The organism is Tistrella mobilis, assembly GCF_041468085.1.
In the GTDB taxonomy this organism is placed as follows: Bacteria; Pseudomonadota; Alphaproteobacteria; order Tistrellales; family Tistrellaceae; genus Tistrella; species Tistrella mobilis_A.
Genome location: NZ_CP121015.1, coordinates 230511 through 288181 on the forward strand (window position 1 = coordinate 230511; position 57671 = coordinate 288181).

42 protein-coding genes (2 of these 42 cut by a window edge) are annotated in these 57671 nt (G+C 71.4%); 27 read left to right on the forward strand and 15 right to left on the reverse strand.

Going from position 1 to position 57671, the window contains the following annotated elements; translation table 11 throughout:
• The 6 genes in view from P7L68_RS03885 to P7L68_RS03910 are tightly spaced (at most 6 nt apart) and all read right to left on the reverse strand, a layout consistent with a single transcriptional unit that may run on beyond the window.
• Nucleotides 1–3235: the 5' portion of a condensation domain-containing protein gene (locus tag P7L68_RS03885; RefSeq protein WP_371999887.1), read on the reverse strand. Its footprint begins 1415 nt before the window's first position; 3235 of the gene's 4650 nt are visible here — the first part of the coding sequence; its start codon is at nucleotides 3233–3235; its stop codon lies beyond the left edge, outside the window.
• The gene (locus P7L68_RS03890) at nucleotides 3232–6609 is read right to left on the reverse strand and encodes an amino acid adenylation domain-containing protein (protein WP_371999889.1); all 3378 of its coding nucleotides are present in this window, start codon (nucleotides 6607–6609) and stop codon (nucleotides 3232–3234) included. The genes P7L68_RS03885 and P7L68_RS03890 overlap by 4 nt, the downstream gene beginning before the upstream one ends.
• Entirely contained in the window at nucleotides 6606–9629 is a 3024-nt protein-coding gene (locus tag P7L68_RS03895; RefSeq protein ID WP_371999890.1) for a beta-ketoacyl synthase N-terminal-like domain-containing protein, read from the reverse strand. The genes P7L68_RS03890 and P7L68_RS03895 overlap by 4 nt, the downstream gene beginning before the upstream one ends.
• The gene (locus tag P7L68_RS03900; RefSeq protein WP_371999891.1) at nucleotides 9626–15052 is read right to left on the reverse strand and encodes an AMP-binding protein; all 5427 of its coding nucleotides are present in this window, start codon (nucleotides 15050–15052) and stop codon (nucleotides 9626–9628) included. The genes P7L68_RS03895 and P7L68_RS03900 overlap by 4 nt, the downstream gene beginning before the upstream one ends.
• Entirely contained in the window at nucleotides 15052–21654 is a 6603-nt protein-coding gene (locus tag P7L68_RS03905; RefSeq protein ID WP_371999893.1) for an amino acid adenylation domain-containing protein, read from the reverse strand. Before P7L68_RS03905 ends, P7L68_RS03900 begins: the two co-directional genes overlap by 1 nt.
• 6 nt (nucleotides 21655–21660) lie before the next feature.
• Nucleotides 21661–23568, reverse strand: a complete 1908-nt coding sequence (locus tag P7L68_RS03910) for a non-ribosomal peptide synthetase (RefSeq protein ID WP_371999894.1) — start codon at nucleotides 23566–23568, stop codon at nucleotides 21661–21663.
• A 347-nt stretch (nucleotides 23569–23915) separates the two neighbouring features.
• Here P7L68_RS03910 and P7L68_RS03915 point away from each other — a divergent pair, with 347 nt between their 5' ends.
• From P7L68_RS03915 to P7L68_RS03925, 3 genes are all read left to right on the forward strand, one after another.
• Nucleotides 23916–24458, forward strand: coding sequence for an aspartate 1-decarboxylase (locus tag P7L68_RS03915; RefSeq protein ID WP_371999895.1), 543 nt, complete (start codon nucleotides 23916–23918; stop codon nucleotides 24456–24458).
• Nucleotides 24459–24569: 111 nt separating this feature from the next.
• The gene (locus tag P7L68_RS03920) at nucleotides 24570–25988 is read left to right on the forward strand and encodes an MATE family efflux transporter (protein ID WP_371999897.1); all 1419 of its coding nucleotides are present in this window, start codon (nucleotides 24570–24572) and stop codon (nucleotides 25986–25988) included.
• Nucleotides 25988–27289 (forward strand): hypothetical protein, encoded by a 1302-nt coding sequence (locus tag P7L68_RS03925; protein WP_371999898.1) that lies wholly within the window; start codon nucleotides 25988–25990, stop codon nucleotides 27287–27289. Before P7L68_RS03920 ends, P7L68_RS03925 begins: the two co-directional genes overlap by 1 nt.
• A 3-nt stretch (nucleotides 27290–27292) precedes the next feature.
• Here P7L68_RS03925 and P7L68_RS03930 read toward each other — a convergent pair whose 3' ends face one another.
• Nucleotides 27293–28324: a phosphotransferase gene (locus tag P7L68_RS03930; RefSeq protein WP_371999899.1), complete on the reverse strand. Its 1032-nt coding sequence runs from the start codon at nucleotides 28322–28324 to the stop codon at nucleotides 27293–27295.
• Nucleotides 28325–28482: 158 nt separating this feature from the next.
• Here P7L68_RS03930 and tam point away from each other — a divergent pair, with 158 nt between their 5' ends.
• Both tam and P7L68_RS03940 read left to right on the forward strand, forming a co-directional pair.
• The gene (gene tam / locus P7L68_RS03935; protein ID WP_371999900.1) at nucleotides 28483–29247 is read left to right on the forward strand and encodes a trans-aconitate 2-methyltransferase; all 765 of its coding nucleotides are present in this window, start codon (nucleotides 28483–28485) and stop codon (nucleotides 29245–29247) included.
• Between the two features lie 16 nt (nucleotides 29248–29263).
• Nucleotides 29264–29851: a glutathione S-transferase family protein gene (locus tag P7L68_RS03940; RefSeq protein WP_371999901.1), complete on the forward strand. Its 588-nt coding sequence runs from the start codon at nucleotides 29264–29266 to the stop codon at nucleotides 29849–29851.
• Here P7L68_RS03940 and P7L68_RS03945 read toward each other — a convergent pair whose 3' ends face one another.
• The gene (locus tag P7L68_RS03945) at nucleotides 29852–31246 is read right to left on the reverse strand and encodes an FAD-dependent oxidoreductase (RefSeq protein WP_371999903.1); all 1395 of its coding nucleotides are present in this window, start codon (nucleotides 31244–31246) and stop codon (nucleotides 29852–29854) included.
• A 158-nt stretch (nucleotides 31247–31404) separates the two neighbouring features.
• Here P7L68_RS03945 and P7L68_RS03950 point away from each other — a divergent pair, with 158 nt between their 5' ends.
• From P7L68_RS03950 to P7L68_RS04030, 17 genes are all read left to right on the forward strand, one after another.
• Nucleotides 31405–32382: an NADH:flavin oxidoreductase gene (locus tag P7L68_RS03950; RefSeq protein WP_371999905.1), complete on the forward strand. Its 978-nt coding sequence runs from the start codon at nucleotides 31405–31407 to the stop codon at nucleotides 32380–32382.
• 91 nt (nucleotides 32383–32473) lie between these two features.
• Complete coding sequence (locus P7L68_RS03955) at nucleotides 32474–33346, forward strand: GntR family transcriptional regulator (protein ID WP_371999907.1); 873 nt, start codon at nucleotides 32474–32476, stop codon at nucleotides 33344–33346.
• Between the two features lie 432 nt (nucleotides 33347–33778).
• A complete protein-coding gene (locus tag P7L68_RS03960; RefSeq protein WP_371999908.1) occupies nucleotides 33779–35002 on the forward strand; it encodes an ABC transporter substrate-binding protein in 1224 nt (407 codons plus the stop codon).
• A 72-nt stretch (nucleotides 35003–35074) separates the two neighbouring features.
• Nucleotides 35075–35947 (forward strand): branched-chain amino acid ABC transporter permease, encoded by an 873-nt coding sequence (locus P7L68_RS03965; protein WP_062765764.1) that lies wholly within the window; start codon nucleotides 35075–35077, stop codon nucleotides 35945–35947.
• Nucleotides 35947–36930 (forward strand): branched-chain amino acid ABC transporter permease, encoded by a 984-nt coding sequence (locus tag P7L68_RS03970; protein ID WP_371999910.1) that lies wholly within the window; start codon nucleotides 35947–35949, stop codon nucleotides 36928–36930. Before P7L68_RS03965 ends, P7L68_RS03970 begins: the two co-directional genes overlap by 1 nt.
• The gene (locus tag P7L68_RS03975) at nucleotides 36930–37673 is read left to right on the forward strand and encodes an ABC transporter ATP-binding protein (protein WP_371999911.1); all 744 of its coding nucleotides are present in this window, start codon (nucleotides 36930–36932) and stop codon (nucleotides 37671–37673) included. The genes P7L68_RS03970 and P7L68_RS03975 overlap by 1 nt, the downstream gene beginning before the upstream one ends.
• 14 nt (nucleotides 37674–37687) lie before the next feature.
• A complete protein-coding gene (locus P7L68_RS03980; protein ID WP_371999960.1) occupies nucleotides 37688–38389 on the forward strand; it encodes an ABC transporter ATP-binding protein in 702 nt (233 codons plus the stop codon).
• 13 nt (nucleotides 38390–38402) lie between these two features.
• A complete protein-coding gene (locus P7L68_RS03985) occupies nucleotides 38403–39821 on the forward strand; it encodes an MmgE/PrpD family protein (protein ID WP_371999912.1) in 1419 nt (472 codons plus the stop codon).
• A gap of 1 nt (nucleotide 39822) precedes the next feature.
• Nucleotides 39823–40701: an oxaloacetate decarboxylase gene (locus P7L68_RS03990; RefSeq protein WP_371999913.1), complete on the forward strand. Its 879-nt coding sequence runs from the start codon at nucleotides 39823–39825 to the stop codon at nucleotides 40699–40701.
• Nucleotides 40702–40746: 45 nt separating this feature from the next.
• A complete protein-coding gene (locus tag P7L68_RS03995) occupies nucleotides 40747–41238 on the forward strand; it encodes a 4-oxalocrotonate tautomerase family protein (RefSeq protein WP_371999915.1) in 492 nt (163 codons plus the stop codon).
• A complete protein-coding gene (locus P7L68_RS04000; protein WP_371999917.1) occupies nucleotides 41235–42605 on the forward strand; it encodes an FAD-dependent oxidoreductase in 1371 nt (456 codons plus the stop codon). The genes P7L68_RS03995 and P7L68_RS04000 overlap by 4 nt, the downstream gene beginning before the upstream one ends.
• Nucleotides 42606–42624: 19 nt before the next feature.
• A complete protein-coding gene (locus P7L68_RS04005) occupies nucleotides 42625–43383 on the forward strand; it encodes an aspartate/glutamate racemase family protein (protein ID WP_371999918.1) in 759 nt (252 codons plus the stop codon).
• A gap of 14 nt (nucleotides 43384–43397) precedes the next feature.
• A complete protein-coding gene (locus tag P7L68_RS04010; protein ID WP_371999919.1) occupies nucleotides 43398–44081 on the forward strand; it encodes an aspartate/glutamate racemase family protein in 684 nt (227 codons plus the stop codon).
• Nucleotides 44078–45424, forward strand: a complete 1347-nt coding sequence (locus tag P7L68_RS04015; RefSeq protein WP_371999921.1) for an MmgE/PrpD family protein — start codon at nucleotides 44078–44080, stop codon at nucleotides 45422–45424. Before P7L68_RS04010 ends, P7L68_RS04015 begins: the two co-directional genes overlap by 4 nt.
• Before the next feature lie 82 nt (nucleotides 45425–45506).
• Nucleotides 45507–45662: a hypothetical protein gene (locus P7L68_RS04020; RefSeq protein ID WP_371999922.1), complete on the forward strand. Its 156-nt coding sequence runs from the start codon at nucleotides 45507–45509 to the stop codon at nucleotides 45660–45662.
• Nucleotides 45663–45692: 30 nt separating this feature from the next.
• The gene (locus P7L68_RS04025) at nucleotides 45693–45857 is read left to right on the forward strand and encodes a hypothetical protein (RefSeq protein ID WP_371999923.1); all 165 of its coding nucleotides are present in this window, start codon (nucleotides 45693–45695) and stop codon (nucleotides 45855–45857) included.
• A 211-nt stretch (nucleotides 45858–46068) separates the two neighbouring features.
• Entirely contained in the window at nucleotides 46069–47388 is a 1320-nt protein-coding gene (locus P7L68_RS04030; RefSeq protein WP_371999925.1) for a hypothetical protein, read from the forward strand.
• A gap of 77 nt (nucleotides 47389–47465) precedes the next feature.
• Here P7L68_RS04030 and P7L68_RS04035 read toward each other — a convergent pair whose 3' ends face one another.
• The 7 genes from P7L68_RS04035 to P7L68_RS04065 all read right to left on the reverse strand — a co-directional run bounded on the left by P7L68_RS04035 (nucleotide 47466) and on the right by P7L68_RS04065 (nucleotide 55171).
• Nucleotides 47466–48908, reverse strand: a complete 1443-nt coding sequence (locus tag P7L68_RS04035) for an amidase (protein ID WP_371999927.1) — start codon at nucleotides 48906–48908, stop codon at nucleotides 47466–47468.
• Between the two features lie 225 nt (nucleotides 48909–49133).
• Nucleotides 49134–49826 (reverse strand): ABC transporter ATP-binding protein, encoded by a 693-nt coding sequence (locus tag P7L68_RS04040; protein WP_371999928.1) that lies wholly within the window; start codon nucleotides 49824–49826, stop codon nucleotides 49134–49136.
• On the reverse strand, nucleotides 49820–50611 hold the full coding sequence (locus P7L68_RS04045) for an ABC transporter ATP-binding protein (protein WP_371999930.1): 792 nt from the start codon (nucleotides 50609–50611) through the stop codon (nucleotides 49820–49822). The genes P7L68_RS04040 and P7L68_RS04045 overlap by 7 nt, the downstream gene beginning before the upstream one ends.
• Nucleotides 50608–51609 carry a branched-chain amino acid ABC transporter permease gene (locus P7L68_RS04050; RefSeq protein ID WP_371999932.1) on the reverse strand — a complete coding sequence of 334 codons (1002 nt, stop codon included), beginning with the start codon at nucleotides 51607–51609 and terminating at the stop codon, nucleotides 50608–50610. Before P7L68_RS04050 ends, P7L68_RS04045 begins: the two co-directional genes overlap by 4 nt.
• 3 nt (nucleotides 51610–51612) lie before the next feature.
• Entirely contained in the window at nucleotides 51613–52473 is an 861-nt protein-coding gene (locus P7L68_RS04055) for a branched-chain amino acid ABC transporter permease (RefSeq protein ID WP_371999934.1), read from the reverse strand.
• 499 nt (nucleotides 52474–52972) lie between these two features.
• Nucleotides 52973–54193, reverse strand: a complete 1221-nt coding sequence (locus P7L68_RS04060; RefSeq protein ID WP_371999935.1) for an ABC transporter substrate-binding protein — start codon at nucleotides 54191–54193, stop codon at nucleotides 52973–52975.
• 186 nt (nucleotides 54194–54379) lie between these two features.
• Nucleotides 54380–55171, reverse strand: a complete 792-nt coding sequence (locus tag P7L68_RS04065; protein ID WP_371999937.1) for a FadR/GntR family transcriptional regulator — start codon at nucleotides 55169–55171, stop codon at nucleotides 54380–54382.
• 235 nt (nucleotides 55172–55406) lie between these two features.
• On the opposite strand from P7L68_RS04065, the gene P7L68_RS04070 reads away from it, so the two are divergent.
• The 5 genes from P7L68_RS04070 to P7L68_RS04090 form a co-directional block, all read left to right on the forward strand.
• A complete protein-coding gene (locus tag P7L68_RS04070; protein ID WP_371999939.1) occupies nucleotides 55407–55556 on the forward strand; it encodes a hypothetical protein in 150 nt (49 codons plus the stop codon).
• 183 nt (nucleotides 55557–55739) lie between these two features.
• Complete coding sequence (locus P7L68_RS04075) at nucleotides 55740–55877, forward strand: hypothetical protein (RefSeq protein WP_371999941.1); 138 nt, start codon at nucleotides 55740–55742, stop codon at nucleotides 55875–55877.
• Between the two features lie 611 nt (nucleotides 55878–56488).
• Nucleotides 56489–56635 (forward strand): hypothetical protein, encoded by a 147-nt coding sequence (locus P7L68_RS04080; protein WP_371999942.1) that lies wholly within the window; start codon nucleotides 56489–56491, stop codon nucleotides 56633–56635.
• Between the two features lie 82 nt (nucleotides 56636–56717).
• On the forward strand, nucleotides 56718–56870 hold the full coding sequence (locus P7L68_RS04085) for a DUF5989 family protein (RefSeq protein WP_371999943.1): 153 nt from the start codon (nucleotides 56718–56720) through the stop codon (nucleotides 56868–56870).
• Nucleotides 56871–56880: 10 nt separating this feature from the next.
• A protein-coding gene (locus tag P7L68_RS04090) for an SGNH/GDSL hydrolase family protein (RefSeq protein WP_371999944.1) crosses the window boundary here: on the forward strand, nucleotides 56881–57671 show its 5' portion. It continues 169 nt past the right edge of the window; 791 of the gene's 960 nt are visible here — the first part of the coding sequence; it begins with the start codon at nucleotides 56881–56883; the stop codon falls past the right edge of the window.

The following is a 57671-nucleotide window of genomic DNA, read 5'->3' on the forward strand; positions in this document are numbered from 1 at the left end:
CCTCGGCCTCGATCAGCTGCAGATGGCCGAGACCGGGGCGGCTGCCGGCCAGGCCGCGCAGCAGCTCCAGCGCCGGCCGGCTGACATCGGTGCCGACATAGCAGGGCACGTCCGGCGCCAGCCGTGCGGCCAGAAAGCCCTGGCCGACGCCGATCTCCAGCACCCGCGAGGGGTTGAGCGCGCGGATGCGGGCGACGGTCGCCGCCACCCATTCCGCCATCTCGGCAGCCGGGATCGGCCGGCCGTCATAGCTGCTTTCCCAGATCCGGTAATCGTCGAGCACGGCGGTGCCGGCATCGCGAACGGCGCCGTAGAGATCGTCATAGACCTGACGCCAGCGGTCGACCGCGCGGCCCGCGGTATCGGCATCGCCGCCCTTGTCCGCAGGCACGACATAGGCCACCAGCCGCCGGTCGGGGGCTGCGCTGTCGGCCTCGGCCTCGCGCCGCACCTCGACCGCGGCGACCAGCGCTTCGCGCACCCGGGGATGATCGGCCAGCCGGGCCTCGATTTCGCCGGGTTCGATCCGCACGCCGCGGATCTTGATCTGCAGGTCGCGCCGACCGCGGTGGACCAGCTGCCCGTCGGGGCGCCGGCTGACCAGATCGCCGGTGGCCAGTTCCACGCCATGGGGGCCGTTGCGGAACAGGGCCGCCCTGCGCGCGGCATCGCCGTGATAGCCGAGCGCCAGCACCCGGCCCGAGAGATGCAGTTCCCCCACCATGCCCGGCGGCACCGGCCGGCCTTCGGGATCCAGGATCCGGGCGATGCAGCCGGGCAGGGGCAGGCCGATCGGAATGTCGGTATCGTCCGCGGCCGGGTCGATCCGGGCCACGGTCGCATCGGCGGTGACTTCGCTTGACCCGTAAAGGTTGAGAATTACGGTATTATCCGCAAGTGTTGGACGTAGACGTCGGAGCAGCGGCCGGTCGAGCGGCTCACCGCTGACATGCAGCAGCCTGAGCGGCCAGGGCGCCGCGCCGTCGCGGGCGGCCCCGTCGGCATCGATCATCGCCGCCAGCACCGACGGGGTCACGACTAGCCGGGTGACCCCGTGCCGGCGGATGAGGGCGAGCAGCGCCGCCGGATCGCGGGCCTCGTCGGGCGCGGGCACCAGGGCCGGAAAGCCGCCGAGCAGCGGGTGGAGCACCTCGGCCAGGCCGTCGACGAAGGCGGGCGAGGTCTTGAGGCAGGCAAGGTCGCCGGGGCGGGCCGGCCAGGCCGTCACCGCCCAGACCAGACGGTTGAGCAGGGCGCCGCGGGCCAGTGCCACCGCCTTCGGCCGGCCGGTGGAGCCGGAGGTGTGGATCAGCACCGCCGGGGCATCGGGATGGATGGCGACCGGCGCGCCATCCTGAACCGGCGGCAGATCCGCCGGATCGAGATGGACGAGACCGGGCAGCGCCGCGGCGACGGCAGGGGGGGCCACCAGGGCGCGGATCCCGGTGTCGGCCGCGATGTCGCGCACCGACAGGGGCGGCCGGCGCGGGTCGAGCGGGGCGGCCACCACCCCGGCGCGCAGGCAGCCGAGCAGGGCCGCCAGATAGGCCCGGCCGGGATCGAGCATCAGGGCCACCACCTCGCCCGCGGCGATCCCCGCCCGGTCGAGCGCCGCGGCCCAGCGCGCGGCATCTGCCCGCAGACGGGCCGCGCTCACCTCGCCCCCGGCACCGGTCAGCGCCGGGGCATCGCCTCGGGCGGCAAGCGCGGCATCGATCCGGGCGAACAGGTCGTCATCTGCCGCATCGCCCGCCAGCGCCGGGCCGCCATCGATGGTGGCGGCGGCCGCGGCCTCGGCCGGGTCGGCCAGCGCCAGGCCGGCCAGGGGGGCGGCCGGGTCGGCCAGGCCCGCCTCCAGCAGCCGGACCACGGCCGCGCCGATCCGCTGCACGGTCGTCTCGCGGAACAGATCGGTCGAATAGATCACATGGCACCAGATCCCGTCGGCCTCGGGCCAGGCCAGGATCTCCAGGTCCATATGGGTCGCGGCCGCCGGCACCGGCAGCGGGGTCAGACGGAGCGGCCCGTCTTCCGCCCGGTCGAGCGGGGCGTTCTGGAAGGTGAAGGCGACCTGATAGAGGGGGTTGCGATCCAGATCGCGCTCGGGAGCCAGCGCCTCGACCAGGTTCTGGAACGGCACCGCCTGATGGTCCAGGGCCTGAAGCACCTCGTCGCGCATGGCCTCCACCTGGCCGGCGAAGCTGCCGGCGCCGGCCAGGTCGGTGCGGATCAGCAGATTGTTGACGAAGAAGCCGATCAGCTCTTCGGCCTCGGGCCGCGTGCGGCCGGCGACCGAGGCGCCGATGACGAAACGCTCCAGCCCCTCGATCCGGCCCAGCGCCGCCGTGACGGCGGCGAGCAGCACCATGTTCAGGCTGGCGCCGCAGGCGCGGCCGAACCGGTCGGCCGCGGCGGTCAGGGCGGCGGGGATGCGGAAGCCGGTGGCCGCACCGGCGAAGCTCTGTTCCGCCGGGCGCGGCCGGTCGCCGCGGGGCGAGAGCGGCGGCAGATCGGCCAGCCGGTCGCGCCACCAGCGGATGTCGTCATCGAGCCGGCCGGCCGGCAGGGCCTGGGCCGCCGCAACGGCGGCATAGCGCGCGACCGGCGCGAAGGCGGGGGCGGTGCCGCGGCTGCGGGCGTCCAGTGCGGTGGCGAGGTCGCGGTTGAAGATGCCGATCGACCAGCCGTCGAAGGCGATGTGGTGGAAGCCATAGACCAGGATGTGATCGTCCGGGCCGCGGCGCAGCAGCCGGGCGCGCATCACCGGCCCGCGGGCCAGATCGAAGGGGGTGGCGGCCTCGGCCGCGATCGCGGCCCGGATGCGGGCCTCCGCCACTTCCGGCGCCGCATCGGTCAGATCCTCGACCGGCAGCTGGACGGCGGCGGGCGGCAGGATGCGCTGGCAGGCACCCCGGCCCGGATCGTGCGGGAAGATGGTGCGGAGCGGTTCGTGACGGGCGATCACGTCGCCGATCGCGGATTCCAGCGCGCCCGTGTCGAGCGGCCCGCGGATGCCGAGGGCGAAGGGCAGGTTGTAGGAGGCGCTGTCTGGCGCCAGCCGGTCCATGAACCACAGCCGTTCCTGCGCTGCCGACAGCGGCGGCGAGACCGGATCGACCTCGGGCAGGGCAGCGGCGGGGCCACCGCCGCCCGAGAGCCGGGCCAGATCGTCCACCGACAGGGCGGCGAGCCGCTGCTTCAGCGTGTCGAGGGAGACGGGGGAGAGCAGGGTCATGAGGCGGTTCCTTCGGCGACGCGGCGGGCGAGATCGGTCAGCACGGCATCGGCGATGCCGGCGATGGTGGGGTCGGCGAAGACCGCCGCCAGCGAGGGTTTCACCCCGATCCGCGCCTCAAGCCGCAGCGCGACGCGGGTGGCGGCAAGACTGTCGGCCCCCAGCGTGAACAGATTGGCCCCGGCATCGGTGACCGGGGTGCCGAGGGTTTCGGCCCACAGCCCCGCGATCAGCTGTTCGAGCGGGGTTTCGGGCGCCCGGCCGGCGGTTGCGGCGGTTGCGGTGAGCGGCCCGCCGGTCAACGCCTTGCGGTCGAGCTTGCCGTTGGCCGTGAGCGGCCAGTGCGCCGCCACCTCCCACAGCCGGGGGGTCAGCGCCCGGGGCAGCCGGCCGCGCAGGAAGGCGTCGAGGCCGGCCGCATCGGGGATGTCGCTGCCGGGCACGGGACGGATCCAGGCCACCAGAATCTCGGCCGGATCATCGGGACGCAGCCGGCGGGCGGCGACGGCGGCCTCGGCCACGCCGGGATGGGCGGCGATGGCGGCCTCGATCTCGGCCGGGTCGGCACGGGTGCCGCCGATGTTCAGCTGGAAATCCACCCGGCCCAGGAATTCGATCCGGCCGTCGGGCAGCCAGCGGCCGCGATCGCCGGTGCGATAGAGCCGCAGCCCCGTGGCGGGGTGGGTGATGAAGCGCTCTGCCGTGCGGGCCGGATCACCCAGATAGCCGTCGGCCAGGCAGACGCCCCCGCAATACATCTCGCCCGGAACCAGATCCGGGCGCTCTGCCAGAACGTCGTCGAGGATGTGATAGCTGCAATTGGCGATCGGCCGGCCATAGGGCAGGCTGGGGCCGGTGACCGGGCCGTCGGGCACATCGTCCATGATGTTCCAGACGGTCGTCTCGGTCGGCCCGCCGATGGTGGTGACGACGGCCCCCGGCGCCAGCGCCTTCAGCCGCGCCGGCAGCCCGACCGGCACCCAGTCGCCGCCCAGCACGAAGCGGCGGACCGGCAGGGATGCGCCCGCGGCTTCGGCCTCGGCGGCCAGCATTCCGGCCAGCCGCGGCACGCTGTTCCAGATCGTGGCGCCGGCATCGCGGATCCGGCGCAGCCAGTGGCCGGGGTCGAGGGCGCCGTCCTCGTCGAGGCAGACGATGCCGCCACCGGCGGCGAGCGGACCGAACAGGTCGTAGACCGAGAGATCGTGATGGAGCGCGGTGACCGCCAGCGCGCGGTCATCGGGCCCGATGCCGAAACGCTGGTTGGTCACCGCCACCATATTGGCCAGCGCCCGGTGACCGACGACCACCCCCTTCGGCGTGCCGGTGGAGCCCGAGGTATAGATGACATAGGCCGCCGCATCCGGGCCGGGCATGGATGTGGGGTCGAGCGGCGCCGCGCCGGGGCCGATGTCTTCAAGTGCGATCAGCGGCAGGCCGCCGGCCGCCTGGCGCGCGGCTTCGGCGCCGGCATCGACCAGCACGGCCCGCGGCCGGGCATCGGCCAGGATGGTGGCGAGACGTGCGGCCGGGCTGCCGCGGTCGAGCGGCAGATACGCCGCCCCCGCGGCCTGGATACCCAGCACCGCCGCGGCCTGATCGGGCCCGCGGGCGACCGACAGCGCCACCCGGTCACCGGCTTCGACACCCGCGGCGGCGAGCGCGTCGGCGATCGCCCGGGCGCGTGCCGAGAGCGCACCGGCGGTGAGCGGTGCGCCGCTGCCGAAAATCACGGGCCGGCCGGGGGCGGCCGCAAGGGCATCGGCGATCATTGCCGGGACGCAGCGATGGGGGATCGGGGCGGTCGCGCCGTTGGCGGCGGCACGCCGCGCGGCCTGGGCCGGCGGCAGCCTGACCGGATCGGCCAGCGTCCAGGCGGTCTCGCCATCGGCCAGGCGGTGGACCAGATCGGCGAAGGCCTGGAACATGTCGGCGATCATGCCCTGGGGGAAGCGGTCTTCCACCGCATCCCAGTTGAACATCAGCCCGCCGTCGAGTTCGAAATACTGGGCGTCGAGCCAGACCTGCGGCGTGCTGGTCAGGCTCTGTTCCAGCCGGCCGAAGACCCGGAAGGCGTCTTCCAGCGCATCGGCTTCGGTAGAGACGCGGTCGGGCATGGTGGTGAAGACGATCGGCATGGCACCCGCCGCCATCTCGCCACGCAGCCGGCCGAGTTCGCGCAGCTGGCGCACGCCCGAGACGGCCTGATGTTCCAGATCGGACCACAGCCGCTGCTGCACCGCCTGGGCGCGGGACAGGAAGTCCTGCCCGCGGCGGAGGTCGATTTCAAGCAGGCTGAACGAGGCGAATTCGCCGACCATGCGCGGGATGTCGCCATGCCAGTCGGGCCGGTTGAAGCGCGGCACGTTCAGCGTGAAGTGCCGGCTGTCGGACCAGCGGGCCAGCACCTCGGCATAGGCGGTGGCCATCACCGCCGGCAGACCCAGGCCACGATCGCGCGCCATGCGCTTCAACCGGGCGGTGGCCAGCACGTCCAGCCGGTCGACATGGCGGCGGAAGCGATGGGATGACGGCGCCCCGCCGGGGGTTTGCCTCTGCCCTGCGTCCCCCTGCCCTGCCTCCCCCTGTCCGGCGCCCCCGTCCCCGTCCCCGGCTTCGGCCGGCCGTGCCTGCGGCAGGGCGGGGGGCGGCGGCAGCGTCGCCAGCCGGTCGCGCCACCAGGCCAGCGCACGGGCGAAGGCCGGTGTCCGTTCCGAGCAGGCAAGCGCCGCCACATAGTCGCGGAAGCAGATTTCCAGCGGCTGAAGCACCGCCTCGGGATCGCGGTAGAGGGTGGCCAGTTCGCCCACCACCACCTGGAAGCTGCGGCCGTCGAAACACCACATGTCGAAGCGCATGAACAGCCGGCCGGCCTCGGGCCGGGCCGGATCAGTCCGCACGAAGCGCAGCTCCGACTGCGGCCAGCGGTCGAGCGGCTTCACCTCGGCATGCAGCCGCCGGCGCAGCGCCTCGATCTCCGCCTCCCGCGCGGCAGGGGAAAGGGCGGTGACATCGTCGACGATCAGCGGCTGACGGGGGGCGGGTTCGATCACCCGCTGCCGGCCTTCGGCATCGACCACCGCGCGCAGCATGTCGTGGCGGCGGATCAGCGCATTCCAGGCCCGTTCCAGCCGGGCCGTGTCCAGCCGGTCGGTGACGAATTCGACCAGCATCTGCATGGCGCCGCCATCCTGGAGCCCGTCCTGCCGGCCGGCCCAATAGGCATACTGCATGTCGGTCAACGGAAAGGGCTGGAAGCGGCCGGCGGCGTCATGGGTGATCCGCGGCGCGGGGCGGCGGCGCAGGGCGATCCGGCGGGCGATGCGGGCGCGGTCGGATCCGGCATCGGCCGGCGGGGTCAGGGTCTCGGTCATGCGGTCGCTCCGATCATGTCGTCTCCGGCGAGCGCCGCCAGCCGGTCGGCCAGGGCGCGCGGTGTCCGGCCTTCGGCGATGGCACCCAGCGGCGGGCGCAGCCCCGCCGCCTCTTCGATGGCATTCAGGATCTGAAGGGCGGCAAGCGAGGTGCCGCCCAGGCGGAAGAAGTCGTCATCGGCCCCGACCGCGGGCAGGCCCAGCCGCTCGGCCCAGATCTCGCAGACCACCGCCAGCAGGGGATCTTCCGCCGCATCCGCCGCGGGCAGGGCCGTGTGGGTGGGCGGTGTGCGGGCGGCCGGCAGGGCCGCGGGGCCGGGCGACGGCAGGGCCGGGGCGGCCGTGCGGGCCGGCAGCGGCACCTCGTGGATGTCGCGGGCGAAGGGATAGGCGGGCAGACCGCCCGATCGCGGGGCGGGGGCCGCGCCGACAGGCTCGTGGCCTGCCAGGAAGGCGGTGGCCCCGATCCGGGCGAGCAGGGCTTCCGCATCCCGGCCGTCGGCCGTTTCGTCGTCGAACAGGGTGACCCAGGCGGCCGCCCGTATCGCGGCGCGGCCGGCCTGGGCCAGTACCGGGCGCGGCGAGAGTTCGAGGAAGGTGGTGGCGCCTTCGGCCTCTGCCGCCGCCACGGCTTCGGCGAAGCGCACCGGCCGGGTCAGCTGGTCCGTCCAGTGTGCGGCCCGGCCGACCGCCGCATCGGCCAGGCCGCCGGTGACGGTGGACACCAGCATCACCCCGCCGGGCGCCCGCAGATCCATCCCGGACAGCGCCGCGGCCAGCCGCGGCACGCAGCCGGCCATCAGCGGGGTATGGGCCGGGCGGGGCACCGCCACCATCCGGTGCGGCACGCCGTCTGCGGCCATGCGTGCGGCCAGGCGGCGCACGGCATCGGGCCGGCCGGCCACCACCGATTGCCCCGGGCCGTTCAGCCCCGCCAGCCACAGCTCCGGCCCGGCTTCCGCCATCAGCGGCGCCAGCGCCCCGGCCGCGAGCGCGACGGCGAGCATCAGCCCCTGGGGCGCATCGTCGCGGAAAGCGCGGGCGCGGGCATCCAGCAGCCGCACCGCATCACCGGTATCGATGACGCCGGCTGCCGCGGCGGCGGTGATCTCGCCCACCGAATGGCCGAGCACCAGATCGGGGGGGAGCCCCAGCGTCTCCAGCAGGCGGGCCAGGGCCAGGCCGAAGGCGAAACCGGCGATCTGGCTGCGATCGGCCTCGACCGGATCGATATCCGCGCGCTCGGGATCGCTCAGCCAGGTTGAGACGGCCGGCCGGCCGAGGGCGGCGAGGGCGGCATCGCAATCGTCGAGCACCGCCCCGACGGCGGCATGATCGCGGGCAAGCGCCCCCAGGATCCGGCCGGTCGGCACCCCCTGGCCGGGGAAGACCAGGGCCAGACGCGGCCGGTGCGGTGCCAGGCGGCCATGGATCTGCGGGCTCTGGCGGGCCAGATCGGCCGCCAGCGCCGCGGCATCGCCGCCGATGGCGGCAAGCCGCCAGGGCAGGCGGGCGCGGCCGTCGCGCAGCGTGGCCGCGGCCACGGCCGGATCGGGGGCATCCGGGGCGCGAAGGCGGTCGATCCAGGCCAGACGCAGCCGGTCGAGCGCCGCGGGATCGGCGGCGGCAAGCGGCAGGCAGATCTGGCCCGGCCGCGGCAGCGGCGCGGGCCGGGGTGCGGCGGGCGCCTCTTCGACGATCACATGCACATTGGTGCCGCCGAAGCCGAAGGCGCTGACCCCGGCCCGGGCCGGCCGGCCGCGATCCGGGATCGGCTGTGCCCGGGCGGCGACCCGGAACGGCGTCTCGTCCAGTTTCAGCAGCGGGTTCGGCTGCGTGAAGCCGGGTACCGGCGGGACCAGCCGGGCCTGAAGGCCCAGCACCGCCCGGATCAGCCCGGCCATGCCGGCGGCGGTTTCCAGATGGCCGATCGCGGCCTTGGCCGCCGTCAGCGCGATGGGGGCCGCCGCCCTGGCGTGGACACGTGCAAGGGCTGCGACCTCGATCGGATCGCCCAGCCGGGTACCGGTGCCGTGGGCCTCGATGAAGTCGAGATCGCCGGGGGCGATGCCGGCCAGCGCCGCCGCCTCGGCCAGCACCTCGGCCTGGCCGTCGATCGAGGGGGCCGAATAGCCGGCCTTGCGGCCGCCGTCGTTGTTGATCGCAAAGCCCCGGATCACCGCGCGGATCGGGTCGCCGTCGGCCCGGGCATCCTCCAGCCGGCGGAGCAGCACCGCGCCGACGCCGTCGCCGCTGACCGTGCCGTCGGCTGCGGCATCGAAGGGCCGGCAGCGGCCCGAGGGTGAATGGATGCTGTCGCCTTCGGCCCGATAGCCGCGCCCCTGGGGAAAGGCGATCGAGCCTGCAACCGCAAGCGCCCGGTCGGCGCTGTAGTCGCTGAGTGCCTGGCAGGCGGTGGCCACCACCGCAAGCCCGCTGGAACAGGCGGTGAGCACGTTCAGCGCCGGCCCGGTCAGGCCCAGCCGGTGGGCGATCCAGGTGGCGGGATAGTCCTGGCCGTTGCCGATCAGATCCGCGATCAGCCCGGCCGGGTCGTCATCGTCATAGCGCGCGGCCAGATGCGCCAGCCACCAGGTGGAGAGGTTGGCGGCGGCATAGACGGCGGTGCGGCTTGCCGCACGGCGCGGATCGGTGGCGGCATCTTCGAAGGCATGCCAGGCGATTTCGGCCATGTTGCGCAGCTGCGGGTCCAGCCGCGCCGCTTCCCGCGGCGGGACGTTGAAGAAGCCGGCATCGAAGGCGAGCGGCTGATCGATCGGCGCCTCGACCGCGACGAAACCTGGCCGGACCGGATCTTCCGGGCGGCGGCCGGCGGCGGCCAGGCGGGCGGGCGTGACCGGCCGGATGCCGGTGCCGCCATCGCGGATCATCCGGGCGAAGGCGGCGAGGTCGCCGGCGCCGGGAAAGCGGCCGGCCATGCCGATGATCGCGATCGCCGGCCCCTCTGCGGCCTCCATCGATGCGGTCATGTCGTCGGGCGGGTTCATCCTGTGCGTCACGGCTGTCTCTCCACGGCTGGTCCCGCCTGGACCCTGCGCCGGCGGTTCAGGGCGGCGGCGGCCCGGCGCCGGTTGGCGGCATCGGCGGCGACACCGGCGGCGGCCTCTGTGGCCGACGGCGCGGCGGCGGCTTCGGCCGCGGCGATCAGGGCGGCCTGCGCCCTCTGGGTGGGGTGGCCGAAGATCGCGACCAGGTCGAAGCCGACCCCCAGATCACGCACCAGCCGGTCGTGCAGCTGGGCGGCCAGAATCGAGGTGCCGCCGGCCTCGAAGAAGCTGCGATCGGGATCGTCCGGGGCGTCGGGGCCGAGCACGGCGCGCCAATGGCCGGCAATGGCGCGTTCGATCGCGCCGAGCCGGGCGCCGCCACTGCCGAAATCCCGGCCCGCGCCGCCATCCAGCCGCCGCACCGGCAGGCCGGCCGTGCGGGCACGGTCGATGGCCGCGGCGACGGCGGCGTCGGGGCCGTCGATGCCGATCACCTCCAGCGGTGCAGGACGGGTGGCGGCACGGGCCGCGACCTCGGGCGCCGCCGGGTCCAGCCCGACCAGCAGATGCGGCAGATCGCGGGTGAGCGCGGCCAGGATCACCGCCGCGCCGCGGCGGCCGTCGATTTCGGCGAAACCGCGTTCGGCCAGCCAGGCCCCCAGCGGATCGGCCAGCCCGTCCGGGTCGCGCCAGCGGCTGAAGCCGAGCGAGACCCGGCGCAGCCCCGGGCGGTCATCGGCCATGGCCGCCGCCCGTGCCATCGCCGAGGCGATGGCGTAGCCGGCATAATCCCGGCTGGCGAAACGGCCGAGCACGGAATCCGCCTGGACCAGCACCCCGCCGCCGCGGGCGAGCAGGGCCGCGGCCAGCGCCTCGCCCGCGGCCAGACGCCGGGCGGCGGGGGCGAGCAGCAGGTCGGCCGGGGTATCGGCGAGGGGGGTGGCCGTCACCTCGCCCGCCAGATGCAACACCCCGAAGGGCCGCGCGCCGGCGGCGGCCTGAAGCCGGTCGAGCGCCGCATCCAGTGCCACGGGGTCGGTGACGTCGGCCGTGGCATAGGCGATGCGGTCGCCGCCGCCGAGCCGCGCCAGGGCCTGGGCCGCGGCATCGGCCGGGCGCCGGCCCAGGATGGCGATGCGCCAGCCGGTCCAGGCCAGCAGATGCGGCAGCACCGCCCGCCCGACCCGGCCCAGCCCGCCCGCCACGACCAGCAGGGGCGGGGCGCCGTCGGCCCCGATCCGGGGGCCGATCACCGCCGGGGCGGCGCGGGCGGGATCCACCGCCACCAGCCGGTCGACCGGGCCGCCGTTCAGGATCAGCCCGGCCGTTCCGGCCGGGCCGTGGCCGCGGGCATCGACGACGCGGGCGGCGATTCCCTCGCATTCGACCGCGACGGTTTCGGCGAGCGCGGCAAGCGCCGCCTGAACCGGCGCATCACCGGTGCCGAGCAGCACCAGCCGGGCCGGGCGCAGCTCGCCCGCGGCCAGCCGCGCCACCAGGGCGACCAGCGGCGCAAGGCCGGCCTGATCATCCGCACGGGCGACCAGGGTCCAGGCTGACAGGGCCGGGGCAGCCAGGGCCGGGGCATCGTCGTCGCGGGCCGGCCCGTGGGGGAGCCGGTCCAGGATCGTGGCTCCGGCGGCGGCAAGCGCCCGGGCCAGTGCCGGATCGTGGCCGAGGAGCGCGACAGGCCCCGCCGCGGCCGGCGTTTCGTCCGGCCGGGGCGCGGTCGTCTCGCGGAAGAACCAGGCCGGCAGGCTGCGCGGCCCGGCCAGGGCCAGATCCATGCGCCGGATCAGCGGATCGAAATCACCCGCCTCGAAACGCCGTCTCAGAATGCTGCGCTGCAGCTTGCCGAGCCCCGTCTTCGGGATCTCGTCCACGGCCAGGGGCAGGACGTGGTCGGGGGCGGCGCCATAGCGGGCGGCGAGTTCGGCATGGATGGCGCCGGCCACCTTCAGCACCTGCGACCAGGGCATGTCGGCCGGGTCGGGGGCAAAGAACACCACCACCACCTCGCGCCCGCTCCGCCGGTCGCGGCTGGCGGTGAGGGCGGTATGGGCGGGCAGGACACCCGCCAGCGCGTTCAGCCGGTCTTCGATCTCCACCTGCGACAGGTTCTGGCCGTTCAGGATCATGATCTCTTTCTCGCGGCCGCAGATCACGATGCGGCCGCGGTCGATCACCGCCAGATCGCCGGTGGCCATCCAGCCCCCGGCGTCGTGCACGATCTCGGGCGTGCCCAGGGCGACATAGCCCTTGAAGACCGACGGGCCGCGCATCTCGAACCGGCCGATCCGGCCTTCGGGCAGCGGCCGGCCGGCGGCATCCACCACCCGCGCCTCGGTTCCAGGCACCGGCCCGCCATTGTCGAGCACCCCCGCCCGCACGGCATGGGCGCCCCGGCCGTCCCAGGCGGCCGAGAGCGTGGTGAGCGAGGTGGTCTCCGACATCCCCCACGAGGTGTGGAAGGCGGTGGCGGCGCCATGGCGGGCGAAGGCGCGGCTGGCGCGGGCGAAGGTCTGGTCCAGCCCGCATTCGCCGGCCGAGAACACGGCGGTGAGCGCGGACAGATCCAGGCTGCCGGCGGGTGCCGCATCGGCCGCGGCGGCAAGCAGGCCCCAGGCGAAATCGGGCGCCCAGCTGCGCGCCACCCGCCAGCCGGCCATGCGGGCGAGCAGGGCGGCCGGATCGGCCAGGAACACCTCTACCGGCACCAGGGCCAGATCGGCCCCGGCCCTGAGTGCCGAGCCGCAGAACCCGAACAGCGAGGCGACATGGTCGAGGGCGGTGAAGTTGAGACAGACCTCGCCCGCGCGGAAGCCGAAGGCCGGCCCGAAGGCATGGGGCGTCGCCCAGAGATTGCCGGCGGTGAGCGGCACGCCCTTGGGCACGCCGGTCGAGCCCGAGGTGAAGGCCATCAGCGCGACCTCGTCGCGGCCCCAGCGCCGTCCGGGGCCGTCGAACGGGGCATTGCCTGCCAGGGCGTCGATGTCGAGCGCAGGGCAGCCGGCCGCGGCAGCGAAGCCGGCGGCATCATGCCCCGCCACCAGACCGGCTGCGGCACCGGTCAGCCGGGCGACATGGGCAAGGCGCTGCATGGCCGGATCGTCGTCGGTGAAGCGCCGCGGCGGCAGGATCGGGGCTGCGACCAGCCCGGCCAGCATCGCGGCGGTGAGGCCGGCCAGCATGTCGTCGGGCCGGCGCGGCGACAGCATCACCGCCTGGCCGGGTTCGAGACCGGCGGCGCGCAGCCCCTGCGCGATCCGCCGGGCGCGATCCATCAGGGCGGCGGCGGGGATGCGGCGCCAGGCGACCGGATCGTCGCCGACCAGGATCACCCGGGCGGGATCGGCCGCCACCCCGGCCAGAAGATCGGCGGGGGACCAGCCCCGGGGCGGATAGACCGCATCGAGCGGTCCGCCCGACAGGATCACACCCGGCGCTGCGACAGGGGCCGCCTGCGCGTCTGCGGGCCCTGCGACGTCGTCGAGCCCGATCGGTGCCCAGTCGGGCGCGACATGCACACCGGCTGCGGCATCGTCGCGGACGAGGTCGGTCAGATGCAGCCGCGGCGGCGGGCTGATCCGGGCAGGCACCGGCCGGGCGGTGACGCCCCGGCCGGCAAGCCGCGCCGCGGCGGCCGGCGTCACCGCCGGCAGCAGGGCCAGGGCGTCGCGATCCACCCGGCCGTCGCGCCGGCGCGGGATGGCGGTGACGGTTGCGACCGGACCCGGCCAGAGGCTGTTCAGCGCCCGTGCCATCCGATCGGCGGGCAGGCGGCGGCGCGGCACCACGAAGGCGACCGGGCCGTCGTCTCGCGCATCGATCGCGGCATCGGCGATCCCGGCATGGCCGCGCAGCGCCGTTTCGATCCGCCGCAGCCGGAGGGTTTCGGGCGCGACCGCCGGCAACGGCCCGGCCGCAGCTGCGGCGGGATCGGCGATCCAGGCGCGGATGCGGGCGCAGAGGGCATCGGCCAGACCGGCCATGCGGGCCTCGCCGTAAAGGGCGGCGTCGTAGTCCAGCTCCAGTTCCAGTTCCGGCGCCGGCTCAAGCCCGGCCGCGCCGTCGTCGGCGGCGCGGAACTGAAGCGAAAGATCGTGACAGGCAAGCGGCAGCGGCCGCTGATCGACCCGGATGTCGGTGCCGGCCAGGGCGAGCGGCGCCGGCGCGTTCTGAAGCGCGAAGAAGATCTGGGCGAGCGGCGGCACCCCCGGCAGCCGCGGCGGCTCCAGGATGTCGACCAGATCGTCGAAGGCGATCTCGGCCCGGCTGAGCGCCGCCGCCGTGGCGGCCCTGACCGTGGCGATCACCGCCGCGGCCGGGGCTGCGGGATCGATGCTGCCGGCCAGAAGCACGGTATTGGCGAAGCAGCCGACCATCGCCCCGGTACCGGCGGAGCGGTTGGCGACGGGGGTTGCCAGGGCCAGCAGGGATTCGCCGGTCAACCCGGCAATGGTGGCGCGGAAGGCGGCTTCCAGCGCCATGAAGCGCGTGGCGCCGGCGGCGGCGGCCAGCCGGTCGAGCCCGGCCACGAGATCGGCGGCCAGCCGGCGGGTCAGGCGGGCCGGGACGCGCGACCCGCCGCGGGGCAGATCGGGGGTGAACGGCTGAAGCAGGGGCAGGCCGGTGCAGGCCTCGGCCCGCGCCTCTGCCCGCACCCGCGCCTGCACCCTGAGCGGCGGCGCCGCAAGGCGCCGGGCCTCGGCCAGGAACGAGGGGGCGGGGTCCGGCAGATCTGCATCCTGCGCGAAGCCCCGGGCCAGATCGGCCAGCATCACCCCGATCGACCAGCCATCCGCCGCCAGATGATGCACCACCAGGATCAGCCGGTGATGGCGATCGCCGTCGGTGACCAGATGCAGGCGCAATGGCGGTTCCGTGGCCAGATCGAAGCGCCGCCCGGCGAGCGCTGCGGCGCGGAAGCGGGCGATGGCTGCCACCTCGGCCGTGGTCTCGACCGTCAGCGCCGGGCCGGGGGCGGGTTCGGTGCGCATCATCGCGACACCGTCGGCGCCGGTCGCGATCCGCAGGCGCAGCGCATCATGGCGGGCGACCAGCCGGTCGGCGGCCCGGCCCAGACGCACGGGATCGAGCGGGCCGGTGATCGCGAACACCGCGGCCGGGTGCAGCGTGCCGGGATCGGCGTCGCCGCGCGCCTGCAGCGACCAGAGCCCGCGCTGGCAGGCGGTGAGCGGCACGGCCTCGCCGGGTTCGACGGCAGGGTCGGCGCTTTCGGCGACGAGCAGGTCGTGAAGCGGCCGGCGCAGACGAAGCAGGGCGGCGCGCAGGGCGGCATCGGTGACCGGGCTGGCCGAGGCGAGCTTCAGCCGGCCGTCGGCCGCGGGCATCAGATCGATGCCGAGGCTGCGGCAGCGATCGAGCAGGGCGGCCGCCTCGGCCATGTCCCGGGGATCATATGCATGCGCCATCAGATCAACTCCTCGACCACGGGGGTGCGGGCATCGAGTGCGGCCGCCTGGGCGGCGAGGGTCGGGTGGGTGAAGACGAAGCCGGCATCGGGCGCGCCTGAGAGCACCGCCAGCCGGGCGGCAGCCAGCGAATGGCCGCCCAGGCCGAAAAAGTCCGAATGCCGGCCGATCGGGACCGCTGCGCCGGTGGCCGGCAGAACCTCGCGCCAGAGCGCGGCGAGGCGCCGTTCGGTCGGCGTTCGGGGCTGTGTCTGGGGCGGCGCCCCGGGCGATGTCGTCGGGGGGGCGGCGGCCAGCAGCGCCGCCAGCGCCGGGCGGTCGAGCTTGCCGGCCGGGCCGCGCGGCAGGGCATCGACCGGGACGATCCGCGCCGGCAGCGCCGCCGGGGTCAGCCGGCCGGCAAGAGCGGCGCGCACCGCCGCCGGATCGACGGGCCCGCCGGTGACGGCGGCGACCAGAACGCCGTCGAGGGCGATCACCGCGGCCTCGCGCCCGGGCAGAACCTCACGCAGGGCCGACAGGGTTTCGGCCGGATCGACCCGCTGGCCGCGGATCTTGACCACGCCGTCGGCGCGGCCCAGCACCACCAGCCGGCCGGCGGCATCGATCAGCCCGCGATCGCCGGTAAGGCAGAGGCGGGTGCCGTCTTCGGCGACCGGGAAACGGGCGGCGGTGGCGCCGGGATCGGCGTCGTAGCCGATGGCGAGCACGCCGCCGCTGATCGCAACCCGCCCGGCCATGCCCCGGGGCAGGACACGGCCGCCGCCGTCCAGGATGCGGAAACCGGCCCCGGCCACGGGCCGGCCGGCCGGAACCGGATCGGCGGTGACCTCCGTTGCATCGAACCAGGCGGCATCGGCGGTGACTTCGGCGGCGCCGTAGATGTTGATCAGCCGCGCCCCGGGCGCCGCCAGCCGGCGCCAGCGGCCGATCAGACCGGCGGGCAGGGCCTCGCCGCTGCTGGTCCAGAGGCGGACGGTGCCGAGATCCGCCGGATCGGCGGCATCGCAGAGCGCGTCGAGCAGCGAGGGTACCACCAGCAGCCGGGTGGCGGCGGTGGCCCTGACCCGTGCCGCCAGCCGGCGCGGATCGCGCCCGTCTTCCGGCGGGCAGAGGGCGAGGGGCGTGCCCGTCATCAGCGGCGAGAGCAGTTCGGCGGCGACGTCGACGAAATCGACCGCACTGCGGGCCAGAACCCTGTCGTCGGCGGCCGGGGGGAAGGTCGCCCGGCCCCAGGCCAGGCGGCGGGCGATCGCGCCGTGGGAGAGCACCACGCCCCGGGGCGTGCCGGTGGAGCCGGAGGTATGGATGATCATGGCCGGGGCATCGGCGCCGATGCGGACGGGCGCCGGCGCCGGCGCAGCCGGGACGAGCGCGGCCGGATCTTCCGCCACCAGTGACGGCCGCAGACGGTCCAGGATCGCCGCCCGCCGGGCCGGCGGCTGGTCGGGGCCGATCGGCACCACCACCGCGCCCAGCCGCCAGAGGCCGAGCCAGAGGGCGAGCATGTCGGCCGAGGGCGCCAGCGGCACCACCACCCGGTCGCCCGCACCCACCCCCGCTGCGGCAAGGCCCGCGGCCAGGCGTTCCGCCCGGGCATCCAGGGCGGCGGCATCGAGCAGCGGCCGGCCGTCGCCGTCGAGAAGGGCCGTGCCGGGCCTGGTGGCGCAGCGCCCGGCCCAGAGGCCGAACAGGCCGCCGGCCCCCATGTCGGGCGTCTCTCCGGGCGTCTCTCCGGCCGTCTCTGCCGGAACCAGCGCCGGCCGGCCGGGATCGAGTGCCGAGACCGGCCGCGCCGGATCGGCCACCGCCGCCGTCAGCAGGGCGGCCAGATGGTCGAGCAGCAGCCGCGCGGTGGCGCCGTCGATCACGGCCGGGGCATGGGTGACCCCCAGCCGCCAGCCGCCGCCGGGGGCCGGGCGGACCGCGATGTCGAGATCGAGATGGGCGCGCGCGACCAGCGGCCGGGCGATGCCGAGGGTCAGCCCGCCGGCCCGGCGCACCGTTTCCGCCAGACCCTCCTGCGCCAGAGAGATGTCGAACAGCGGGTGGCGGCGCGGGTCGCGGCCGGCGCCGGTTTCGGCCACCACCCGCTCGAAGGGGGCAAGGCCATGGCTCCAGGCTTCGGCGAGGATGCGCCCGGTGCGTGCGACCAGGGTGGCGAAATCGGGGTCGTCGCCGGTGTCGATCGCCAGCACCAGATTGTTGACCATCAGCCCCGAGGCGCCGTCGAGTTCGGGCCGGTCGCGCAGGCCCAGATGGGTGCCGATCACCACCCGATCCGCCAGCGGTGCCGCATCTGCCGTCCAGCGGGCGAGCAGGGCGGCGAGCCCGGCCGTGACCGCGGCATAGGGGGTGGCATGAACCCGGCGGGCGATGGCGCCCAGCCCCTCGATCACCGCGGCATCGAGCGGCCGGTCGATATGGCGGCCGTCGAGCCCGCGGCGCGGCGGGCGCGGGCGGCCGGTTTCGATCGCGGCGGCAGGCGGCACCGCCGCACCGCGGCCGAGCCGGTCGGCCCACCAGCCGACATCGCGGTCCTGCGCCGCCCGGACCGCGGGCAGGGCTTCCCAGGCGGCATAGTCGAGCGGCTGGATGGCGGGGGCCGCGACCGGCCGGCCGTCCAGCGCCGCGGCCAGGCGGTCGAAGGTCGCCTCCACCCCCATGCCGTCGATGGCGGCATGATGGACCGAAAAGACCAGCAGCCCGCGATCCCGGCCGGTCAGGATCAGCCGCAGACGCGCGGGGCGATCGCGGCCCAGGGCAAAGCCGGTGGCGGCATCCTGCCGGGCAAGCGCCTCTGCCGCCGCACCGGGATCTGCCGCGGCCGAGACGTCGTCGACGAACAGCGCGGTCGCAGGCGCCGGATCGACATGCTGTTCGGGGCGGCCCTGATGATCGGCGAGGATGCGGGTGCGCAGCGCCTCGTCGGCGGCGAGCACCGCGCACCAGGCGCGGTCGATGGCGGCGGGGTCGATGATCGCCCCGGCGGAGACCGGCATGGCGAAGGCCAGCACATAGGCGGTGGTGTCGCCGGTCGCCAGTTCCTCCAGCCAGAGCCGGGCCTGGGCGGTGGTGGCGGGGCCGCGATCCGGGCGCGGGGCGGGCAGGGCCGTCACCGGCGGCAGGGCGTGATCCTCTCCCGCCCCGTCGCGGCCGGCCGTGATCAGCCGGGCGAGCGCACGGGGGGTGCCGGCGCGGAACACGCTCATCACGCTGGCCCCCGCCACCTTGCCCGCCACCAGCCGGCCATAGAGGCGGATGGCGGCCAGGCTGTCGCCGCCGGCATCGAACAGGCTCCGTTCGGGATCGGCCGGCGGTGCGCCCAGGATTTCGGTCCAGGCGGCATCGACCGCGCGTTCGGCGGCGGTGGCCGGCCAGCCGCCGGTGCAGGCGGGGATGGCTGCGGCCGCACCATCCGTGATCAGGGCCGTCAGCGCGGCACGATCGATCTTGCCGTTGGCGGTGAGCGGCAGCCGCGCCACCACCCGGATCGGCGCCGGGATCACCTGCCGGGGCAGCCGGCCGGCCAGCCAGGCGGCCAGGGCCTGCGGGTCGGGAGCCGCACCGGGGGCAGCCGTCACCACGGCCGCCAGCCGGCCGATCCGCCGCCCGTCGCCCGTGGCGATCGGCAGGGCGACGGCCCGGCCCACGGTTTCATGGGCGGTGAGCTGGGCCTCGATCTCGCCCAGTTCGATGCGGATGCCGTTGAGCTTCACCTGTCCGTCGGCACGGCCGACGAATTCGATCCGCCCGTCGGGCCGCCAGCGGCCGAGATCGCCGGTGCGCATCATCCGCTCGCCGGTCACCGGATGGGGCACGAAGACCCGGGCGGTGCGTTCGGGATCGTTCAGATAGCCGGGCGACAGGCCGGCGCCGGTGGCGCACAACTCGCCGGTGACATGGTCGGGACAGTCGCGGCCGGCATCGTCCAGCACGTGATAGCCCGAATTCCGGGCCGGCCGGCCGTAGGGGATGCTGGTCCAGGCGGGATCGACTGCGTCGACCGGCTGGAACAGGTTCCAGATGGTGGTCTCGGTGGGGCCGCCACTGCCTTGCAGCCGGCAGCGCGGCGCCAGGCGCGCCAGCCGGGCGGGGGTGTCGAGGGGGATCCAGTCGCCCGAGAGCACGGCGACGCGCAGATCGGGGAAGGGCGCCGGCAGCCCAAGTGCCGCGGCGTGATCGGCCAGCATGGTGACCATGGCCGGCACGCTGTTCCAGAAGGTGATCCGGTGGCGGGCGGCAAGTTCGATCCAGTGGTCCGGATCGCGGGCCCGGTCGGGATCGGGGAAGACCACGGCCACGCCGATCCGGGGCATCAGCAGGGCCTCGACCAGGCCCAGATCGTGATGGAGCGGGGCAAGCGCAATGGCGGTGTCGTCGGGGCCGAGGGCAAAGCGGTCGCGGATGTCGGTCGCCAGGTTGAACAGCCCCTCCCGCGGGACCATCACCCCCTTGGGCAGGCCGGTGGAGCCGGAGGTATAGACCAGCGCCGCCAGCGGCCGCGCCGGATCGGGTGCCGCCAGACCACGGCCCGCGGCGACCAGCGCCGGATCGGCCGCGGCCCGGATGTCGACGGCCATGACGGCCGGCCCCTCGACCCCGGCGGTCGTCTCGTCCACCAGCACCAGCCGGGCGCCGCTGTCGGCCAGGATATGCGCGCGGCGGGCCGGGGGCAGGTCGGGATCGACCGCGACCATCACCGCCCCCAGGCGCTGGATCGCCTGGGCGGCGACCAGCTGGGCCGCGCCCTTGCGCATCGCCACCGCGATCACATCGCCGCCCGACATGCCGGCGGCGGCAAGCCGGCCGGCGGTTTCGGCGATCCGGTCCGCAAGCGCCGTCCAGGACAGGCGGCCCCTGCCGTCCGCCACCGCCATCGCATCGCCGAGGCGGCCGGCATGGCCGGTGACGGCATCGTGCAGCTCGGTGCGGTCGATGGGGGCGGCGGTGGCGTTGGCGGCCCGGCGCCGCGCGATCTGACCTGCCGGCAGCGGGATCGGGCAGGGATCGGACCAGGCGTCGTCACCGGCGGCCAGGCTGCGGATCAGCCCCTCCCAGCCGGCGAACATGTCGTCGACCAGACCGTCGGGGAACAGCGCATCATGGGCGTCCCAATGACCGAGAAGGATGCCGTCCAGCTCGTGATACTGGGTGTCGATCCAGACCTGGGGCGTCTGGCTCAAGGAATGGACCACATCGCCGATGTGCGAGATGGAGGCCATCCACGACCGGGTCCGCGGGTCGTCGGCCGCACCATCGGTGGCCCGGCTGTCCGGCTCGTCGGTGAAGACGAAGGGAATGGTGCCCGCGGGGGCATCGGGCGACAGCCGCCGCCATTCGCGCAGCACCCGCACGCCCGAGACCCGGGCATGGGCGAGATCGGTCCAGAGCCGGTCCTGAAGCCGGCGGGCCCGGGCGGCGAAGGCGTCGTCCGCCGGATTGCCGGTCGGGCGGTTGTCGACTTCGAGCAGGGTGAAGGTCGCGAACTCGCCGATGATATCGGGCACGTCCGGATGCAGGTCGCGGCGGTTCCAGCGCGGGACGTTGAGCATGAAATGCCGCGACCCGCTCCAGCGATCGAAGACCTCGGCATAGGCGGCAAGCAGGGTGGAGGCGAGGGTGAGGCCGCGCGCCGCCGCCCGCCGCTTCAACCCGGCGAGAAGGCCGGCATCGATGCGCAGGCTCAACCGGCGGAAACGCGGCCGGCCTTCCGGCAGGCGTGCCGCCCGTGGCACCGGCGGCGGTCCGGGCAGATGGGGGATGCGCGCCTGCCAATAGGCAAGATCGCGGGCGAAGGCCGGCCCTTCTTCGGCACGGCCGGCCGCCAGGATATAGTCGCGGAAGCCGATCCCGGTGGTTTTGAGCACGGCATCGCCATCTTCATAGAGCGTGGCGAGGTCGCCGAACATCACCTGCCAGCTGCGGCCGTCGATCGCCCAGCAATCGATGCCGACCAGAAGACGCACCACCCCGCCCGGCCGGCGCAGGGCGCGGATCGTCCAGGTCGGCCAGCGTTCCAGATCGTGGCATTCATGGGACAGCTCTTCGCGCAGCGCCAGAAGCCGTGCCGCTTCCGTCTCGGGATCCAGCATCGTCAGATCCTCGACCGGCAGCGACCAGAGCGGCGGGTCGGCCAGCACCTGCTGGCGGCCGTCGGGCAGCACCACCGCCCGCAGCATGTCGTGATGGGCGACCAGCCGGCGCCAGGCATGTTCGAACCGCGCCGGATCCAGACCGGCGCGCTCGATCTCCAGATAGATCCGGATCGCGACACCGCCCTGTTCGAAATGATCGTCCCGCCCCAGCCAGTAGGCCTGCTGGTTTTCGTTCAGCGGAAACGGGGCGTGGCGGTTGGCGGGGTCGGCGGTCACCTGGGGCTCGGCCTCGTCGATGCCGTCGCCGGCGCCGGACAGGAAGGCGATCAGCGCCGGCTTGGCGGATCTGAGCCGCCGGGCCAGATCGTCGGTCAGCCGGTCGCGCGGCAGGTCGACGACCAGTTCGGTGCCGTCGACGGCAATCCGCCCGCCTGCCGCGGCAACCAGAGAGACGAGGGCCGCCGCCTCGACGGATGCGGTGGCGGGAGAAGCCTGTACGGTCATGGCGGATCAGATCCTCACGGTCTCGAAATCGGCGTGGGCGGCGGGTCGGGCCTGCGGTGCGTCACCCGCCCAGGCGGCGGCGGCGAGCCAGGCGGCCGCGACCCGTGCGGTCTCCGGGGCCTGAAGCAGGGCGATCGGCGGTGCCGTGCCGAAGGCGCGGCCGATGGCGGCCTGAAGACGGGCGGCGAGCAGGGAATTGCCGCCGGCTTCCAGGAAGCCGTCATCGGCGGTGAAGAGCGGGTTGCGCAGCACCTCGCGGAACAGGCCGACCACCCGGCCCAGCGTGCCGGCCTCGGCCGGGGCCGCCGCGGCCCAGGCCTGCTCCGCCGCGATCAGCCCGGCTTCCGGCGCGGGCAGGCGGCTTCGGTCGATCTTGCCGTTGACGGTGAGCGTGAAGGCCGGGACCGGCACGAACCAGGCGGGGATCATCCAGTCGGGCAGGCGGACGGCCAGCCAGGCGCGCAGACGCGCGGCGAGCGCCCGCGGCGGTTCGGCCGGACACGGCCCCGTCTCCACCCAGGCGGCCAGGCGCCGGTCGCCGGGCGCCACCTCCCAGGCGCCGACCAGGATCCGGGCGATGCCGGGTGCGCCGGAAAGGGCCGCCTGGACCTCTTCGGGTTCGATCCGGTAACCGCGGATCTTGATCTGGCCGTCGATGCGCCCGGTGACGCGGATCGCGCCCGAGGCCAGGCGTATGCCGCGATCGCCTGTGCGGTAGAGCCGCGCCCCGGGCTCGTTCGAGAAGGGATCGGGATGAAAGGCGGCACGGGTGCGGGCCTCGTCGCCGACATAGCCCGCCGCGACGCCGTCGCCGCCGATCCAGATCTCCCCCGCCACACCATCGGCTACCGGCTGCATCTGCGCATCCAGAACATGCACGCTGGTGGCGCCGATCGGCCGGCCCGAGGCAATGGGCGCGGCCGGATCCCCGGCCGGGGCCACCGGCTCCATGGTTGCGAAGACGCCGGTTTCGGTGGGGCCGTAGCCGTTGTTCAGCACGTCGGGCCGGCTCGCGGCCAGAACCTGGCGGAACAGCACCGGATCGGGCGGCTCTCCGCCGGCATGGATGGCGCGCAGGCCGGTGAAGGCGCCGGGATCCTGCGCCGCCAGACCGTGCAGCAGGCTGGTGGCGATCACCATCGTATCGATGCTGTGGCGGGCGAGATGGGCGCGGAAGGCGGCGGCATCCAGCAGCACCGGCTTGGGTACCCCGATCAGCGTGGCGCCGGTGATCAGCGTCCCCCAGATCTCCAGCGTCGCGATGTCGAAGGCGAGCGTGGCGGTCTGGGCGATCCGCCGGCCGGGGGCGAAACCGGCCATGTCGTGGGCGGTGACCAGCCGGGCGATGCCGCGATGGGTGAGCGCCACCCCCTTGGGCACGCCGGTGGAGCCCGAGGTGAACAGGATCTCCGCCACATCGCCCCCGCCGATGCCGGTTTCGGGCAGGCTGTCCGGTGCGGGCACCGCCTCCAGCCCGGCCAGCGCCGTCACCTGCGGTGCAAGCGGTGTCGCGCGGGCGGCATCCACCCCCGGGCCGGTGACGATCAGGCGGAGCCCGGCCACGCCTGCGATCACCGCCAGCCGCTGGTCGGGCAGATCGGGATCGAGCGGCACATAGACGCAGCCGGCGCGGACGATGCCGGTGATCGCCACCACCGCCGCGGCCGAGCGGGCGCTGAAGACGCCGATCGCGGCACCCGGGCCGATGCCGTGCCGGATCAGGGCCGCGGCGACGGCCCGGCTTACGGCCTCCAGCCCGGCATAAGACAGCGTGCGATCGGGGAAGATCAGGGCGGGGGCGGCGCCGCGAGCGGCCGCCGCCCGTTCCATCAACCGGCCGAGGGCGGCCTCGCGCGGCCAGGGGCGGGTCGGTCCGGAAGCGGCGCCGGACGGCCGGGTGGTGGAAGGAAGCATGGGCGACGTCCTCTGCCGGATGCGGGAGACGGGAAGCGGGCTACAACCGGGCTTTGAAAAGTTCCGCTGCAACCCGTCCATGTGGCTGAGACGTTTGCGCCGACCGCGACCCTGACCTCTTGAGCTATGCAATTAACGCATGGTTAACGCTGTCGCTTTGCATGAGACGCGAGTGAGAATCATTCGCAATATATCGGAACGGGCGCGTATCATCCCGATGCTCTTCGCCTCGACGGGGCGCGATGCCGCCCCGGGCGGCAGGGCCGATCCGCAGCGCCCGTCTTCTCGTCAGATCCCGATCCGTCTGCGCCCGGCCGCCCCGGCGGCCGCCCAAGGGAGGACCACCGATGATCCGCGTCGTCCGCGCGAAGTTTCACGGCATCACCGTCACCGGTGCCGATCTGGACTATCACGGCTCGATCACCCTCGATCCGGAACAGTGCGACCTGGCCGGGATCCGGCCGCTCGAATTCGTCGACATCTGGAACAAGGCCAGCGGCGCCCGTATCCAGACCTATGTGATTTTCGGCGAGCCCGGCTCCCGCGCCTGTGTGCTGAACGGCGCCGCCGCCCGCACCTGTGCCCGGGGCGACCAGGTGATCATCTGCGCCTCGGCCTATATCGACGAGCCGGCGCTGCATGCGATCGAGCCGGTGGTGCTGACCTTCACGCCCGACAATCAGGTCGACCAGGTGATGCGCTATCGGGTGCGCGAGACCGAGCGCCGGCGCTTCGATTTTGCGCTGGAGATGGGTGCGCGCAGCGCCCCGGCCGAGCGGCCGGTGAACCGGGTGGATCTGGACGCCTTCACCAGCGATCTCCGCCGCCGCGGGCTGGATGACCATGCCATCGCCGATGTGGTCGCGCGGCATCTGAAGGCGGTTGCCTGAGGCGGCCGGAAAATAATCCGACCGGCCGATGTCAGGGTCGGGCGTCCCCGGGACGTCACGACCCTGACGGCTGTCTTTTACCGCACCTCCCCCAGCTGAGGGCCGCAGATCATGACCACCACCTCGATCGCCGATCCCGCCACCCGGCCGCGCCCGCCGGGGCTCGTTGCCGAGACCGGCGTTCTGGCCCGGCTGGCGGCCCCCATCGTCGTGGCGCAGCTCGCCTATATGGCCACGGGGGCGACGGATTCGATCATGGCCGGCCGGCTCGGTACCGGCGCGCTGGCCGCGGTGGGGCTGGGGGCGGCGATCTGGGTGCCGGTCACCACGTTCATCGGCGGCGCGCTTTATGTGCTGCTGCCGCGGATCGCCGGCCATGCGGCGGCCGGGCGCGACGGCGCCGGCGGGCGCGATGCCGTGCAGGCGGCCTGGGGCGGCATGGCCATCGGTCTGATCGGTGCGCTGTTCCTGGTCTTCGGCATGCCACAGCTGCTGCCGCATATGGGGGTTGATCCGGCGCTGATCGATCCGACCACGGCCTATCTTGCCGCGGTTGCGCCGGGCGTGCCGATGGTCGGGCTGTCGATGGCGGCGCGCTATTTCTGCGACGGCCATTCCGACACCCGCCCCGCGATGCTGACCGCGATCTTCATCGCCCTGCTGAACGTGCCGCTGAACCTGGTCCTGATGTTCGACGATGCCTTCGGCCCCGGCACCGGCGCGGGGCTGGGCGTGGCCGGTGCCGGCGTGTCCAGCGCGATCTGCATGGCGACCGGCGCCCTGATCCTGACCACGCGCGCGCTCACCGCCGGGCGCTATGCGCCGGCGCGGCGCGGAACCGTGCCCCTGCGGCCGGATCTGCGCGCCATGCTGGGGCTGCTGCGCCAGGGCGTGCCGATCGGCCTCGCCTTCCTGGTGGAATATTCGATGATGAGCACGGTGGCGGTGCTGATCGGCGGCATCGGCGCCGTGGCGCTCGCCGCCCATCAGATCGCCTTCAACGTCACCGTGGTGCTGTTCATGATTCCGGTCTCGGTGTCGATCGGGGTCAGCATCCGCGTCGGCGGGGCGATCGGCGCGGCCGATCCCGTCGCGGCGCGCCGCGCGCTTGCGGCCGGTCTGATGCTGGGCTGCGGCCTTGCCCTGATCACCGCGGTGCTGGTGGTGGCTCTGGCCCCGGATATCGCCCGTATCTATACCGCCGACCAGGTGGTGGTGGCGCTGGCGGTACGGCTGCTGCTGCTGGCGGCGGCCTTCCAGGTGATCGATGCCCTGCAGGTGGTTCTGGGCGGCGCGCTGCGCGGCCGCGGCGACGTCAACCTGCCGCTGCTGATGATGCTGGGGGCCTATTGGGCCATCGGCATGCCGGTCGGCTGGCAGATGGGCGCGGCCGAAGGTGCCGCCGGCTGGTGGTACGGTATTCTGGCCGGCATCACCACCATCGCCGTGCTGTTCGCCTGGCGCACATGGCGGGGCTTCACCGACCGTGCGCTCAGGCCGTTGATGGCCGATGGCGGGGATGCGCGGTGATGATCGAACTGCGTCTGGCGCTGCAATACCTGCCGCTCGGCTGCTTCTACGGCTTTCTGTACACCGCCCTGCCGGTGCTGCTCCGGGCGGGGGGTGCGGAAAGTGCCGCGGTCGGCCTGCTGGGTCTGCTGGCCTTGCCGACCGGGATCGCCTTTCTCTGGGCGCCGCTGGTCGATCGCGGCGCCCGCGCCCCGGCGGCGGCCGCCGCCCGCCACCGTCGCTGGATGATCGTGACCCAGGTGCTGGCCGCGGCGGCACTCGCCCTGGTGGCGGCCATCGACCCGACGGCGGCCGCGGGCCTGGACCGGCGGGTCTATCTGACCGTTCTGGTCCTGCTGTTCGTGATCTCGATCCTGTTCGCCACCAAGGAGGTGGCGGCCAATGCGCTGCTGCGCGAGATGGCGGCGGACGCACCCGGGCTGATGGCCCGCGCCAACGGGCTGCGGGCGGCGGCGCTGTTCCTCGGCACCTGGATCGGCAGCGGCGTGCTCACCACCTGGTATGACGACATCGGCTGGCGGGACGCCTTCCTGATCACCGCCGTGCTCGGCATTCTGATGCTGCCGGCGATGATCGGGCTGGGCGCGTGCGACGGCCGCGGGCGCGGCCGGGCGGATGCCGAAGCCGCCGGGGGGGCAGAGAGCCTGGATGGCGCCTTTGCCGCACTCGGCCACATGCTTCGCCATGCCGGGGGCCGCCGGCGGATGGCCGGGCTGTCGATCGTGGCGGTGCCGCTGGCCCTGCCGGTTGCGATGTTCCCGGTGTTCCTCGCCGATGCCGGGCTCACCATGGCGCGGATCGGCCTGGTTCTGGGCGGTGGCGGCACCATCGCCAGCCTGGCGGCGGCCTGGGCCGGCGGCTGGCTTGCCGGCCGCCTTGGCGCCGCGCGGGTTCTGGTGGCGCTGGTCGTGCTCCAGGTCGCAGCCCTGGCCGCCTGGACCGGCTTCGCGCTGGCGGCGGCACGGGGGCTGGTGATCGATGGCGGGGCGCTGGCGGCGCTGGGGGTTCTGCAGCTGTCGGTCTATGCCGGTTTCACCGTGGTCCTGAACATCCTGGCGATGGAACGGGCGCGCCCCGCCCATGCGGGGACCGATATCGCCGTGCTGCGCGGCAGTTTCTATCTGACCGCCACGGCCGCCCATATGGCCGGCGGCTGGATCGCCGATCCGCTGGGCTGGCCGGCCTATTTCGGCCTCACCACCCTGGTCTTCGCCCTGGTGCTGCCGCTGCTGCGGCTGGCCGATCCGGCCGCGATCCGCCCGCCATCCGCCCGGCCGGCCGATCCGGCCGCCGCGGATTAAAGATCAGCGGATCTTTTCCGCAAACGACCAGGCGAGTTCGGCCAGCGGCACCGCCTTGCGGCCGACCTCTTCGGCATCGGCATTGGCGGCGGTGCCGTCCAGGGCGCGGCGGGCGATGCCCTGCAGGATCGCGGCCAGGCGGAACAGGCTCAACACCACATAGACATCCCAGGATGGCGAGGGCGCAAAGCCCGTGCGGGCCAGCCACATCTGAAGATAGGCGTCCTCGTCCGGGATGCCGGCGGCGGCGAAATCCGTGCCGGCCAGGCCGCGGAACAGGCCGGGGGCGATGCGCCAGGTCATCATGTGATAGGCGAAATCGGCCAGCGGGTTGCCCAGCGTCGACAGCTCCCAGTCCAGCACCGCCACCACCCGGGGTTCGGTGGGATGGATGATCACATTGTCCAGCCGGTAGTCGCCATGAACCAGGCGGGTGTCGTCTTCCGCCGGCACATGTTCGGGCAGCCATTGGATCAGCCGTTCCATGGCCGGGTTGGCCACGGTCTCCGACGCCCGATACTGGCGGGTCCAGCGGGCGATCTGGCGTTCGACGTAATTGCCGCGCCGGCCGTGATCGCCCAGCCCGATCGCATCCGGGTCGAGCGCATGGATGCGGGCGATGGCGTCGTTCATCGACGAGAAGATCGCCCCCCGCTCCGCCGGGGTAAGGTCGGGCAGGCGCGGATCCCAGAAGATCCGGCCGGGCACGAAATCCATCACATAGAACATCGATCCGAACACCGCGGGATCGGTGCACAGCGCATGCACCGGCGGCACCGGCACGCCCGTGCCCTGAAGTGCGGCCAGCACCCGGAATTCCCGGTCGACCGCATGGGCGGAGGGCAGCACCTCGCCCAGCGGCTTGCGGCGCAGCACGTAAGTCCCGGCCTCGCTCCGGATCCGGAAGGTCGGGTTCGACTGGCCGCCGGCGAAGCGCTCCAGCGCCAGCCGGCCATGCCGGCCGGGGACGTGGTCGGCAAACCAGGCTTCGAGGGCGTCGGTATCGGGTGTGCCAGTGTCGGGGGCGGTGCTCATCGGGCGGTGGCTCCTGCGGCCTTGTTCTGGTCATCAGCTTACCCGCGGGTCGGTCCCGGTACCAGAGGGTTGCGGGTACCAGAGGGTTGCGGGTACCAGAGGGTTGCGGGCGCCAGCCCTCCGGCGCAGACTGTGCACCCACATCCGGAGCCCGCCTCATGACCTGGTCGCCCGCGCAGTATGTGAAATTCGAGGCCGAGCGCACCCGCCCGGTGGTCGATCTGCTGGCCCATGTCCCGACCGATCCGGTCCGGACCGCGGTCGATCTGGGCTGCGGGCCGGGCAATTCGACCGCGGTGCTGATCGACCGTTTCCCGGGCGCGCGGGTGACGGCCCTCGATTCCTCGCCCGAGATGGTGGCGGCGGCCCGGGCAAGGCTGCCGGATGTGGAGGTCACGCAGGACGATGTCAGCCGCTGGCAGGCGACCGGGCCGTTCGACGTGATCCTGTCCAACGCCGTGCTGCAATGGGTGCCGGGGCATGACGTGCTGCTGCCGGCGCTGGTGGAGCGACTGGCCCCGGGCGGCAGTCTGGCGGTGCAGATGCCCGACAACATGGCCGAGCCCAGCCATGTGGCGATGCGCGAGACCGCGGCCGAAGGACCCTGGGCGGACCGGCTGGCGGGTGCCGCCCGCGCGCCCCTGCCGCCCGCCGCCTGGTATTACCAGCTGCTGCGCAATCTGGCGGGCCGGGTCGATATCTGGCGGACCACCTATATCCATGTCCTGCCCGGCGGGCCGGATGCGGTGGTGGACTGGGTGAAGGCCACGGGGCTGCGCCCCTTCCTGGACCCGCTGAGCCCGGCCGAGCGCGACGACTTCCTGAACCGCTACCGCAGGAAGATCGCCGCCGCCTATCCGCCGCTTGCCGACGGCACGGTGCTGCTGCCCTTCCCGCGCCTGTTCATGATCGCCACCCGCTGAGCCGGAGCCCCTCCCCATGTCCGACGACCTGATCCTCTACACCAACCCGCAATCGCGCGGCATGATCGCGCGCTGGATGCTGGAAGAGGTGGGCGTCGCCTACCGCACCGTGGTGCTGGAGTATGGCGCGCCGATGAAGGCGCCCGACTATCTGGCGCTCAACCCCATGGGCAAGGTGCCGACCCTGGTCCATAACGGCGCGGTGGTGACCGAGACGGCCGCGATCTGCGCCTATCTGGCCGAAACCTTCCCCGAGGCGGGGCTCGCCCCCCGGCCCCATGAACGCGCGGCCTGGTTCCGCTGGCTGTTCTTCGGCGCGGGGCCGCTGGAAGCGGCGGTCAGCAACCGGGCCTTCGGCCTGGAGGTGCCGGCCGACCGCGAACGCAGCATCGGTTACGGCAGTTTCACCCGGGTGATGGACACGCTGGAGGTGGCCGTCTCCGCCGGCCCCTACCTCACCGGCGACCGCTTCACCGCGGCAGATGTGTATCTGGGCGCCCAGATCGGCTGGGGCCTGCAATTCGGCACCATCGACCGCCGCCCGGCCTTCGAAACCTACTGGGCCCGCCTGGCCGGCCGGCCGGCGTTGGCGCGGGCGGGGTGATCACGCCGCCGCTGCAGCCCGCCCCGCCACCCGCCCCAGCGTCACCGCGGTGAGCAGGCCGTTGCCCGACAGATAGCCGGCGGCTTTGGCGCCCGAGACGCCGCAGGCGGCGCCGCCGGCGGCGTAGAGGTTGGGCAGGGGGTGGCCTGCGGTGTCGAGGACGCGGGCCGAGGCGTCGACGACCAGGCCGCCCTGGGTGTGGAAGAGCGCGCCGGTGACCCTGACCGCGCAATAGGGGGCGGTGAGCGGGGCCGTTGTGGTGAAGTCGCGGCCGAAGGCGTCGGGGGTGGTGCCGGCGCGGGCGGATGCGACCGCGTCCATGGTGCGGATGAGCGCGTCGGCGGGAACGTTCATGCGGCGGGCGAGTGTTGGCAGGTCGTCTGCCGTGAGCACGGCGCCCATGGCCTCGGCGCGCTTGAAATCTTCGAACTGGCGGGTGATGGCGGCGATGCGGCCGTCGAACACCGTCCAGGCAAGGCCGTCCGGCTGGCGCAGCACCTCGGCCGCCTGTTCGGAATAGCCGGTGGCCTCGTTGGAGAAGCGCTCGCCCGCCAGGTTCACCTGGATGCCGCCTTCGGTGATCGTCGCCCAGCTGATCAGGATGCCGGCGGGGTGGGCGACCGAGCCATGGCCCTGATGGCCGGGCAGATGGCGGGTGGCGGCGCCCAGCGCCCGGCCCCAGAGCAGCGCATCGCCCTTGTTGCCGTCATGGCCGAAATAGAGCGCATCGGCAAGCGACGGGATGTGTTCGCGCACCAGCGCCCTGTTGCCGCCATAGCCGTTGCAGGCCAGGATCAACCGGCCGCAGCCGACCTCGTCGACCGACCCGTCGGGGCGGGTGAAGGCGAGGCCGGCGATACGGCCGTCGTCGTCGGCATAGAGGCGGGTGACGGTCGCCTGGCACAGAATGTCGATGCCGGCGGCCTCTGCCGCGCCGCGCAGCGCATCGATCAACTCCTCGCCCGACCGTGTCGGCAGGCCGTGCATGCGTCGGGCGCTGTGGCCCGGATAGCTGAAATCCGCCACCACCGAGAAGGGCAGGCCGTAGCGGTCGCCCAGCCATTCGACGGCGGGGCCGGCCTCCCGCGTCACCAGGGCCACAAGATCGGGGTCGGGTTCCCCCTTCGCCTTGGCCATGATGTCGGCGGCGAAGGCCTCTGCCGTGTCGGCGATGCCGGCGGCTTTCTGCCAGCGCGTGCCGGCGGCCGGGATCAGCCCGGCGGAGAGGGCGGTGGAGCCGCGCGGCACGACATCGCGTTCCAGCACCAGCACCTCGGCACCCGCCTCGCGCGCCGCCAGCGCCGCAACCAGACCGGCGGCACCGGCGCCCACCACCACCACGGGCACGGTGAATTCGAACACCCTGGCGCCGTCCCGGATCACCTCGCTCACCATCAGCCTCCCTGCGTCGCACCGACGGACCCTGCTGCCCGCAGGACCGCAACCTGTTCCATGTGACGGAGTGTAATCTGTATCAGATCTAATACAAGATTTGTCATACGTGGGTAAAGCGTCGTAGGCTTGACCGCAGACAGACAGGCCCGGGAGGACGGATGGACGGGAGTTTGGCCTTTACGCCGGTCAGGCTGGGCGCGCTTCGGCTGAAGAACCGGATCGTGCTGCCGCCGATGCAGCAGTATCAGGGCACGGCCGAAGGTTTCGCCACCGCCTATCACCTGCATCACTATGCCCGCCGCGCCCGGGGCGGGGTGGGGCTGGTGATCCTGGAATCGACCGCCATCGCCGCGGAAGGCCGGCTGATGGCCGACGATATCGGCATCTTCACCGAGGCGCATGTCCCGCCGCTGGCGGCGATCGCAGGCGCGGTCAAGGCCGAGGGCGTGCCGGTGATGGTGCAGCTGAGCCATGGCGGGCGGAAGTCGCGGCCGCAGGGCGGCGGCCGGCTGCTTGCGCCATCGGCCATCCGCTACACGGCCGATGACGGCATGCCGGAGGCGATGACCGCCGATGACATCGCCCGGGTGGTCGCAGCCTTCGCCACCGCGGCAGAGCGCGCCCTGGCGGCGGGGTTCGATGGCATCGAACTGCATGCCGCCCATGGCTATCTGCTGCACCAGTTCCTCTCCCCCCTGTCGAACCACCGCAACGACGGCTATGGCGGCGGCCCCGGGGGCCGCGTGCGGCTGCTGGCCGAGGTGCTGGCGGCCGTGCGCAGCGTGGCCGGGCCGGAGGTGCCGGTCACCATCCGGGTCTCGGCCGCGGATTACGACCCGGGCGGGCTGACGGCCGCAGAGGTGGCGGAGATGCTGGCCGGGCTGGTGGGGCAGGGGCTCGACGGTGTTCATGTCTCGTCCGGCGGGTTGACCCCGACACCGCCGCCGGAGACCGGCCCCGGCTATCAGCTGGGCTTCGCCCGCGAGATCCGTGAACGCACCGGTCTGCCGGTGATCGGCGTCGGCAACATCCGCGGCCGGGCGCAGGTGGAGGCGGCCCTCCAGGGCGGCCTGGCCGATCTGGTCGCGATCGGCCGGCCGCTGCTGGTCCATCCCGATCTGGCGCGGGTGTTGTGAGCCGCCTTGCCGAGCAGGCTTGACAAGCCGTGGCCGGCGGTTCGAATAATACAGGCAGCTGTATCACAGATGGGACAGGAGAGGGGGCCGCATGGCGGGGGTCGAGCCGTTGAAGGCACGCAGGCTCTACCTGCTGCTGCGTGACCGTATCATCAGCGGCGAGGACCGTCCGCAGAGCCGCCTGCCCAGCGAGCCGATGCTGGCCGAACAGCATGGCGTGTCACGGGTGACCGTGCGCCGGGCGCTCGACAAGCTGGCCGGCGAAGGGCTGATCGAGCGGCGGCCCGGATCGGGCACCTTCGTGGCGGGGCGGCGGACCGAGGCGCCGGTGACCGCCGATTTTTCCAACCTGCTGACGCATCTGGTCGAGATGGGCCGGCGGACCGAGGTCCGGCTGCTGTCCTTCGGCTATGTGACGCCGCCGCCGGCGGTAGCCGAGGCGCTGGGCCTGGCGGCGGGAGAGCGGGTGCAGCGCGCGGTGCGTCTGCGCCTGATCGACGGCACGCCGTTTTCGTATCTGATCACCCATGTGCCCGAGCGGATCGGCGTGTCCTATTCCGAGGCCGAGATGGCTTCCACGCCGCTGCTGGAACTGCTGGAACGTTCCGGCATCGTGGCCGACCGCGCCAGCCAGACCATCGGTGCCGCCCTGGCCGGGCCCGACCTCGCCGAGGCGCTGGGGCTGGAAATCGGTGCGGCGCTGCTGTCGATGACCCGCGTGGTGCAGGGCGTCGACGGCGAGGGCATCGAACATCTGCACGCCTTCTACCGGCCCGATCTCTATTCCTTCCGGATGGATCTGGTGCGCACCGGGCCGGGGGATGCCCGGTCGTGGACACCGGTCGGGCCGGCCCGCAAGGGCGCCATGCGAACCCGCCAGGCCGCGGCGCGCACGGAGACCGAACCCCATCAGCGGCGGAGCACGGTGCGGCGGGGGAGCACGCCGCGCAAGAAGACGCCGTAGGAAGACGACGCCGTACAGAATGCCCGGCGCTGCATCGCGCCGGATGTCCGTCGCCGTCGCGGCCCCGTATTCGCCTGTCGTCTGTACCGTCATCCCGGCGGAGGCCGGGATCCAGGTAGGTAGCTGCGGGAATGAACGAGGTTCACGTGTGAAGGCCGTCATGCCGGGCTACGCCATGCATGCCGGCATCCCGGCCATTGCCAGGATATTCGCCGCTCTTCGCGCGGAGATGAACCTGGATCCCGGCCTTCGCCGGGATGACGGTGGAGGCGGTGTATGCACGGCATGGTGAGGGCACGGCCCGACAATGACTGCGGGGCACGCTGAAGCGCGAGGATATGCCCACCGGGGCAGGGACAAGACCCCGGACCGGGACAAAGAACAATGACAGCGGCCGACGGTGGGACGACGGCCGGCAGAGGAGGCACGATCATGACCTTGTTCGACAAAACGATCAGCCGCCGCACCGCGCTGAAGGGCGGCATGGCCGCGGCGGCGGTGATGGCGGCACCGGCGGTGCTGCGCGCCGCCCAGCCGCCGGCGGTGAAGATCGGCGTGCTGCAGCCGGTGACCGGCGCGCTGGCGATGGATGGCGAATTCGGCCGCACCGGCGCGGAACTCGCCATTGCCGACATCAACGCCTCGGGCGGCATCAGGTCGCTGGGGGGTGCGAAGATCGAAATGGTCTTCGGCGATGCGCGATCGAACCCTGAAGTGGGCGTGCAGGAAGTGGAGCGGATGCAGAGCGAGGGCGTGGCCGCCGTCGTCGGCGGCTTCGCGAGCCCGATCTGTCTGGCCACCACCCAGGCGGCGGCACGCTACGATCTGCCCTATATCGTCGATGTCGGCGTGTCGGACCAGATCATCAGCCGCGGCCTGACCAATACCTTCCGCTTCGCGCCCGGTTTCGGCATCTGCACCCGCACCGCAATCGAAAATCTGGTGCGGATCAACAACGCCGCCGGCCGCCCGGCCAAGACCGTGGCGCTGGTGCATGAAGACGGGCTGTTCGGCTCGGGCCTGGCCAAGCTGATGCAGACCGAGCTGCCCAAATACGGCTTCGAGATCCTTGAGACCATCGCGGTGCCGACGCCGTCGCGCGATCTTTCCAATGTCGTGCTGCGGCTGCGCTCGCTGCGTCCGGATCTGGTGATCCCCAGCACCTATTACGGCGAAACCGTGCTTCTGGCGCGGACCATGCAGCAGCAGCGCGTGCGGCCCAAGGCCATCTATGCGGTGGTCAATGGTGCGGCGTCGAACATGCGCTTCGTGAAGGAATTCCCCGAAGCGGCCGAGAACATCATGGACGTGAACCACTGGCACGATCCGCGCAACCCGAAGAACGCCGCGCTGCAGAAGCGGGTGCTGGATGCCGGCAAGCAGTGGAACTACAACACGCCGCTCAACTATTCCTGCATGATGCTGCTGGCCGATGCGATCGAGCGCGCGGCGAGCGCCGATCGCACGAAGATCATCGAGGCGCTGGCATCCTCCACCTTCTCGGATCACCTGATGCCCTATGGTCCGACGAAGTTCGAGGGCGGGCAGAACCAGGGGGCGGCCCCGGTGTCGACCCAGGTGCAGAAATCCGAGATCCGGGTGGTCTATCCCGAGAGCTTCGCGGACGCCAAGCCGATCTTCCCTGTCGAGAGCTGATCCGGGCGACCGGGCGGCGCCGGGCCCGCGCCCGCGCCGCCCCGGTCCCCGTTTGCCGAAACGGATCGCACGATGTACTCCCTTCCCATCGTCGCGGAAGCCATGCTGAACGGGCTTCTGACCGGTGCGGTCTATGCGCTCATCGCGCTGGGTCTGACGCTGGTGTATGGTGTTTTGCACATCATCAATTTTGCGCATGGCGCCCTGCTGACCTGCGCGATGTTCGCCGTCTGGCTGGTCTATACCGCCTTCGGCCTGGATCCCTATCTTGCGATCCTGCCGCTGACGCTGGTGTTCTTCGCCATCGGCTACGGCGTGCAGCGCTTCATCATCGGGCCGGCCGCTCATGGCGACGACGGCAATATCCTGCTGGTGACGCTGGGCCTGTCGATCGTGATCGAAAACGTGCTGCTCGCGGTCTTCCAGTCGGATACCCGGTCGCTGTCCACCGATTATTCCTTCCAGGTGGTCGAACTCGGGCCGCTGCTGATCTCTCAGGCCCGGCTTTACGGCTTTGCCGGTGCTGTGGTGGTGAGCGCGCTGCTCTGGCTGCTGCTGGCGCGCACCGATACCGGCAAGGCGATCCGCGCGGTGGCGAAAGAGAAGCTGGGCGCGCGGCTGGTGGGCATCAATGTCGCCCATGTCTTCGCCGTCACCTTCGGCCTGGGCTGCGCCACGCTCGCCATCGCCGCCTGCCTGCTGATGCCGACCTTCTATGTCAACCCGCGTGTCGGCGGTGCCTTCGTGCTGGTCGCTTTCACCATCGTGGTGCTGGGCGGCATGGGCTCGATCACCGGTGCGCTGATCGGCGGCCTGTTCATCGGCGTGGTCGAAAGCCTGTGCGGGCTGTATCTGGGCGAAAGCCTGGGCCAGATCGGCATCTTCCTGATCTTCATCCTGGTGTTGCTGTTCCGGCCCACCGGTCTGTTCGGAGCACGGGCGTGATGCGACGCGGCTATCTTCCCATCGCCCTGATCCTGGTGGTGCTGGCGGCCCTGCCGCTGGTGGTGACCTCCAACGTCGTCCTCAACTTCGTCGTCTTCGTGCTGATCATCACCCTGGTGGCGCAGGGCTGGAACCTGCTGGGCGGTACCGGCGGGCAGTCATCCTTCGGTCATGCCGCCTTCTTCGGCACCGGCGCCTATGCCTCGGCCATCCTCCAGACCCGCTATGGCGTGAATGCCTGGGCGGCGATGGCGGCGGGTGTGGCAGCCGGCGCCGTGGTCGGCCGGGTGATCGGCTATCTGGCCTTCCGCGCCGGGTTGCGCGGCTCTTACTTCGCGCTGGTGACGCTGGCCTTCGCCGAGGTGCTGCGCATTCTGGCCAATGCCTCGGGCTTCACCAATGGTGCGGCCGGCCTGCTGCTGAAGCTGGATGTCGGCTTCTGGAACATGCAGTTCAGCAGCCGCGGCGCCTTTCTGTGGCTGGCGCTGGTCTTCGTGGCGGCCGGTCTGGTGATCTGCCAGATGATCGCCAATTCCCGCTTCGGCGCGCAGCTGGTGGCGGTGCGCGAGAACGAGGAAGCGGCGAGGGCGCTGGGCGTCGACGTGCTGGCGGTGAAGCTGCGGGCGATCACGGTCTCGGGCGCGCTGACCGCGGCCGCGGGCTGCCTTTATCTGCAGTATTTCCTCTATATCGACGCCAACATCGCCTACGGGCTGTGGATCTCGGTCGAGGCCCTGCTCGCCCCCATGGTCGGCGGCCGCGGGCTGGTGCTGGGGCCGATCATCGGTGCCTTCACCCTGCACGGGCTGGGTGAGGCGACCAAGATGTTCACCGGCCGGGTGCCGGGCATCGATCTGGCGGTTTATGGCGCGGTGCTGGTGCTGGTGGTCGCCTTTGCCCCGGGGGGCGTGCTGGGGCTGCTGCGCAGGCTGCGGCCGGGCGGCCGCGGCCCGGGCAATGGACGTGGCGGGGAGGGCGCGTGATGCTGGAGGTTCATGACATCACCATGCGCTTCGGCGGGCTGACCGCCGTGGGCGGCGCTTCGCTGAAGGTCGATCCCGGCCGGATCGTCGGGCTGATCGGACCGAACGGCGCCGGCAAGACCACGCTGTTCGCGATCATCGCCGGCTTCCTGACCCCCACCGCCGGCCGGGTGGTGCTGGACGGGCGCGACATCACCGGGCGTCCTGCGCACGAACGTGCGAAGCTTGGCATTGCCCGCACCTTCCAGATCGTCCAGCCCTTCGCCGGGCTGAATGTGCGCGAGAACATCGCCGTCGGCGCCTATCTGCGGCATCCGGCGGCCGCCGAGGCCCATGCCAGGGCCGAGGCCGTCGCCCGCCGGGTGGGTCTGGGCGAGGATCTGGACAAGCCGGCATCGAGCCTGACGGTCGCCGGGCGCAAGCGGCTGGAACTGGCCCGGGCATTGGCGACAGAGCCGCGGCTGCTGCTGCTGGACGAGGTGCTGGCCGGGCTGAACCCGTCGGAGATCCGCGACATCGTGCCGGTGATCCGCGCGATCCGCGATGGCGGCATCACGATCCTGATGATCGAGCATGTGATGCAGGCGGTGATGAATCTGTGCGACGAGGTCTATGTGCTGGCCCAGGGCGAGATGATCGCAGAGGGCACGCCGCGCGAGGTCTGCGTCGATCCGAAGGTGATCGAGGCCTATCTGGGCCGGGGCGCGGCCGAGCGGCTGAAGGCGGAAGGGGCGCGGCCATGACCGGGGTGCAATACGTGCTGGAGGTCGCCGGCCTGAAGGCCGGTTACGGCGGGGTCGAAGTGCTGCGCGGCATCGATCTGGCGGTGGGCGCCGGCGAGATCGTGGCGGTGCTGGGGTCGAACGGTGTCGGCAAGACCACGATCAACAAGGTGCTCTCGGGCGTGCTGCCGGCGCGCGCGGGCAGCATCACCTTCGAGGGCCGGCGGCTGGATGGCGTGGATGCGGCGGCGATCGTCGCGGCCGGGCTGATCCAGGTGCCCGAGGGCCGGAAGATCTTTCCGAACCTGGACATCCAGGAAAACCTGGAACTCGGCAGCTACCGCCGGGCGCGGAAGAACCGGGCGCGCAATCTGGAGCGGGTCTACGAGACCTTCCCGCGGCTGCGCGAACGCCGGAGCCAGGCGGCCGGCACGCTGTCGGGCGGCGAGCAGCAGATGCTCGCCATCGGCCGCGGCATGATGGCCGAGCCGCGGCTGCTGATCCTGGACGAGCCGTCGCTGGGCCTGTCGCCGCTGCTGGTCGAGGAAATGTTCACCCTGATCCGCCGGCTGAACGCCGACGGCATGCCGATCATGCTGGTGGAGCAGAATGTGGTGCAGTCGCTGGAGATCGCGAGCCGTGCCTACATCATCGAGAACGGGCTGGTGACCATGTCGGGGCCGGCGGCCGAGATTGCCGCCGATCCCGAACTGCGCCGCGCCTATCTCGGCCTCTGAGGAGCAGCCCCCCATGGCCATCGTCACCCCTGATGTCGTGCCGGCCTCGGTCCTGCTGGCCGAGCCGCGGCCGGCCTGGCTCAAGACTTTCGCCGAGGCGGCGACCGGCATCCGCTTCGGCGATTTCGACGCCGAACTCTCGGCCCAGGCGCGGCTGGTGGTGCTGGACTGCCTGGGCGCCATCGCCGCCGGCATGCAGGAGCCCGAGATGCGGGCGCTGACCGCCCGCCTGGCCCGCCGCGGCGGCACGGTCACGGCGCCGGCCGTGGGCGCGGGGCTTGCCCTGCGCGCCGATGATGCGGCACTCGCCAACGGCATCGCCGGCACCATGCTGGAGCTGGACGAGGGCAATTCCTTCGCCCGCGGCCATCCGGGCATTCATGTGCTGCCGGCCCTGCTGGCGGTGCGGCCGCTGGCCCGGGTGTCGGGCCCCGATTTCCTGCACGCCTTCGTTTTCGGCTACGAGGCCGGCGCCCGGATCGGCGCCGCGGCCCGGCTGCGCAACGCGCTGCACCCCCACGGCACCTGGGGCACGGTGGGGGCGGCCGTGGGTGCCGCCCTGCTGGACGGTGCCGGTGTCGAAGAGGTGATCGGGGCGATCAATGTCTCGTCCAGCCTGTCGGTGGGCTCCAGCCTCAGGACGATGCTGGAGGGGGCAACGGTGCGCAACGCCTATGCCGGCCTGTCGGCGCGCAACGGCCTGACCGCCTGGGATCTTGTCCGTGCCGGCTTCACCGGCGAGACCGACGGCGTGCGCAGCGTGTATGGCGGCGTGCTGGCCGAAGGCTTCCAGCCCGACGAGATGGTGGCGGAACTGGGCACGCGCTGGGAAATCCGCCGCAACTACTTCAAGCGCCATGCCGCCTGCCGCTTCACCCATGCCGCCCTGGATGTGGTGGCGCGGCTGATCGAGGCGCATGGCCCGATCCCGCCCGAGGCCGTCGCCGGGGTGGAGGTGGTGACCTATGTCTGGGCGGCGCAGCTGGACGGCGCCCGGCCCGACAACATGCTGGCGGCCAAGTTCTCGGTGCCGTTTGCGGTGGCAACCATGCTGGCCCATGGGGCGGCGAGCGTGCCGGCCTTCCGCGCGCCGGCGCTTGCCGATCCGCGGATCCTGGATCTGGCCGGGCGGGTGACGGTGGACGAGGACCCGGCGATGACCGCCATGCTGCCCGACAGGCGCCCGGCGCGGGTGACCATCCGCCTGACCGACGGCCGGGTGCTGACGGGTGAAACCTTCACCAATCGCGGCGATGCCGTCGACCCCTACGGGCCCGACGAGGTGGTCGCGAAATTCATGGACCTGGCCACGCCCGTCTGGGGCGCGGCCCATGCCACCCGCATCAGGGAGGCGGTCGACGGCCTGGACCGGGCCGCCGATCTTGCGGATCTGGATGCGCTGCTCAAAGAGCCGGCGCGCGAGGAACAGTGAAATGAGCCTGAAACAGAGACTGACGACCGCCGCCCCCGTGGTCGCCCCCGGCGTCTATGATGCGCTGACCGCATCGATCGCAACCGCCGCCGGGTTCGAGGCGCTGTACCTGTCGGGTGCGGCGATCGCCTATACCCGCCTCGGCCGGCCCGATATCGGGCTGGTGTCGATGAGCGAGGTGGCCGAGGTCGTCACCCTGGTGCGCGACCGCGTGCCGACGCCGCTGATCGTGGATGCCGATAACGGCTATGGCAATGCGCTGAACGTGCAGCGCACCGTGCGCCTGTTCGAACGCGCGGGCGCGACCGCCATCCAGCTGGAAGACCAGACCCTGCCCAAGCGCTGCGGCCATCTTCAGGACAAAACCCTGATCGGCGCCGCCGAGATGGCGGGCAAGGTGAAAGCCGCGGTCGATGCGCGGCAGAGCGACGAAACCCTGATCGTGGCCCGCACCGATGCGGTGGCGGTGGAAGGCTTCGAGCGCGCCATCGACCGCGCCCATCTCTATGCCGAAGCCGGCGCGGACGTGCTGTTCGTCGAGGCCCCGCGCTCGCGCGAACAGCTGGTGGCGGTGACCCGGTCGCTGGGCGGCCGGCTGCCCTTGCTGGTGAACATGGTCGAAGGCGGCGACACGCCGCTCGCCAGCGCCGACGATCTGGGCGCGCTGGGGTTCAGGATCGTGATCTTCCCGGGCGGTATCGTCCGCGCCCTGGCCCATACCGCCCAGGCCTATTACCGCTCGCTGAAGGCCAACGGCACCAACCAGCCGTTCAAGGACCGGATGTTCGACTTCAATGCCCTCAATGCCCTGATCGGCACGCCCGAGATGCTGGCGCTGGGGCGGAGCTATGAAGAACCGGATGAAGGGGCGGCGGCGTAACCCGCGCGTCGGTTCCTGCCGGAGAGAAACCAGGGAGACAGGCCCATGCCGGTCGTCGAGACCACCGTTATCGAAGGCTATGACGACGCCACCAAGGCCCGGCTGCTGAAGGGCATGACCCGGGTGGTGCGGTCGGTGATGGCCGCGCCGCCGGATGGGGTGGTGACCATCCTGCGCGAGGTGGCCGCCAGTTCCTATGCCCGCGGCGGGGTGTCGCGCGTGCCGGGGCCGCCGCTGCCGCCGGCCGCGGAGCTTGCCGAGGCGCTGGCCGCGGCACTCGGCCGGGGGGATGTGGCGGCAGCCGCGCCGCTGGTCGCCGACGGATTCGTGGCGGTGACGGCAGAGGGGGCGCGGCTGGATCTGGCGGCGGCGGCCGCGGCCGATGCCGAAGCCGGCCGGCGCTATGACGGTTTCGTCGAGGCGCTGACCGATGACGGCAGCCTGGTCTTCGGCCACGGCCATCTGGCGGATGGCCGGCGCTTCATCGATCGTTTTCGTCTGGCCGGGCCGGTGATCGCCGACCGCGAGAGCTGGTGAGCGCGGTGGGCGCCGGTGCCGATCCGGTCGTCGTTGTCGGGGCCGGTGCCGCCGGCCTGACCGCAGCCCTTGCCGCCCGCGATGCCGGGGCACCGGTGGTGGTGCTGGAACGCGATGCGGTGCCGGCCGGCAATACCGCGCGCACACTCGGCATGCTGCCCGGCGCCGGCACCCGCTTCCAGCGGGCGGCCGGCATCCAGGATGATGCAGAGCTGTTCCTGGCCGACATTCTGGCCAAGGCCAAGGGCCGGACCGATGTCGATCTGGCCCGGGCGATCACCCGGGCCTCGGGCCCCGCGGTGGACTGGCTGGCGGACCGCCATGGTGTCGCCTTCGAGTTGCTGGACGACATCCTCTATCCCGGCCATTCGCGCCATCGCTACCACGTGCCGCCCGGGCGCACCGGCACCGCCTTCATGGCCGATCTGCTGGCAGCGGCCGATCGGGCCGGCGTGCGGCTGATCACGCATGCCACGGTCGAGGCACCGGGCCTGGATGCGGCCGGCCGGGTGACCGGGGTGGTCTGGTGCGACGATGCCGGGCGGCGGCATCACACGGGCTGCCGGGCGCTGGTGCTGGCAAGCGGCGGCTATGGCGCGGATCCCGAGGCCGTCGCCCGATACATTCCCGAAATGGCGGGCGCCGTTCATGGCGGCCATCACGGCAGCCGTGGCGACGCCCTGCGCTGGGGCGAGATGCTGGGCGCCGCCATGGTCGATCTGGGCGGTTATCAGGGCCATTGCGTCGCCGACGGGCCCGATCTGCCGCTGACCTGGGCGCTGATCATCCGCGGCGGGTTTCAGGTTGCGGCCGACGGCCGGCGGTTTTCCAACGAGATGCGCGGTTATTCCGAACAGGCCCATGCCGTGGCGGGGCAGCCGGGCGGGGTGGCCTGGACGATCTACGACCGGCGCTGCGAGGAACCGGCGCTGACCTTCCGCGACTATCATCGCGTGCTGGAGAGCGGCGTGGTGGCCACGGGCGACACGGTGGACGACCTCGCCCGGGCCTGCGGCCTGCCGGTGGGCGCCCTGGCCGAAACGCTGGCCGAGGTGCAGGCAGCGACCGGGGGCCGCACCCCCGACCGTTTCGGCCGGGTTTTCGACGGCACACCGCCCTTGCAGCCGCCCTTCCGGGCGGTGCGGGTCAAGGGGGCGCTGTTCCACACCCAGGGCGGGCTGGCCATCAATGCCCGGGCGCAGGTGCTGGACCGGGCGGGCCGGCCGCTGCCCGGGCTTTACGCGGCGGGCGGTGCGGCGCGGGGCCTCTCCGGCCCTGCATCCTGGGGTTATTTGGGTGGCAATGGACTGCTGACTGCGGTTGTGCCAGGCCGTTTCGCCGGCACCGCGGCCGCCGCGGCATCTTGAAATGCAGGGAGCCGAAATCATGGCCAGGGTTCTGGTGATCGTGCCGTTTCCGATGGATGCGGACAATCTGGAGATGCGCCGCGCCCAGCTGCGCTCGGTGCGGCTGGGGCCGGGGATGGATTTCGATTTCCGCCCGGTCCGGATCGCGCCGGTCAATTATGTCAGCCAGCAGGATTCGGTCCTGTCGGATGTGGGCATTCTGGAGGCGGGCATCCGCGCCCAGGCCGAGGGCTATGACGCCGTCTGCATCGACACCGTCAGCGATGGCGGCATGGCGCCGCTGCGCTCGGTGCTCGACATTCCGGTGATCGGTGCCGGCCGCCATGCCATGCTGACCGCGCTGATGCTGGGCGACCGGTTCTCCATCCTCGCCATGTGGGATCGCTGGCGGCACCTCTATACCAAGACGCTGGCGGAGCTGGGGCTGGGGGCGAAATGCGCCTCGCTGCGCTCGGCCGATCTTCAGCCCGACAATCAGAGCCTGATGGCGGGCAAGGAAGAGGCGTTCTTTCCGGCGCTTCATGCCGCGGCGCTGCGCTGCGTGGAAGAGGACGGCGCCGATGTCATCGTGCTGGGCTCCACCACCATGCATCAGGCCCATGCCTATCTGGCCGAACGCCTGCCGGTGCCGGTGATCAACCCCGGCCCGCTGACCTACCGGCTGGCCGAGATCGCCATCCGCCAGAAGCTTACCCACAGCCGGGCGAGCTACCCCCACCCTGCCGCCCCGGCCGAGGCGGCGCTGGCCGCGATGGGTGCGGCGGCGACGCGGCTTTGACAGGGAGAGACCGGATGTCCCGGATTCTGATGATCTTCACCGCCCACCATCCCGCGCCCGAGAGTGCCGAGGCGGAGGTGGTGGCGCTGACGGCACCCGGTCTGCCGGCCTGGCTGATCAGCGCCCATGACTGGACGCTCGCCGATCTGGCGGTGCTGGCGACCGGCCAGGATGCCGCTCGGCAGGGCTATGCCGCGGTCTGTGTCGCCGATCCCGGCGATTACGGGGCGAATGCGCTCCGCTCGGTGCTGGATGTGCCGGTGGTGGGGGCCGGGCGGAGTGCGCTGCTTTATGCCCTGACGCTGGGGGCCTGCTTCGGCGTGCTTGCCCCCACCGGCGGCTATGCCCGGGCGAAAAAGCTGGTGCAGGAATACGGGCTGGCCGCGCAATGCACGGGCGTGCGGCAGATCGGGGAGGAGGGCGACCGCGAGGCGGCAGTTCTGGCCGCGGCGCGGGCCGCCATCACCGAGGATGGTGCCGAGGTGCTGGTGCTGTGGCAGCCGCTGGCGGCGGCCGAGACCGCGCGGCTGGCGGCGGCGCTGCCGGTGCCGCTGATCGAGCCCGCCAGCCTGTCGCTGCGGCTGGCCGAGGCCTTTCTGGGGCTGGGCCTGGCCCAGAGCCGGCGGACCTGGCCGATGCCGCAGGTCGCCAAACCCGATCTGATCGCGGCCCTGGTGGCCGCAGGGGCGGGCGCATGACCCCGGCGGCACCGGTTCTGACCGACCCTTCTGAAACCGCCCATGCGCTGGCCCGGCTGGCGCTGTCGGTGCGGCTGGACGATCTGCCCGACGAGGTGGTGGCCCAGGCGAAGCGGATCCTGCGCGACACGGTGGGGGTGATGCTGGGCGGGGCGGCCCTGCCCGAGATCCGCAATCTGGCCGCCATCGCCCCCGGGCTTGCCGCGGGCGGCGCCTCGCTGTTCGGCACCGGCACCCGGGCGGCGGCGCATATGGCGGCGCTGGTCAATGGCACCGGCGGGGTGTCGCTGGAACTGGACGAGGGCAACCAGTTCGCCGTCAACCATCCGGGCGTGCACATCATTCCGGCGCTCTGGGCGCTGGCCGAGGAAGAGGGGGCATCCGGGGCCGCCCTGCTCGAAGCCCTGGTGGCCGGCTACGAGATCGCGGTGCGGGTGGGGGCGGCCACGAGGCTGCGCGGGCCGGTGCATCCCTTCGGAACCCATACCATCATCGGCACCGCCGTGGGGGCGGCACGGCTGCTGGGCTTTGATGCGGCACTCACCGCGCGCAGCATCGAACTGGCCGCGGGGCTGCCGATCGCCTCGTCGCAGATGGCGGCCAATTCCGGCGCCTCGGTGCGCAACCTCTTCACCGGCTTCACCAATCACAACGGGCTGCTGGCGGCGAAGCTTGCCCGCGCCGGTTTCTGCGGCGAGCCGGGGGCGCTGGAAACCGTGTTCGGCCGGATCCTGGGCGAGCGGTTCGAGATGGCGGTAGAAGAGCGGATCGACGATTTCTACCTCACCCGCAACTATTTCAAGATCTATGCCTGCAGCCGCTGGAACCACGCCCCGATCGAGGCGGCGCGCGATCTGCGCACGGCCCATGGGCTGACGCCTGCGATGATCGACCGGGTGATCGTCCACACCTATGACCCGGCCACCCGGCTGGGCGGCGGCCGGGTGGCCAATGCCTATGCGGCGAAGCATTCGATCCCGTTCAACGTGGCAGCACAGCTGATGCACGGCAGCAATGATGTCGGGGTCTACAACGAGGCCGTGGTCCATGATCCGGCCCTGGTCGATCTGGTGGCGCGGGTGACGGTGCGCGAGGATCCGGCGCTGACGGCGCTGCTGCCGGGGGTGCGGGCGGCCCGGGTGGAGATCGGCCTGCGCGACGGCCGGGTGGTCTCGGCACAATCCGACACCCCGATCGGCGGCTTCGACAACCCGCTGCCCGAGGCCGATCTGCGGGCCAAGTTCCGCCGGCTGGCGGGGTTCACGCTCGGCGAGGCCGCGATCGACGCCCTGGAAGCCGATCTTGCCCGGATCGAGAGGCTGGAGCGGATCGGGCCGGTCTGACCACATATCCCGGAAGATCCCGGAACCCGGGGCCGTCTGCGCGGTTTCTCTCTGGTGAGCCGTAACCGAGGAGACAGCCTGCATGGCGACCGATCCGCGCACCGACACGCCCCCGACCCCGTCGGCCGAGACCGCCCGTATGACGCCCCCCGCCTCGCCCCGCCGCAGGCGCGGGCTGATCTGGATCGGGCTGCTGGTGGTGGCGGTGGCCGTGGTGCTGGCCCTTGCGGTCTATTGATCGGCCGCCATCCGGGCAAGGAGAGCTGTCATGACCGGCAACGGACCGGGCGACCCGGACAAGACAGGCCCCAGCTATACCGGCGATGAGACCAGCCAGGGAGAGATCATCCTGCGGACCAGGCGCCGCCGGCAGATCTTCATCGGCGGGTTGATCCTGATGGGGGTGCTGGCCGTGGTGTTCAGCCTGATGTGATCACGCCGCAACCCCCCCAACCACCGCCGCCATCGGTGCGTGGCTTGACATTCTCTCCGCCGGGCTGAATGTTGGCCCTGCCTGCGTGTTCACACGGGCAGGCAGCGTGAATGTGAGCCCGGATCAAAATGACGTCGTCCTGTCATCCCAGGCGCCTGCGTCCGGGGCAGCAAGCTTTCGGCGCTCAGACGCCGGCAGACAGGATATGATGATGGAACACCCTATCCCGCTGAAATCGATCCCTGAGAACAGCCTGTTCGGCGAGGGCGATGTCTTCGTGCTGTTCGGGGAGATGTTCGGGCGCGGCTATGCCACGGGCCTGGTCGAGGCCGCGAAGGCGGCCGGCATGACCATCATCGGCATGACCATGGGCCGGCGCGACAATGGCGGCCCGCTCCGGCCGCTGACCGACGAGGAACTGGCCGCGGCCGAGGCCGGGCTGGGCGGGCGCATCATCAACGTGCCCCTGATGGCCGGTTTCGACATGGACGCCGCCCCGGGGGAGCCCACGCCCACCGACATGCTGGGCGAGATGACCCTGGAAAACTGGCAGGACTTCAAGCTGGACCAGGACCGGATCGCGCGGGCCCGCGAGGCGGGCATCACCCGCTTCCGCGAGGCCACGGCCCGGGTGATGGCCGAACTGGACGGGATGATCCCGGCCGGCTGCAACCTGTTCTTCGCCCATACCATGGCCGGCGGCATTCCGCGGGCCAAGGCCTTCATGGCGATCGCCAACCGGGTCTATAAGGGCCGCGGCGCGCGCTATATGCCGTCGCAGGCGCTGATCGACAGCGATCTGGGCAAGCTGATCCTGCAGAATTTCGACGAGGTCACCGCCAACAGCTTCGGCCATCTGCTGGAACTGAGCGGGCCCTTGCGCGCCCGCATCGAAGCAGAGGGCGGCCAGGTGCGCTACACCGCCTATGGCTATCATGGCACGCGGGTGCTGATCGACGGCGCCTATCGCTGGCAGACCTATACCAACTACACCCAGGGCTACGCCAAGATGCGGCTGGAGCGACTGGCCCGGGCGGCCTGGGATCAGGGCGTGAAGGCGGTGGTGTACAATTGCCCCGAGATCCGCACCAATTCCTCGGATGTTTTCGCCGGCATCGAGCTGTCGCTGCTGCCGCTGCTGACGGCGCTGCGCCACGAGGGCGGCGGCGCCTGGGTCGACGACCTGTGGCAGTATTGCGAGACCCTGCTGCAGGACGGGGTGAGCGTCGATACCGTGATGCAGATGGTGCACGACTACCAGCACCACCCGGCCATGCAGCCCTATTACGATTTCACCGCCTGGCCCAAGGCGAACAGCGCCGAGCAGGTGGAACAGACCGTCGGTACCTCGCAGGAGATCGTGAACCTGCACAAGGACCGCAAGGCCCTGGTCAGCGACGTGCTGAGCCAGCATGTGGTGGCCGCCACCGGCCGGCTGATCTTCGGCGCCACCAGCGCCCCCGAAGCGCCGGTGCTGTGGCTGGACCACGACATCGTGGCGCGACAGCTGATCGCGATGCACAGGGCCTGAAGACCGGCAGCTGAAACGCGAAAGGCCCGGCCGGGTGGCGCCACCCGGCCGGGCCTTTCTTTTTTGTCCGCGGCCCGTCAGCCCGGCACCACCGGCGCCGTGGGGAAGCGCGGCGGGCAGGTGAGTTCATAGGCGCGGGCGGCGCGCAGCACCAGCTCGTCGCGGAAGCGGGGCCCCACGATATGCAGGCCGACCGGCAGCCCGTCGTCGCCGAAGCCGCACTGGACCGAGGCGGCCGGCTGCTGGGTGAGGTTGAAGGGGTAGGTGAAGGGCGTCCACTGCATCCAGTGCTCCAGCCCCGAACCCGGCGGCACGTCGTGGCCGGCCTCGAAGGCGGTGATCGGCAGGCTGGGGGTGACCAGCAGGTCGTAACTGCGGTGGAAGGCGGCCATGCGCTCGCCCAGCGCCACCCGGGCGTCGACCGCGCGCATATAGTCGACGATGTCGATGCCGGCACCCAGTTCCGCCACCCGGCGCAGCCCCGGATCGATCAGCTCGCGCTGGTCGGCCGGGGTATTGGCCAGGATCTTGGCGGCGCCGGCGAACCAGTGGGCGTTGAAGATGTCGATCGGATCCTCGAAACCGGGATCGACCTCGTCCACGATCGCGCCGAGTGCTGCCAGGACGTCGACCGCCCTGCGGACCTCGCGCGCCACATCTTCGCGGACATTCACGTAACCCAGCGTCGGGCTGAAGGCGATGCGCAGGCCGCGCACGCCCTGATCCAGCCCCAGCCGCCAGTCGCGGGAGATCGGCGCGCCCATATACCAGTCGCGATCATCCGCCTGGCCGACCACCGTCATCATCAGCGCGACATCGGCGATGGTGCGGGCCATCGGCCCCAGATGCGAGGTGGTGCCCATGGCGCTGGCCGGCCATTGGGGGATGATGCCGAAGGTCGGCTTGATGCCGGCGGTGCCGGTGAAGCCGCAGGGAATGCGGATCGAGCCGCCGGCATCCGAGCCCTGATGCAGCACGCCCATATTGAGCGCCGCCGCGGCGCCGGCACCACCGCTGGAACCACCGGCCGTGGTATTTACATTCCAGGGGTTGCGGGTGATGCCGGTGAGCGCGCTGTCGGTGACCCCCTTCCAGCCGAATTCCGGCGTGGTGGTCTTGCCGAGCAGCACGGCACCCGCCCCCCGCATGAAGGCGGTGAAGGGGGCATCCACCTCCCAGGGGCCGTCGGCGGCGATGGTGCTGGATCCCTTGCGGGTGGGCCAGCCGCGGGTGAAGGTCAGATCCTTGATCGAGGACGGCACGCCGTCGACCGGCCCGATCGGCCGGCCGGCCATCCAGCGTGCTTCCGACGCCTTCGCATCGGCGCGGGCGCTGTCTTCATCGACCAGGACATAGGCGTTGACCGCGCCGTCGAAACGGCGGATGCGATCCAGCGCCGCCTCGGTCGCCTCGACCGGCGAGGCCGCCTTCCTGGCATAGAGGCCGAGCAGTTCGCCCGCGCCGAGTTCGCCCAGATCTGTTGAGGAGAGGGGGGTGGACGAAAGGGGGGTGTCGGGCATGGCGTCTGTCCTTACGAGATTGTTTCCTGTCGGCACCTTGTGGAGTGCCGGGGGATGCATGCGTATCTGTGATGCCCCGCCGCCCATGTCCGGCGCAGGACCCGCCCCTTCCGCACAACATTCATACCGTCATCCCGGCGGAGGCCGGGATGACGGTGGTGATGGTGTGTGTGTATCCGGAACGATGGCGCCTGACATTTCCGGGCGAGGGCCGTCGGGGCAGCGTCAGGCGTCGAGCGCCAGATAGCGGTCGCGGACGCTGCGGTCGGTGCGGAACTCGGCATTGCTGCCGGCATAGACGATGCGGCCCTGTTCCAGGACGTAGTGCCGGTCGGCCAGCTTCTCGCAGACCGCAAGGTTCTGTTCGACCAGCAGCACCGGCACGCCGCTTTCGCGGATCCGGCCCAGGATGCGGACGATTTCGTCCACGATCACCGGTGCCAGCCCCTCGGTCGGCTCGTCCAGCAGCAGGATGCGGGGGGCGTTGACCAGCGCGCGGGCGATGGCCAGCATCTGCTGTTCGCCGCCCGAGAGCGCCTTGCCGCCATTGCGCCGCCGTTCCTTCAGCCGCGGGAACATGGCGTAGACGTCGTCGAGCGACCAGCGGCTGCCCTTGCGCACCGAGATCTTCAGATTCTCTTCGACCGAGAGCATGCCGAAGATGCCGCGATGTTCCTGCACCAGCGCGACGCCGCGGCGGGCGATGTCGTGCGAGGGGCGGCCGGCGATGGCGGTGCCGTCGAAGCTGATCGTGCCTTTCGTCTCCACCATGCCGGCGATGGATTTGAGCGTGGTGGTCTTGCCGGCACCGTTGCGGCCGAGCAGGGTGACCAGTTCGCCCGGCCGCACCTCCAGCGACACGCCTTCCAGAACATGGCTTTTGCCGTAATAGGCGTGGACCTGGTCCAGCGTCAGCATGCCCCCGCCTCCCCCAGATAAGCGGCGCGCACCCGGGCATCGTTGCGCACGGTTCCGGGGTCGCCCTCGACCAGCACCTTGCCCTGATGCATCACGGTGATCGTGTCGCTGATCGACATCACGATGCCCATATTGTGCTCGATCAGCATAACCGTGTAGTCGCGGCCAAGCTCGCCGATCAGTTTCGTCATCACCGGAATGTCGTCGATGCCCATGCCCGAGGTCGGCTCGTCGAGCAGCAGCAGTTTCGGCCGCGCGGCCATGGCCATGCCCACCTCCAGCACCCGCTGCTGGCCGTGGGAGAGTTCGCCCGCGGCAATATGGGCGCGGGCGCCCAGCTGCAGCCGGTCGATGATCTCGTCCGCGACCCTCAGATGATCGGGCCGGGCGCCGACCGGGCGCCAGAAGGCGAGCGCCTTCGCCCCGTCGCGGCCCTGGGCGGCGAGGCGCAGATTCTCGCGCACGCTCAGGGTCTGGAACAGGCTGGTGATCTGGAAGGAACGCGACATGCCGAGCCCGACCCGATCCTGCGACGGTTTGCGGGTGACATCGATGCCGTCGAACAGGATCCGGCCGGCGGTGGGCCGCCGTTCCCCCGTCAGGCAGTGGAAGGTGGTGGTCTTGCCGGCGCCGTTGGGGCCGATGATGGTGTGGATGGTGCCGCGGCGGATCTTCAGATCGACCCCGTCCACCGCCTTGAAGGCCCCGTAGGCGAGTTCCAGCCCCGAGGTCTCCAGGATCACGTCGCCGGTCTGCCGGTCGTTGCTCATGGATCCGGTGTTCATGCCTCTGGCCCTCCGCGCCGCTCGCGCAGTTTTGCAACCACACCCTCGATGCCGCCCCACAGACCGCCGCGCATGAAGATCACCACGCCGATGAGCGCGATGCCGAGCAGCATCAGCCAGCGCGGCCAGATGGCCGACAGCCAGTCGCCCAGCAGCACGATCGCGGTCGAGCCCAGAAGCGAGCCGAGCAGAGAGCCGGTGCCGCCGATGATGGTCATGATCAGGATGTTCTCGGACATCGGCAGTTCGATGTTCGACAGCGGCGCGAAGTGCAGGAGCATGGCGTAGAGCGCGCCGGCGATGCCGGTGATCGCGCCCGAGAGCGTGAAGGCCAGGATCTTGAACTGACGGGTGTCGTAGCCGACCGCGGCCGCCCGGTCGGGGTTTTCGCGGATGGCGACCAGCGTGCTGCCGAAGGGCGAGCCGATGATCCGGCGGGCGGCCACGAACAGCAGCAGGAACAGGGTGGCGACGAAGATGTAGTACGAGACCGCCGGCTCCAGATCGGCGATCACCAGACCACCCAGCGCCAGCGGCGGCCGGGGCACATCCAGCAGGCCGTTATCGCCGCCGGTCCAGTCGGATGCGGTATAGGCGATGAAATAGGCGAGCTGGGTGAAGGCGAGCGTCAGCATCACGAAATAGATGCCGGTCCGCCGGATCGCGAGCGCACCGACCAGGGCGGCGGCGGCGGCACCGGCGAGGGCGGCCACCACCAGCGCGATGATCAGCCCGGCCCCCAGATGGATCATCACCAGCGACGACAGATAGGCGCCGATGCCGAAGAAGATCGCCTGGCCGAAGGAAAGCAGGCCGGTATAGCCGAGCAGCAGATTGCAGGCGAGTGCCGCCATGGCGAAGATCACGATCTCGGTCGCAAGCGTCGCCGAGGGCAGGATCAGCGGCAGGGCGACGAGGGCTGCAAGGGCCGCCAGGGTGATGCCGCCGAAGAGAGAGGAGGAGGGGGTGGCGGAGGAGGGGGAGCTGTTGGTCTGCATGGCTCACGCCCTTCCGAACAGGCCATAGGGACGCAGCAGGATGACCGCGGCCATGGCGCCGTAAATCATCAGGCTGGCACCCTGGGGCCAGATGCTGGTCATCAGGCTTTGCACCAGCCCCACCAGCAGCCCGCCGATCAACGCACCGCCGAACGACCCCATGCCGCCGATCACCACGGTGACGAAGGCGATGCCCAGCACCTCGGTGCCGACGAAGGGATGGGCGCCGCGCAAGGGCGCCGACAGCACGCCGGCCAGCCCCGCCAGCGCCACACCCAGCGCGAAAGTGGCCGAGAACAGCCGGTAGATATTGGTGCCGAGCAGGGCCACCTGTTCCGGATTTTCGCTGCCCGCGCGCACCTTGGCGCCGAAGGTCGTGCGCTCCAGCAGCAGCCAGAGGGCGAAGCCGACCAGGGCCGCGAAGCCGATCATGAACAGCCGGTATTCCGGATAGGCGAAATTGCCGAAGCGGATCACGCCCTTCAGCATCTCGGGCGGCGGCACCGACTTGCCGACCGGACCCCAGATCATGATCGCGCTTTCCTGGATGATCAGCGCGATGCCCAGCGTGATCAGGATCTGGAAAGTGTGCGGCAGGTGATAGACCCGGCGCACCAGCACCCGTTCGGTGACCCAGGCGAGAGCGCCCGCGATCAGCGGCCCGGCCACCAGCGCCGCCCAGAAATTGCCGGTGGCGGCCACGACCGTGAAGCAGAGATAGGAGCCGACCAGGAAGAAGGCGCCATGGGCGAAGTTCACGAAATTGAGCAGGCCGAAGATGATCGTGAGCCCCACGGAGGTGAGGAAATAGATCATCCCCAACCCCAGACCGTTCAGGATCTGGAAGAGGTAGACGTTGAGCATGGGTGACCGGTCTCCGACAGCTGGTGCCGTTCGGTTGGGTGTCGAGGGGGAGGGGACCCTTGAGATGCGCACGCACGGTCTGTGTCCGGATGTCGATATGTCCGGCGCACCACTCGCCAGTCTCAGTACAACATCTATGCCGTCATCCCGGCGAAGGCCGGGATCCAGGTTTGTCTCCGCGCCAGGAGCGTCGATCGATCCGCACGGATCGGGGTAGCCTGGCGGCCGACATACCCGTTCTCGCAAATGCCCGTCGTCCATTTCTGTGGAAGCCTGCCTGGATCCCGGCCTTCGCCGGGATGACGGCGGCTATTTTGAACAACCACGTGAAATGATGGTGCCGGGCATGTGCAGACGGCGGGATCGTCGACCTGGGCGCCCGGGGGGCGAAGGCCGGGATGACGATATTCGTGTTGTACGGACGCCGGGAAAACCGGCGCCCGACATGTGCAGTCAGAGTGGTCCGACGACGTGTGTATCGGCAGGGGCGGCCTGCCGGTCAGGCCATCTTGCAGGCGATCTTATCCCCCTCGGGGAAGGATTTGCCCGACGAAATCAGCTCGGCCAGATCGTCTTCGTCGGTCCTGGCGGCGGCGGCCTTGCCCTTCAGCAGGTAATAATCCTTGATCACCTGATGGTCGGCGGCGCGCACGGTTTCAGAGCCGGTGGGGCCGTCGAAACTCATGCCCGAAAGGGCAGCGCGGACCGCGGCGCCGTCGGTGGAGCCGGCCTTGGCGATGGCGTCCAGGATCACCTTCGTGCCGATATAGTCCGCCGCCAGCGGATAGTTGGCGGTGATGCCATAGGCCTCGCGCACCCGGGCGACCAGCTTCTTGTTCATCGGGCTGTCGACCTGGTGCCAGTACTGGGCGCCCAGATACACGCCCTCGATCACGTCCGGGCCCAGCTCCTGGAACTGGTCGAGACCGGCCGACCAGGCGAGCAGGATGGTCATCTGGCTCTTCAGGCCGAAATTCACCGCCTGGCGCAGGGCATTGGACGACTGGCCGCCGAAATTCAGGATCAGCAGCACATCGGGCGCCGCCCCCATGGCATTGGTCAGATAGCCCGAGAATTCCTGTTCCTGCAGCGAATGATAGCTGTTGCCGACATGCTCGATGCCCTTCTCTTCGAAGATGCGCTTCGCATTGGCCAGCAGCGCCTCGCCGAAGACGTATTGGGGCGTGATGGTGTACCAGCGCTTCGCGTTCGGCATGCGCTCGATCAGCGGCCGGACGGTCTGCTCGATGGCGCCGAAGGTGGGGACCGACCAGCGGAAGGTGCCGGCATTGCAGTCGGTGCCGGTCAGCTCGTCGGCGCCGGCCGGCGTCATGAACACGCCGCCCGCCTTGTCGACCTCTTTGCCGACCGCGAGCGCCGAAGACGACAGCGTGCAGCCGTTGAAGAAGCGGGCGCCCTCCTGCTGGATGGCCTCCTGCACCTTGCGCACCGCCTTGCCGGCATTGCCTTCGGTATCGATCGCCTTGTAGGCGACGGGCGCGCCCAGCAGGTTGCCGTAATCCTGGATGGCGAGCTTCGAGCCCATGTCGGCGAATTTGCCATAGCTGGCAAAGGCGCCCGACAGCGACTTGACGCCGTGGATGGTGACCGCTTCGGCGGCGAGTGCGCGCCTGCGGATGATGGCGGGGGCGGCGAGCAGCGCGCCGGCGGCAAGGCCGCCCTTCAGCAGCGTGCGGCGGGTGGTGGTGATCATCGTCATCGAGCCTCCATGTCACGTCCCGGGGCGTGTGGTCCGCCCCTCGGACCCTTTTTGATCGGAATACGTGGATTCCTCGGGTCATCCTCCGGTGCCGCCCGGTTCTGGTTCTGACATGACGCCGCGCGCTTCTCCCTGCGCGGGCTGCCGGTGCGGCAGGTGGTCGTCGTTTGAAAACCCGGCCGGGGCTCAGCCCGATCCGGGTTCCAGCAGGAAGCGGCGCGCGACCTCGGCTTCCAGCGCATCGAGGTGGTCTTCGGCGTCGCACATATGGTCCAGCATCAGCCGGCGGACCTCTGCCGCATCCTCGCGGCGGAAGGCCTCGATCAGCCGGCGGTGATAGTCGACATTGTTCAGGCCGAACTGCCGGCGTTCGGGCAGATAGACCTTTTTCAGCACGACCACGTCGCGCAGCAGCTCGTTCAGGAACCGGCCCAGAAAGCCGAAGATCGGGTTCGGGCAGACATCGGCGAGCACGTTGTGGAAATCGATCTCGGCGATGCGCTGAACGCGCTGTTCCTCTTCGGTCACCGGCTCATGGGCACAGAGGGCGATATTGGCTTCCAGCGCCTCGAAATCGGCGGGGCTGAGCCGGCCCACCGCCAGCACCGCCACCTCGGGCTCGATCAGCTTGCGCAGGGCGTAGATCTGGTGGCCGTCGGGATGGCGGAACTGCAGGAAGTTGCGCAGGGCCCGCGATGCGTGCTCGTGGGTCGGCCGGGCCAGCCAGGCGCCGCCGCCGGGCCCCGTGCGGCTGACCACCAGCCCCTCCACCTCCAGCCCTTTCAGCGCCTCGCGCACCGTGCCCTTGGAACAGCCATGCAGCCGGATCAGCTCCGCCTCGCCGGGCAGCCTGTCGCCCGGCTTCAGCTGCTCGGTGACGATCCGGCGCTTCACATCCTCGACGATCAGCTCCGACAGCTTCGGGCGCCGCCGTGTGGGGGCGCTGCGCCTGCCGCCTGCCGATCGCCCTTCAGCCATGAGCCCGTCTCCGCATCGATCCTATTTATTATGATAATTAGGCGCCTGTCGGGGCGAGGCTGTCAAGCGGGTCGCGCGGCGCGAGCCGTCGCATGGGCGCTCCATCCGAACGAGGGCCGTCACAGGCGAATCAGCGTGCAGAGGCGGTTTCAATGCGCAGGCCAATGAGGTATCGAGAGAGTCAGGGAAAGTGTGCGGTGGTGGGGCGATGTGTCCCCGGAACCGGAGTGCGATCATGCGGACGGACAACATGCCTGCGGCGACAGAGACGGTCACCACCGTCAAACCCCGCATCTGGAGCCGACCGGTGCTGGAGGTGCTGTCGGCGGATAAGACCGCGTTCGGCAGCTCGGGTCTGGTCGACGGCTACGGCCGTGTTTCCTGAGCCGGTCGAGGGGCTTCAGCCTGCGCCTGAACCAGCCGATCCTGACCGCTCCACCTGAAGGAGCGCAGCCGCAGGGAAATGAACGTGAGCCTGTGGTTGCTGATCTTTGCCTGATGCGGTATCACCGAAGATCATCGGTCGGCGGGTGTCGTCGATGAAGTGCCATTATGCTGGAGCGAGATGATGCAGACGACCGCCATGCCCGTGACGACCGCCCCTGTTGATCGTGGTGCCTGGAGCCGGCCCGAGCTTGAGGTGCTGTCGGTGGACGAGACCGCGCTCGGTGCCGGCGCCGTGGATGACGGCTCCGGCCAGTCCTGACCTTCGGCTCTGATCGATCGGGAGAGATGCCGGGCTGATTGGGAGATCGCCTGCATGGGCAGCCTGATCGACTTGCTGCGGCCACTCAGGGAACTGCTTGGTCGCCTTTTCTGTATGCCATGTTCTGAGCGGCATCACCGGCCTGTCCTGAACTGCCCGCCTCTGACTTGAACGCCACCGTCTGACCGGGGTGCGTTGCGTGATGCCTTCGACCCGCTGGCGGATGAAACGCGGGCCGAGGGCATCCGGGTGGTCGTGGCCCGGCTCCCCGATACCAATGACTTCCGCACCTATGACTTCCTCCGTTCGCTGCTGAGAATGCGGCGGAGCACCGGGTGATGCCCGGCGATATCACCTCAACACCCGGGCCTTTGGCCGGATCGCAGACCGGCTGGCGCCGCTGCTCGCCGCACCGGCCTCGTGAGCCCCGTCGGGCCCCGGTGCAGGGCGGGACGGCAGCGACCGATCCTGAGCGTTCCACTCAAACGGGTGGAGCCACAGGTGAATAAACGCTAACCACTGGTTGTCGGCGGACGGTCGATACGATATACCTCCGGGGGAGACGGCATGTTGTCGTCCGAGAGCTGTGATCAGTACCGGAGTTCACGACGATGCAGATCGACAACATGCCCACGACCGCTGAGAAGGTTGCCGCTGCCGATCGCCATGCCTGGCACCGGCCGGTGCTTGAGGTGATGTCGGCGGAAGATACGGCGACCAACACCAATGTGACCAATGACGGAGCCGGCCAGTCCTGAACGATTGTCACGGCGGGACAGAGGGCATTCTGCCTGAACGCGGCAGTGCCGCAGCTTGGTGACGGGGGCGGAGCGGGCACCGATGAACACAGTGGTTGAACTGCTGCGCTTCCTGTTCTCAGGCCGGTCGCGATTGGTCCTTATTCCATTCGTGGTGGTGCTGCTGCTTTTCGCGGTTGTTTTCGTGGCGGCGCAGGGGACCGCCTGGGCCCCCTTCGTTTACGCCGTTTTCTGAGCCGGTGACGATGCGTCGCGTGATGCGTGCCCTGGTGCTGGTGCTGGTTGGCATCGGTTTCGGCTGTCTGGCCGGCGAAGGGCTGGTGCGGCTGGGCACTGCGAATCAGAAGAACTACGTCATAGAGATGTGGCGCTATGCGAAGCTGCTGAAGCGCCCGAGCGACGACCCGGCGGTCGGCCATGAACATGTGCCGGGCGCGTCTGCACGCCTGCAGGGTGTCGGGATCTCGATCAATTCGCTGGGACTGCGCGGGCCGGAGCCTGAACCCGGCCGGCCGGCGGTGGTGCTGGCGGGTGACAGCACGACGCTGGGCTGGGGTGTTGAGCAGGACGATACGCTGGCAGCCCAACTCGCCCGCCGTCTGGGTGACGACGTTCAGGTAGTGAATGCTGGCGTCGGCAATATGACCGTGCCGCAGATCGTGGCCCACTGGCTGGAGATCCGCCGGCGGATCGGCGACACCTTCCCCATCCGCACGGTGGTGCTGCTGCCGTCCTCCCGCACCGGTTTACCGCAGCCGGCGGGCGATGCCGGCTGGTTGGTGCGTCACAGCGAGCTGGCGGCGCTGGTCGCGACCTTCTGGGCCCAGGCGACCAGCGGCGCCGCCGGCCGCGACGAGATGATCGGCGCCTATCGCGCCGCCTGGACAGGTCCCGAAGGGCAGGCGCGCATAGCCGGTGCCTTCGACCGTCTGGCGGACGAAACACGGGCCGAGGGCATCCGGGTGATCGTGGCCCAGCTCCCCGATACCAATGATTTCCGCACCTATGATTTCGGTTTTCTCGCAGAAACCTCGGG

Excerpts from the sequence above, each read along its gene's own strand:
- P7L68_RS03890 (WP_371999889.1), bottom strand. The coding sequence starts at position 6,609 with ATGACCGAGACCCTGACCCCGCCGGCCGATGCCGGATCCGACCGCGCC.
- P7L68_RS03900 (WP_371999891.1), bottom strand. The coding sequence starts at position 15,052 with ATGGCGCATGCATATGATCCCCGGGACATGGCCGAGGCGGCCGCCCTG.
- P7L68_RS03905 (WP_371999893.1), bottom strand. The coding sequence starts at position 21,654 with ATGACCGTACAGGCTTCTCCCGCCACCGCATCCGTCGAGGCGGCGGCC.
- P7L68_RS03910 (WP_371999894.1), bottom strand. The coding sequence starts at position 23,568 with ATGCTTCCTTCCACCACCCGGCCGTCCGGCGCCGCTTCCGGACCGACC.
- P7L68_RS03915 (WP_371999895.1), top strand. The coding sequence starts at position 23,916 with ATGATCCGCGTCGTCCGCGCGAAGTTTCACGGCATCACCGTCACCGGT.
- P7L68_RS03920 (WP_371999897.1), top strand. The coding sequence starts at position 24,570 with ATGACCACCACCTCGATCGCCGATCCCGCCACCCGGCCGCGCCCGCCG.
- P7L68_RS03925 (WP_371999898.1), top strand. The coding sequence starts at position 25,988 with ATGATCGAACTGCGTCTGGCGCTGCAATACCTGCCGCTCGGCTGCTTC.
- P7L68_RS03930 (WP_371999899.1), bottom strand. The coding sequence starts at position 28,324 with ATGAGCACCGCCCCCGACACTGGCACACCCGATACCGACGCCCTCGAA.
- tam (WP_371999900.1), top strand. The coding sequence starts at position 28,483 with ATGACCTGGTCGCCCGCGCAGTATGTGAAATTCGAGGCCGAGCGCACC.
- P7L68_RS03940 (WP_371999901.1), top strand. The coding sequence starts at position 29,264 with ATGTCCGACGACCTGATCCTCTACACCAACCCGCAATCGCGCGGCATG.
- P7L68_RS03945 (WP_371999903.1), bottom strand. The coding sequence starts at position 31,246 with ATGGTGAGCGAGGTGATCCGGGACGGCGCCAGGGTGTTCGAATTCACC.
- P7L68_RS03950 (WP_371999905.1), top strand. The coding sequence starts at position 31,405 with ATGGACGGGAGTTTGGCCTTTACGCCGGTCAGGCTGGGCGCGCTTCGG.
- P7L68_RS03955 (WP_371999907.1), top strand. The coding sequence starts at position 32,474 with ATGGCGGGGGTCGAGCCGTTGAAGGCACGCAGGCTCTACCTGCTGCTG.
- P7L68_RS03960 (WP_371999908.1), top strand. The coding sequence starts at position 33,779 with ATGACCTTGTTCGACAAAACGATCAGCCGCCGCACCGCGCTGAAGGGC.
- P7L68_RS03965 (WP_062765764.1), top strand. The coding sequence starts at position 35,075 with ATGTACTCCCTTCCCATCGTCGCGGAAGCCATGCTGAACGGGCTTCTG.
- P7L68_RS03970 (WP_371999910.1), top strand. The coding sequence starts at position 35,947 with ATGCGACGCGGCTATCTTCCCATCGCCCTGATCCTGGTGGTGCTGGCG.
- P7L68_RS03975 (WP_371999911.1), top strand. The coding sequence starts at position 36,930 with ATGCTGGAGGTTCATGACATCACCATGCGCTTCGGCGGGCTGACCGCC.
- P7L68_RS03985 (WP_371999912.1), top strand. The coding sequence starts at position 38,403 with ATGGCCATCGTCACCCCTGATGTCGTGCCGGCCTCGGTCCTGCTGGCC.
- P7L68_RS03990 (WP_371999913.1), top strand. The coding sequence starts at position 39,823 with ATGAGCCTGAAACAGAGACTGACGACCGCCGCCCCCGTGGTCGCCCCC.
- P7L68_RS03995 (WP_371999915.1), top strand. The coding sequence starts at position 40,747 with ATGCCGGTCGTCGAGACCACCGTTATCGAAGGCTATGACGACGCCACC.
- P7L68_RS04005 (WP_371999918.1), top strand. The coding sequence starts at position 42,625 with ATGGCCAGGGTTCTGGTGATCGTGCCGTTTCCGATGGATGCGGACAAT.
- P7L68_RS04010 (WP_371999919.1), top strand. The coding sequence starts at position 43,398 with ATGTCCCGGATTCTGATGATCTTCACCGCCCACCATCCCGCGCCCGAG.
- P7L68_RS04015 (WP_371999921.1), top strand. The coding sequence starts at position 44,078 with ATGACCCCGGCGGCACCGGTTCTGACCGACCCTTCTGAAACCGCCCAT.
- P7L68_RS04020 (WP_371999922.1), top strand. The coding sequence starts at position 45,507 with ATGGCGACCGATCCGCGCACCGACACGCCCCCGACCCCGTCGGCCGAG.
- P7L68_RS04025 (WP_371999923.1), top strand. The coding sequence starts at position 45,693 with ATGACCGGCAACGGACCGGGCGACCCGGACAAGACAGGCCCCAGCTAT.
- P7L68_RS04030 (WP_371999925.1), top strand. The coding sequence starts at position 46,069 with ATGGAACACCCTATCCCGCTGAAATCGATCCCTGAGAACAGCCTGTTC.
- P7L68_RS04035 (WP_371999927.1), bottom strand. The coding sequence starts at position 48,908 with ATGCCCGACACCCCCCTTTCGTCCACCCCCCTCTCCTCAACAGATCTG.
- P7L68_RS04040 (WP_371999928.1), bottom strand. The coding sequence starts at position 49,826 with ATGCTGACGCTGGACCAGGTCCACGCCTATTACGGCAAAAGCCATGTT.
- P7L68_RS04045 (WP_371999930.1), bottom strand. The coding sequence starts at position 50,611 with ATGAACACCGGATCCATGAGCAACGACCGGCAGACCGGCGACGTGATC.
- P7L68_RS04050 (WP_371999932.1), bottom strand. The coding sequence starts at position 51,609 with ATGCAGACCAACAGCTCCCCCTCCTCCGCCACCCCCTCCTCCTCTCTC.
- P7L68_RS04055 (WP_371999934.1), bottom strand. The coding sequence starts at position 52,473 with ATGCTCAACGTCTACCTCTTCCAGATCCTGAACGGTCTGGGGTTGGGG.
- P7L68_RS04060 (WP_371999935.1), bottom strand. The coding sequence starts at position 54,193 with ATGACGATGATCACCACCACCCGCCGCACGCTGCTGAAGGGCGGCCTT.
- P7L68_RS04065 (WP_371999937.1), bottom strand. The coding sequence starts at position 55,171 with ATGGCTGAAGGGCGATCGGCAGGCGGCAGGCGCAGCGCCCCCACACGG.
- P7L68_RS04070 (WP_371999939.1), top strand. The coding sequence starts at position 55,407 with ATGCGGACGGACAACATGCCTGCGGCGACAGAGACGGTCACCACCGTC.
- P7L68_RS04075 (WP_371999941.1), top strand. The coding sequence starts at position 55,740 with ATGCAGACGACCGCCATGCCCGTGACGACCGCCCCTGTTGATCGTGGT.
- P7L68_RS04080 (WP_371999942.1), top strand. The coding sequence starts at position 56,489 with ATGCAGATCGACAACATGCCCACGACCGCTGAGAAGGTTGCCGCTGCC.
- P7L68_RS04085 (WP_371999943.1), top strand. The coding sequence starts at position 56,718 with ATGAACACAGTGGTTGAACTGCTGCGCTTCCTGTTCTCAGGCCGGTCG.